Annotated in this window: 55 protein-coding genes (2 of these 55 only partly in view); 39 read left to right on the top strand and 16 right to left on the bottom strand. The window is 62.8% G+C overall.

Going from position 1 to position 55,754, the window contains the following annotated elements; all coding sequences use genetic code 11:
• The 8 genes from ACFOPI_RS05060 to ACFOPI_RS05025 all read left to right on the top strand — a co-directional run.
• On the top strand, positions 1–777 hold the 3' portion of the coding sequence (locus tag ACFOPI_RS05060; protein ID WP_382173060.1) for a DNA -binding domain-containing protein. 45 nt of this gene lie to the left of the window's left edge; only the last 777 of its 822 coding nucleotides appear in the window; the start codon falls outside the window, past its left edge; its stop codon occupies positions 775–777.
• An 84-nt stretch (positions 778–861) separates the two neighbouring features.
• Entirely contained in the window at positions 862–1,170 is a 309-nt protein-coding gene (locus ACFOPI_RS05055; RefSeq protein ID WP_382171659.1) for a helix-turn-helix domain-containing protein, read from the top strand.
• 35 nt (positions 1,171–1,205) lie between these two features.
• Complete coding sequence (locus ACFOPI_RS05050; protein WP_382171656.1) at positions 1,206–2,051, top strand: replication initiator protein A; 846 nt, start codon at positions 1,206–1,208, stop codon at positions 2,049–2,051.
• 244 nt (positions 2,052–2,295) lie between these two features.
• Positions 2,296–2,934: a ParA family partition ATPase gene (parA, locus tag ACFOPI_RS05045; protein WP_382171653.1), complete on the top strand. Its 639-nt coding sequence runs from the start codon at positions 2,296–2,298 to the stop codon at positions 2,932–2,934.
• Positions 2,931–3,203, top strand: coding sequence for a chromosome partitioning protein ParB (locus ACFOPI_RS05040; RefSeq protein ID WP_382171650.1), 273 nt, complete (start codon positions 2,931–2,933; stop codon positions 3,201–3,203). The genes parA and ACFOPI_RS05040 overlap by 4 nt, the downstream gene beginning before the upstream one ends.
• Positions 3,200–3,781, top strand: a complete 582-nt coding sequence (locus ACFOPI_RS05035; protein ID WP_382171648.1) for a DUF2840 domain-containing protein — start codon at positions 3,200–3,202, stop codon at positions 3,779–3,781. Before ACFOPI_RS05040 ends, ACFOPI_RS05035 begins: the two co-directional genes overlap by 4 nt.
• Positions 3,778–4,329, top strand: coding sequence for a S26 family signal peptidase (locus ACFOPI_RS05030; protein WP_382171645.1), 552 nt, complete (start codon positions 3,778–3,780; stop codon positions 4,327–4,329). The genes ACFOPI_RS05035 and ACFOPI_RS05030 overlap by 4 nt, the downstream gene beginning before the upstream one ends.
• A gap of 271 nt (positions 4,330–4,600) precedes the next feature.
• Positions 4,601–6,556: a DUF3363 domain-containing protein gene (locus ACFOPI_RS05025; RefSeq protein ID WP_382171643.1), complete on the top strand. Its 1,956-nt coding sequence runs from the start codon at positions 4,601–4,603 to the stop codon at positions 6,554–6,556.
• 30 nt (positions 6,557–6,586) lie between these two features.
• Here ACFOPI_RS05025 and ACFOPI_RS05020 read toward each other — a convergent pair whose 3' ends face one another.
• A complete protein-coding gene (locus tag ACFOPI_RS05020) occupies positions 6,587–7,591 on the bottom strand; it encodes a LysR family transcriptional regulator (RefSeq protein WP_382171640.1) in 1,005 nt (334 codons plus the stop codon).
• Positions 7,592–7,676: 85 nt separating this feature from the next.
• Between ACFOPI_RS05020 and ACFOPI_RS05015 the strand changes: the two genes are divergently transcribed.
• The 5 genes from ACFOPI_RS05015 (at position 7,677) to ACFOPI_RS04995 (ending at position 12,251) form a co-directional block, all read left to right on the top strand.
• Positions 7,677–8,282, top strand: coding sequence for a YbhB/YbcL family Raf kinase inhibitor-like protein (locus tag ACFOPI_RS05015; protein WP_382171637.1), 606 nt, complete (start codon positions 7,677–7,679; stop codon positions 8,280–8,282).
• Positions 8,272–9,468, top strand: coding sequence for a CaiB/BaiF CoA transferase family protein (locus tag ACFOPI_RS05010; RefSeq protein WP_382171634.1), 1,197 nt, complete (start codon positions 8,272–8,274; stop codon positions 9,466–9,468). Before ACFOPI_RS05015 ends, ACFOPI_RS05010 begins: the two co-directional genes overlap by 11 nt.
• Positions 9,465–10,319 carry an FAS1-like dehydratase domain-containing protein gene (locus tag ACFOPI_RS05005; RefSeq protein ID WP_382171631.1) on the top strand — a complete coding sequence of 285 codons (855 nt, stop codon included), beginning with the start codon at positions 9,465–9,467 and terminating at the stop codon, positions 10,317–10,319. The genes ACFOPI_RS05010 and ACFOPI_RS05005 overlap by 4 nt, the downstream gene beginning before the upstream one ends.
• Positions 10,320–10,383: 64 nt before the next feature.
• Complete coding sequence (locus ACFOPI_RS05000; protein ID WP_382171629.1) at positions 10,384–11,385, top strand: Bug family tripartite tricarboxylate transporter substrate binding protein; 1,002 nt, start codon at positions 10,384–10,386, stop codon at positions 11,383–11,385.
• Entirely contained in the window at positions 11,382–12,251 is an 870-nt protein-coding gene (locus ACFOPI_RS04995) for an HpcH/HpaI aldolase/citrate lyase family protein (protein ID WP_382171626.1), read from the top strand. Before ACFOPI_RS05000 ends, ACFOPI_RS04995 begins: the two co-directional genes overlap by 4 nt.
• 19 nt (positions 12,252–12,270) lie before the next feature.
• Here ACFOPI_RS04995 and ACFOPI_RS04990 read toward each other — a convergent pair whose 3' ends face one another.
• The 4 genes from ACFOPI_RS04990 to ACFOPI_RS04975 all read right to left on the bottom strand — a co-directional run bounded on the left by ACFOPI_RS04990 (position 12,271) and on the right by ACFOPI_RS04975 (position 15,654).
• Positions 12,271–13,110 (bottom strand): DoxX family protein, encoded by an 840-nt coding sequence (locus ACFOPI_RS04990; protein ID WP_382171623.1) that lies wholly within the window; start codon positions 13,108–13,110, stop codon positions 12,271–12,273.
• 91 nt (positions 13,111–13,201) lie between these two features.
• Complete coding sequence (locus ACFOPI_RS04985) at positions 13,202–14,209, bottom strand: polysaccharide deacetylase family protein (RefSeq protein WP_449272013.1); 1,008 nt, start codon at positions 14,207–14,209, stop codon at positions 13,202–13,204.
• A 67-nt stretch (positions 14,210–14,276) separates the two neighbouring features.
• Positions 14,277–14,657: a hypothetical protein gene (locus ACFOPI_RS04980; RefSeq protein WP_382171619.1), complete on the bottom strand. Its 381-nt coding sequence runs from the start codon at positions 14,655–14,657 to the stop codon at positions 14,277–14,279.
• 22 nt (positions 14,658–14,679) lie between these two features.
• A complete protein-coding gene (locus ACFOPI_RS04975) occupies positions 14,680–15,654 on the bottom strand; it encodes a Bug family tripartite tricarboxylate transporter substrate binding protein (RefSeq protein ID WP_382171616.1) in 975 nt (324 codons plus the stop codon).
• Positions 15,655–15,778: 124 nt separating this feature from the next.
• Here ACFOPI_RS04975 and ACFOPI_RS04970 point away from each other — a divergent pair, with 124 nt between their 5' ends.
• Positions 15,779–16,714: a LysR family transcriptional regulator gene (locus ACFOPI_RS04970; RefSeq protein WP_382171614.1), complete on the top strand. Its 936-nt coding sequence runs from the start codon at positions 15,779–15,781 to the stop codon at positions 16,712–16,714.
• Between the two features lie 40 nt (positions 16,715–16,754).
• Here ACFOPI_RS04970 and ACFOPI_RS04965 read toward each other — a convergent pair whose 3' ends face one another.
• Positions 16,755–17,222, bottom strand: coding sequence for an Lrp/AsnC family transcriptional regulator (locus ACFOPI_RS04965; RefSeq protein ID WP_382173059.1), 468 nt, complete (start codon positions 17,220–17,222; stop codon positions 16,755–16,757).
• A 131-nt stretch (positions 17,223–17,353) separates the two neighbouring features.
• Here ACFOPI_RS04965 and mdeB point away from each other — a divergent pair, with 131 nt between their 5' ends.
• From mdeB to lpdA, 4 genes are all read left to right on the top strand, one after another.
• Positions 17,354–19,936, top strand: a complete 2,583-nt coding sequence (gene mdeB / locus ACFOPI_RS04960) for an alpha-ketoglutarate dehydrogenase (protein WP_382173057.1) — start codon at positions 17,354–17,356, stop codon at positions 19,934–19,936.
• A gap of 45 nt (positions 19,937–19,981) precedes the next feature.
• On the top strand, positions 19,982–21,112 hold the full coding sequence (locus ACFOPI_RS04955) for an L-dopachrome tautomerase-related protein (protein ID WP_382171611.1): 1,131 nt from the start codon (positions 19,982–19,984) through the stop codon (positions 21,110–21,112).
• A 1,036-nt stretch (positions 21,113–22,148) separates the two neighbouring features.
• On the top strand, positions 22,149–23,477 hold the full coding sequence (gene aceF / locus ACFOPI_RS04950) for a dihydrolipoyllysine-residue acetyltransferase (RefSeq protein WP_382171608.1): 1,329 nt from the start codon (positions 22,149–22,151) through the stop codon (positions 23,475–23,477).
• Positions 23,478–23,487: 10 nt separating this feature from the next.
• Positions 23,488–25,320 carry a dihydrolipoyl dehydrogenase gene (gene lpdA / locus ACFOPI_RS04945; protein WP_382171605.1) on the top strand — a complete coding sequence of 611 codons (1,833 nt, stop codon included), beginning with the start codon at positions 23,488–23,490 and terminating at the stop codon, positions 25,318–25,320.
• Positions 25,321–25,356: 36 nt separating this feature from the next.
• Here lpdA and acuI read toward each other — a convergent pair whose 3' ends face one another.
• The gene (gene acuI / locus ACFOPI_RS04940; protein ID WP_382171602.1) at positions 25,357–26,340 is read right to left on the bottom strand and encodes an acrylyl-CoA reductase (NADPH); all 984 of its coding nucleotides are present in this window, start codon (positions 26,338–26,340) and stop codon (positions 25,357–25,359) included.
• A gap of 184 nt (positions 26,341–26,524) precedes the next feature.
• Here acuI and acuR point away from each other — a divergent pair, with 184 nt between their 5' ends.
• Entirely contained in the window at positions 26,525–27,160 is a 636-nt protein-coding gene (gene acuR, locus ACFOPI_RS04935; RefSeq protein WP_382171600.1) for an acrylate utilization transcriptional regulator AcuR, read from the top strand.
• Positions 27,161–27,380: 220 nt separating this feature from the next.
• Here the strand turns inward: acuR and ACFOPI_RS04930 are convergent, their stop codons facing one another.
• Both ACFOPI_RS04930 and ACFOPI_RS04925 read right to left on the bottom strand, forming a co-directional pair.
• Positions 27,381–27,920, bottom strand: coding sequence for a hypothetical protein (locus ACFOPI_RS04930; RefSeq protein ID WP_382171597.1), 540 nt, complete (start codon positions 27,918–27,920; stop codon positions 27,381–27,383).
• Positions 27,921–27,942: 22 nt separating this feature from the next.
• Positions 27,943–28,851, bottom strand: a complete 909-nt coding sequence (locus tag ACFOPI_RS04925; RefSeq protein WP_382171594.1) for a LysR family transcriptional regulator — start codon at positions 28,849–28,851, stop codon at positions 27,943–27,945.
• Positions 28,852–28,982: 131 nt separating this feature from the next.
• Here ACFOPI_RS04925 and ACFOPI_RS04920 point away from each other — a divergent pair, with 131 nt between their 5' ends.
• Genes ACFOPI_RS04920 through nfsB form a run of 5 tightly spaced genes read left to right on the top strand, consistent with a single transcriptional unit; the run spans position 28,983 to position 32,913 of the window.
• The gene (locus ACFOPI_RS04920; protein ID WP_382171591.1) at positions 28,983–29,441 is read left to right on the top strand and encodes a hypothetical protein; all 459 of its coding nucleotides are present in this window, start codon (positions 28,983–28,985) and stop codon (positions 29,439–29,441) included.
• A 33-nt stretch (positions 29,442–29,474) separates the two neighbouring features.
• Positions 29,475–30,569, top strand: a complete 1,095-nt coding sequence (locus ACFOPI_RS04915; protein WP_382171588.1) for an alkene reductase — start codon at positions 29,475–29,477, stop codon at positions 30,567–30,569.
• A gap of 35 nt (positions 30,570–30,604) precedes the next feature.
• Positions 30,605–31,621 carry a zinc-binding alcohol dehydrogenase family protein gene (locus ACFOPI_RS04910; protein ID WP_382171585.1) on the top strand — a complete coding sequence of 339 codons (1,017 nt, stop codon included), beginning with the start codon at positions 30,605–30,607 and terminating at the stop codon, positions 31,619–31,621.
• Between the two features lie 58 nt (positions 31,622–31,679).
• On the top strand, positions 31,680–32,228 hold the full coding sequence (locus ACFOPI_RS04905; RefSeq protein WP_382171583.1) for a YbhB/YbcL family Raf kinase inhibitor-like protein: 549 nt from the start codon (positions 31,680–31,682) through the stop codon (positions 32,226–32,228).
• Between the two features lie 31 nt (positions 32,229–32,259).
• Positions 32,260–32,913, top strand: coding sequence for an oxygen-insensitive NAD(P)H nitroreductase (gene nfsB, locus ACFOPI_RS04900; protein ID WP_382171580.1), 654 nt, complete (start codon positions 32,260–32,262; stop codon positions 32,911–32,913).
• A 92-nt stretch (positions 32,914–33,005) separates the two neighbouring features.
• On the opposite strand, the gene ACFOPI_RS04895 is transcribed toward nfsB, so the two are convergent.
• The 4 genes from ACFOPI_RS04895 to ACFOPI_RS04880 form a co-directional block, all read right to left on the bottom strand.
• Positions 33,006–34,117 (bottom strand): IS3 family transposase gene (locus ACFOPI_RS04895; protein WP_382171577.1). Its coding sequence is split into 2 segments (ribosomal slippage): positions 33,006–33,868 and positions 33,868–34,117, totalling 1,113 coding nucleotides; the frame shifts between segments, so codons are not numbered across the junction.
• A 150-nt stretch (positions 34,118–34,267) separates the two neighbouring features.
• Positions 34,268–35,245: a transketolase family protein gene (locus tag ACFOPI_RS04890; protein ID WP_382171574.1), complete on the bottom strand. Its 978-nt coding sequence runs from the start codon at positions 35,243–35,245 to the stop codon at positions 34,268–34,270.
• A 3-nt stretch (positions 35,246–35,248) separates the two neighbouring features.
• Positions 35,249–36,130 carry a transketolase gene (locus ACFOPI_RS04885; protein ID WP_382171571.1) on the bottom strand — a complete coding sequence of 294 codons (882 nt, stop codon included), beginning with the start codon at positions 36,128–36,130 and terminating at the stop codon, positions 35,249–35,251.
• Positions 36,131–36,188: 58 nt separating this feature from the next.
• Positions 36,189–37,640 (bottom strand): NAD-dependent succinate-semialdehyde dehydrogenase, encoded by a 1,452-nt coding sequence (locus tag ACFOPI_RS04880; RefSeq protein WP_382171568.1) that lies wholly within the window; start codon positions 37,638–37,640, stop codon positions 36,189–36,191.
• A gap of 456 nt (positions 37,641–38,096) precedes the next feature.
• Here ACFOPI_RS04880 and ACFOPI_RS04875 point away from each other — a divergent pair, with 456 nt between their 5' ends.
• From ACFOPI_RS04875 to ACFOPI_RS04845, 7 genes are all read left to right on the top strand, one after another.
• Positions 38,097–39,248: an ABC transporter permease gene (locus tag ACFOPI_RS04875; protein WP_382171565.1), complete on the top strand. Its 1,152-nt coding sequence runs from the start codon at positions 38,097–38,099 to the stop codon at positions 39,246–39,248.
• A gap of 8 nt (positions 39,249–39,256) precedes the next feature.
• Positions 39,257–40,081, top strand: coding sequence for an ABC transporter permease (locus ACFOPI_RS04870; protein WP_382171563.1), 825 nt, complete (start codon positions 39,257–39,259; stop codon positions 40,079–40,081).
• On the top strand, positions 40,078–41,010 hold the full coding sequence (locus tag ACFOPI_RS04865) for an aminotransferase class IV (RefSeq protein WP_382171560.1): 933 nt from the start codon (positions 40,078–40,080) through the stop codon (positions 41,008–41,010). The genes ACFOPI_RS04870 and ACFOPI_RS04865 overlap by 4 nt, the downstream gene beginning before the upstream one ends.
• Complete coding sequence (locus tag ACFOPI_RS04860; protein WP_382171557.1) at positions 41,007–41,810, top strand: SDR family NAD(P)-dependent oxidoreductase; 804 nt, start codon at positions 41,007–41,009, stop codon at positions 41,808–41,810. Before ACFOPI_RS04865 ends, ACFOPI_RS04860 begins: the two co-directional genes overlap by 4 nt.
• Positions 41,811–41,847: 37 nt before the next feature.
• A complete protein-coding gene (locus tag ACFOPI_RS04855) occupies positions 41,848–42,885 on the top strand; it encodes a histone deacetylase family protein (protein WP_382171554.1) in 1,038 nt (345 codons plus the stop codon).
• A gap of 162 nt (positions 42,886–43,047) precedes the next feature.
• Positions 43,048–44,103 carry an ABC transporter substrate-binding protein gene (locus tag ACFOPI_RS04850; RefSeq protein ID WP_382171551.1) on the top strand — a complete coding sequence of 352 codons (1,056 nt, stop codon included), beginning with the start codon at positions 43,048–43,050 and terminating at the stop codon, positions 44,101–44,103.
• Positions 44,088–45,179: a histone deacetylase family protein gene (locus tag ACFOPI_RS04845; protein ID WP_382171548.1), complete on the top strand. Its 1,092-nt coding sequence runs from the start codon at positions 44,088–44,090 to the stop codon at positions 45,177–45,179. Before ACFOPI_RS04850 ends, ACFOPI_RS04845 begins: the two co-directional genes overlap by 16 nt.
• A gap of 81 nt (positions 45,180–45,260) precedes the next feature.
• On the opposite strand, the gene ACFOPI_RS04840 is transcribed toward ACFOPI_RS04845, so the two are convergent.
• The 3 genes from ACFOPI_RS04840 to ACFOPI_RS04830 are packed head-to-tail and all read right to left on the bottom strand — an operon-like array spanning position 45,261 to position 48,487.
• Positions 45,261–45,965, bottom strand: a complete 705-nt coding sequence (locus tag ACFOPI_RS04840; RefSeq protein WP_382171546.1) for a GntR family transcriptional regulator — start codon at positions 45,963–45,965, stop codon at positions 45,261–45,263.
• A gap of 36 nt (positions 45,966–46,001) precedes the next feature.
• Positions 46,002–47,075 carry an ABC transporter ATP-binding protein gene (locus ACFOPI_RS04835; protein WP_382171543.1) on the bottom strand — a complete coding sequence of 358 codons (1,074 nt, stop codon included), beginning with the start codon at positions 47,073–47,075 and terminating at the stop codon, positions 46,002–46,004.
• Entirely contained in the window at positions 47,075–48,487 is a 1,413-nt protein-coding gene (locus tag ACFOPI_RS04830; RefSeq protein WP_382171541.1) for an aminotransferase, read from the bottom strand. The genes ACFOPI_RS04835 and ACFOPI_RS04830 overlap by 1 nt, the downstream gene beginning before the upstream one ends.
• 203 nt (positions 48,488–48,690) lie before the next feature.
• Between ACFOPI_RS04830 and ACFOPI_RS04825 the strand changes: the two genes are divergently transcribed.
• The 8 genes from ACFOPI_RS04825 to ACFOPI_RS04790 form a co-directional block, all read left to right on the top strand.
• Entirely contained in the window at positions 48,691–49,755 is a 1,065-nt protein-coding gene (locus tag ACFOPI_RS04825; protein ID WP_382171538.1) for an ABC transporter substrate-binding protein, read from the top strand.
• Between the two features lie 359 nt (positions 49,756–50,114).
• Complete coding sequence (locus ACFOPI_RS04820) at positions 50,115–51,047, top strand: LysR family transcriptional regulator (RefSeq protein WP_382171535.1); 933 nt, start codon at positions 50,115–50,117, stop codon at positions 51,045–51,047.
• A complete protein-coding gene (locus tag ACFOPI_RS04815) occupies positions 51,044–51,313 on the top strand; it encodes an EexN family lipoprotein (RefSeq protein ID WP_382171532.1) in 270 nt (89 codons plus the stop codon). Before ACFOPI_RS04820 ends, ACFOPI_RS04815 begins: the two co-directional genes overlap by 4 nt.
• Before the next feature lie 244 nt (positions 51,314–51,557).
• Positions 51,558–53,579 carry a conjugal transfer protein TraG gene (locus ACFOPI_RS04810; protein ID WP_382171529.1) on the top strand — a complete coding sequence of 674 codons (2,022 nt, stop codon included), beginning with the start codon at positions 51,558–51,560 and terminating at the stop codon, positions 53,577–53,579.
• Entirely contained in the window at positions 53,576–54,070 is a 495-nt protein-coding gene (locus ACFOPI_RS04805) for a CopG family transcriptional regulator (protein WP_382171526.1), read from the top strand. Before ACFOPI_RS04810 ends, ACFOPI_RS04805 begins: the two co-directional genes overlap by 4 nt.
• The gene (trbB, locus tag ACFOPI_RS04800) at positions 54,067–55,110 is read left to right on the top strand and encodes a P-type conjugative transfer ATPase TrbB (protein ID WP_382171524.1); all 1,044 of its coding nucleotides are present in this window, start codon (positions 54,067–54,069) and stop codon (positions 55,108–55,110) included. The genes ACFOPI_RS04805 and trbB overlap by 4 nt, the downstream gene beginning before the upstream one ends.
• Positions 55,111–55,202: 92 nt before the next feature.
• The gene (locus ACFOPI_RS04795) at positions 55,203–55,511 is read left to right on the top strand and encodes a TrbC/VirB2 family protein (RefSeq protein WP_449272017.1); all 309 of its coding nucleotides are present in this window, start codon (positions 55,203–55,205) and stop codon (positions 55,509–55,511) included.
• Positions 55,508–55,754 carry the 5' portion of a VirB3 family type IV secretion system protein gene (locus tag ACFOPI_RS04790; RefSeq protein WP_382171520.1) on the top strand. It continues 38 nt past the right edge of the window, so 247 of the gene's 285 nt are visible here — the first part of the coding sequence; its start codon is at positions 55,508–55,510; the stop codon falls past the right edge of the window. The genes ACFOPI_RS04795 and ACFOPI_RS04790 overlap by 4 nt, the downstream gene beginning before the upstream one ends.

The following is a 55,754-nucleotide window of genomic DNA, read 5'->3' as shown; positions in this document are numbered from 1 at the left end:
TGGCACGCCAGCGCGGCCTACCTCTATGTGTTGCACCTCGACGGTCCTGCTCTGGCCTGGGAGTACCTGCGGCGCCATCCCGGCTACCGCCTGGCCTGGCTCACGCAGGACTCCGGCACCGCGAAGACCTGGGGTTTACGCACACTGGAAGACCCGGCGTTGGATGCGCGCGAAGCGCTGCCCGACTGGCTCAACGCCCGGGCCTGCGCCATTCGCGTGATACCCGACGATGACCCCGCACGCGAGGCCTCCCCCTTCGTGTTCTGGCGCTTACCGGGTCGCAAGCAGTTGCAGCACGATGGCCGAGGCCTCGTGCTCTCCGCACACTGGCCCGGGTGTTGTGTGCGCCTAGTGCTGGCGCCCGAGTTGCACGACGGCATGCCGCACGCCTTTGCCATGCACGCCTGCCGAGAGCCCTGTACACGTTACCTTGACCTGGCGAAGGCTCTGGACCAACTGGCCACCGCCAGTCGCTGCGAGCCCTCGGCCGCAACCTGTCCACGGCCCAGCCCCAGTACCCAGCAGGCGCTGCTGACCCTGCAGGCACTGGACGCCAATCAGGCAGGCGCCTCGCTGCGCGAGATTGCCGAAGGGCTGTTCGGCTCGGCCGAGGTCGTGTCCGGCTGGCACGCCGACAGCGCGCTGCGCGCCCGCGTGCGGCGCTTGGTGCAGCGCGGCCGATCTCTGATGGATGGCGGCTACCGCGAGCTGGCCGGGATCGATCCGCTCGCCCCTCCGCTCCTGGGACGAAACAGTCCCACCCCAGATCGTCCCTGAGCAAAACGCCAACGTTTCCTGAGACTGCCTCCACCTGCCTGCAACCCCGCAGGCGGGCCTTCCAAACCGATGGAGGCGCCTCTCATGCGACCCTTTCCCTTGCGGCCTGCTGCCGCGCCCGCTCACCCGCCGCAGGCTTCCGCACAAGCTGCGGCCAAGCCGCAACCTCCGCGTTACCTCACCAACGACGAGGCAGCCGACTACCTGCGCCTGTCGCCGCGCACGCTGGAGAAGCAGCGTGTCATCGGCGGCGGACCGCGATTTCGGAAGTTCGGCCGGCGCGTCATGTACGCCGTCACCGACCTCGACACCTGGGCCGACCAGCGCAGCTTCGAGGCCACCTCCGACCCCGAGTACGCCGAGCACCACTCGGCCGACAGCCGTGCGCGCTGAGGGGCGCTGCGCGCCCTCTTCCTTGCCAACGGCCGATGACCTTGCCAGCGCCACGCCCCCAGCGCCCGACGGAACAGCTCGACCTGTTCCGCGCGCTGCCGGGCGACATGGCACCGCGCGACAGCCAGGACCTGATGGCCTACCCCTTCTTCTCGCTGGCCAAGTCCCGGCGCACCAAGCCCATCGACTTTCGCAGCGGCAACGTCGCCATCCGCGTGGAAGGCACGCAGGAACACGGCATTGCCACCATCTGGGACGCCGACATCCTCATCTGGGCCGCCAGTCAGATCGTGGAGGCGCGCGATGCCGGCATCACCACCTCGCGCCTGATGCGCGCGCGCCCTTACGAAATCCTGCGCTTCATCGGGCGTGGTGTGTCGCTGCGCGACTACCAGCGCCTCAAGGCTGCGCTGGATCGCCTGCAGTCCACCACCGTGGCCACGTCCATCCGCGAAACCACCGGCCGACGCCTGCACCGGTTTTCGTGGATCAACGAATGGAAGGAACTGGCCGACGCTCGCGGCACGCCGCTGGGCATCGAGCTGATCCTGCCGGACTGGTTCTATGCGGGCGTGCTGGACGCCGCCCTGGTGCTCACCATCGACCCGGCCTACTTCGACCTCACCGGTGGCATCGAGCGCTGGCTCTACCGCCTGGTGCGCAAACACGGCGGGCACCAGCCCGCTGGCTGGCAGTTCGACTTCAAGCACCTGCACCGCAAATCGGGCAGCACGGCCAAGCCACACGACTTCGCCTGCGACCTTCGCACACTTGTAGCGCGGCAGTCCATGCCCGGCTACCGCCTGGGCATCGTGCGCATGCCAGGCAGGGGCGCCGAGGTGCTGACGTTCCGGCCGGTGCCACCCACGGCACGGGGATAAGCGGTTCATGGCCTGTGGACGGGCTCGTGCCATCGGGCGTGCGCAGCCACGTGCCATCAGGCGTGTGTCTATCGTGCCATCAGGCGTGCCGATCAGCCGCCAGCCCAATGGCGGTGCGGCTTTGCACCTCCCGTAACTGTCCTAACCAGAATCATCTAACTGGTAGTGGGAGCGCGCCGTTTCGGTGGACAAGTGCGGGCCGGCACGCCACTGGCGCCACGCTTCACGCAGAAGGAGCGACGCCATGATCCTGGCCCTGCTCAACCAGAAAGGCGGCGTGGGCAAGACCACGCTGGCCACCCACGTCGCAGGCGAACTCGCGCTGCGCGGCCAGCAGGTGGTGCTGCTCGATGCCGACCCGCAGGGCTCGGCACTGGACTGGACCCAGCGCCGCAGCCAGCAGGGCCTGCCCCGGCTCTTCAGCGCCGTCGGCCTGGCCCGCGAAACCCTGCACCAGGAGGCGCCGGAACTCGCCCGCCGGGTCGATCACGTCGTCATCGACGGCCCGCCGCGCATCGCGGCGCTGGCGCGCTCCGCATTGCTGGCGGCCGACCGCGTGGTCATCCCGGTGCAGCCCAGCCCCTACGACCTGTGGGCCAGCGCCGAAATGGTCGCGTTGATCCGCGAAGCCCAGGTGTTCCGCCCGGCACTGCGCGCGGCCTTTGTCATCAACCGGCGCGTCAGCACTACCGTCATCGGCCGCGAAGCGCGCCAGGCGCTGGCGGAACAGCCGCTGCCCGCGCTGCGCTCAGAAGTACACCAGCGCATCGTGTTCGCTGACAGCGTGGCCGCCGGCCTGCTCGCTTGTGAAACTGCGCCCGACAGTGCTGCTGCGCGCGAGATGGCCGCACTGGTCGATGAACTGCTGCGGTGGCCGTCATGACGGAAGAACGCACGCAGCGTGGCAAGCGCATCGCCATTGGATCGCGCCCGCCCGCCAACCCCCAGGCAGAGGCCTGGGTGCGCCAGGGCGATGGCGAAAGCCTCCTGAAAGGCGACCTGTTCACCGCCCGCCTGACGCTGGACGTCACGCCCGCCATGCGCGCACGCATCAAGGTCTCGGCGTTCACACAAGGCACCACCGTGGCCGAGTTGCTGCGCACCTTGCTGGAGCGCGAATTCCCTCAATCCCGTTCGGAGACATCCCCATGAACATGCAATCCAAGCCCGATGGCACGGTCGCGCACGGCGCAGCAAATTCGCCGCTGCCGCAGCCTCTTGCTCTGCAGCGCAACCCGGCCGGCACCCCGCCGCTGACCCGCGTCTCGCTGGCCTATGTCCACCAGCGGTTCAACCTCTACCTGCGCTTTGGCCAACCGGAACACACCCTGCAGCTCGACCACTGGCGGCGCTGCGCCGTCTTCAAACCGTTGGCCACGTTCTGCCGCGTGCGCTGGCAGGCCAATGACCATGGCACGACGCTGTGGCAGTTGATGGTGCTGCAGGCCGGCGCTCCGCTGGACACCCTGCAGCGCCTGCCCGGCGTGCGCCCGGGAGCACGCCTGTTGCTGCACGCCGAAGGCGAACTGAAGGTGCGCACCGTGCTGCAGCAGATAGACGCCATCGAGGCCCAAGGCATCGACGCCAGCACCGTCACGCCCACCTACTGGGGCATGCTGGGCAACCGCCTGGCTGCCTGGACTACTGGACCATCGGCCGCTCCGCTGCAATTGCCTGCCTACACCGCCGAGCGTCACGCCGCAGCATTGACCACAGGGGACTTGCAATGAGCAGCTCGCGTGCTTCCATCATTGCGCTCAGCAGCGCGGCGGCCGTCGCATTGGCAGCACTTGCCTGGGCCTCGTTCGCCAAGCCTTTGCCACGCTTGGTCTACAACCCGTCAGACAGCGTTCCGGTGGGCTGGTACAGCGTCAAGCCGCTGGAGCAGGACCCCACTCCGCAGCCAACTGAGCTGCAGGTCAGCAGCATCGTGCTCGTCCACCTGCCAGCCGAAGCAGTTGCACTGGCCGCGCAGCGCGGCTACCTGCCGCCGCAAGTGCCGCTGCTCAAGCGCGTGGGCGCCGTACCATCACAACTGGTGTGCATCACCGGCCAGGTTGTGCGCATCGACGGCCACACCGTGGCCACCACATTGAGCGTAGACCGCATGGGCCGACCGCTGCACGGCTGGCCGCAGTGCCGCCGCCTGCAGGCTGACGAGGTTTTCCTTCTCAGCGCGGCAAATCCGGCGTCGTTCGACAGCCGCTACTTCGGGCCGGTGCGCGCCGCCGATGTGATCGGCATTGCGCAGCCGCTGTGGCTGCAGGAGCAGCCATGACGGCCGCACGACGGCAGTCGTCGCTGCCACCGGTGCATCGCCTCACCGTACCCACCGGCCCGGTGGACGGCGTGAATGCACGGGGAAAGATGCAGGGCAAGATAAAAGGTGGCGGCACCCAGCCGCTTGAAAACCCTGTCTGCACATGGGTGTGGCGCGGCACGCGCCAAGGGGTGGCAGCGTGCCGCGAGGGTGCGCGATACCGCATCGGTATAGGTAAAGCCGCGTGCTTCTCCCTCTCGACTGCGCCAGTCTTGGATGGAGCCGCCCTATGAGTCGCAGCAATGACGACCGCTTTCGCATCCGTCCCGGCACGCCGAAACAGCGCGGCGACGCTTTCATCAACAAGGTCCTGCGCCAGACAACCAAGGTTGGCGCCAAGCTCAGCAAGCGTGCCGGCAAAACCGGTCAGCGACCCGGTTCCCGGCTGGGACGCGGCCACGTCGCAGCCCTCTTCGCCGAGGCCTCGCTCACGCCCAACGCTCGCCGCGTTACGATCAAGGCGCGACTGGTACATCTGGCTAAAGCCGGGTCGCGCTCAACCGCTACGCACCTGCGCTACATCGAACGCGAAGGCGTTGATCGCCAAGGCGGGTCGGGCCACGCCTATGGCCCGACCACTGACGCGGCGAACACCGCCGCTTTCGAAGAGCGCGGACGCGAGGATCGCCACCAATTCCGCTTCATCGTCTCACCTGAAGACGCCGAACAGCTCGACGATCTGCACACCTACACCCGGCATCTGATGGCGCGCATGGAGGCCGACCTGGGCACCCAGCTGGACTGGGTGGCCGTCGATCACTGGAACACCGACAACCCGCACACGCACGTCGTCCTGCGCGGCAAAGCCGATACCGGCAAAGACCTCATCATTTCCCGCGACTACATCGCCGTGGGCATGCGCCACCGGGCCGCTGAGCTGGCAACCGAGTGGCTGGGTCCACGCACCGAGTTGGAGATCCAGCGGGCGATGCAACGCGAAGTCGACCAGGAGCGGTGGACAGGACTTGATCGCACCTTGCAGCGCGAGGCCATGGATGGTCTGGTGCTGCCGAGGAGGCTATCCGATCCCCGGTTGCAACGCCAGCGGCAAATGCTGATCGGACGCCTGCAGCGTTTGCAGCGCATGGGGTTGGCAACCGAGCAACAGCCTGGCGTGTGGGCCGTTCATCCAAAGGCCGAGCCAACCCTGCGCGCTATGGGCGAACGAGGCGACATCATCCGCGCCATGCAGCGAGCATTGAGTGGCAAGCAACGCGAGTTGGCCGTTTTCCAGCCTGGTGAGGCTGGCCACACGGTCGTCGGACGCGTCGCCGCCAAAGGCTTGGCCGACGAGCTACATGACAAGGGCTTTCTGGTCATCGACGGGACCGATGGCAAAGCTCACTACGTCACTCTGCCGCTGCAGTCGGAACTGGAGCAGTACCCGACCGGCTCAGTGGTGGAAGTGAAAGTTCCAACCGGAGTGCGTGCGGCCGACCGGAACATCGCCGCGCTGTCGGTGGACGGCATCTATCGAACCGATGCTCACCTTGTGCTTGCGCAGAGCCAGGCCATGCATGACCGTGACCCGCGCGAGGTGGTGGTCGCGCACGTTCGCCGGCTAGAAGCCTTGCGCCGCAACGGCATCGCGGAGCGCATTAACGAAGGCGTCTGGCGAGTGCCGGGGGACTTGGCCGAGCAAGGCCGACAGTACGATGCCCAGCGTCTGGGCGGTAGCATGGTTGTGGAGCTGAAGTCGCACCTGCCCATCGAGCAGCAGACCCGCGTGATCGGCGCGACCTGGCTGGATCAGCAGTTGATCAGCGGCGGCGAGGGGCTGGGCAACCTGGGCTTTGGCGGCGAGGTCAAGGATGCGATGCAACAGCGTTACGAGTTTCTTACTGAGCTGGGACTGGCTAAGCGACGCGGCCAGAGCGTGATCCTGGCGCGGAATCTCTTGGCGACGCTACGCGGTCGCGAGCTGACGAAAGCTGCTCAGGAAATCGCAGTAGAAACCAGCTTGGAGCATCAAGCTGCGCGCGACGGACAGCGCGTGGCAGGAATCTATCGCCGCAGTATTCAACTTGCCAGCGGACGCTTTGCCATGCTCGATAACGGCCAGTCTTTTTGTCTCCTGCCGTGGAAGCCAACCATCGAGCAGCAGCTTGGCCAACAGCTCGCCGCAACGCAACGCAGCGGCTATGTCTCGTGGGAACTTGGACGAAATCGAGGTATTGACATCTGAGATCCAACCGATCAAATCGGCACCTACTCTTCAAGGGGCATTTCGTTGCAGTTCCATTGAAAACCTGAACCCTCCGGAAGTAGATATTTCCCCCTTATAAGTCAACAGACTAACCAAATCTTGCAAATGCGGGTTGGCCCCACAGGTACCAGACCGCACACAAACACGTAGGTCTCGACGCGCCCAGTCATCCGTCAGCTCGACGACAGCGACCCGGTCGCGATCCGCGGCTTCCAGTGCGGTTTTCGGAACCACTCCAATTCCGACCCCGGCATCGACAAGCCGAGCAATTGCCCGATAGCCCGAGACCTGTACCCTCACGTCAAGCCTTGCGCCCAAGGAGGATGCCTTGTTCATCAGGAAGGTGTGTAAAGCTGCCCCTTGTTGCAGGCTGATGAACGGCGCCTGAAGGCAGTCTGAAAACGCCGTCCGACGCCTCTTGGCTATGGAGCTTCCTTTCGGGGCGAGAACCACCAGATGGTCCACGCGATAGGGCAAATAGAGTAGATCCGGATGTGGCGACTCCACGGCCACGACACCTACGTCCGCGCTACCCTGCGCAACAGCAGAAACGATGTCGGTGCTGAGTCGCTCGGTGAGAGTGATCCGAACACTTGGATGGTCGGCCAAGTACCGGGCAAGGTCATCTGGCAAGTGCGTGCTGATAGCGTTGTTGTTCGCGAACAGAGTGATGTGACCCGAAATGCCTTGTGCGAACGGCATCAAGTCCGCGTGCATTTGTTCCAGTTGAGCCACGCAACGTCTCGCGTGATCGAGCATGACATGCCCTGCAGGCGAGAGCCCCACCCCACGGGACTGACGTTGAAGCAATGCAGCGCCAATGGCGTCTTCCAGTCCTTTGATGCGCAGGCTCACGGTCGAGGCTGCGAGGTGGCAGCGCTGGGCGCCACGCGAGACGCTGCCCTCTTCAGCCACAGCGATGAAGACGCGCAGATCGGTCAGGTCGTAGTGCGCACTGGGAAGTGGTGACTTTGCCATTTTCGAAAGCTTAGCTTGAAAACACTCGCTGGTCATCCCGGCGCTTCAGTAGCAAATTCGCCTTTGTTCCCCATGCATAGCGTGGTCGACACATTGTTAAACGCACAAACGCCACTTCCACATGTCAACTTCCAAGAACCTGAAGGCACTTGCCCTGGCCTCAATGACCCTGGGCAGTGCAGCCTTCGCCCAGGCCCCTGTGTTCACGCTCGAGAGTCCGGATCTGTCCCATGGTGTGTTTGAGACCCGATTCGTGGCCAACGGCTTTGGCTGCACCGGTGCAAACGTGTCGCCAAAGCTCGTTTGGCGCAATGTCCCGGTAGGTACCAAGTCGCTGGCGCTGACCGTTCACGATCCGGATGCCCCCACGGGCAGCGGCTTCTGGCATTGGGCGGTCTACAACTTGCCGCCGGACTCTGGTGGTCTGACCGCCGGCGCAGGCAATGCGATGGACAAACTTCCCGCATCGGCCGTCGCTGGGGTCAATGACTTTCACGATACCGGCGTCAATGGCGGAAACGGCCTTTACGGTGGGCCCTGCCCTCCGGTGGGCGATGCGCCGCACCGTTACGTCTTCACGCTGTACGCGCTCGCCGTACCGGACATCCATGCCGCTGCCGGTATCCCCAAGACGGGCTCAGCCGCACTGCACAGCTTTGTACTCAAACGCGGGCTGGGCACGAACCTCTTGGGCAAAGCCAGCTTCACGGCACGCTATGGGCGCTGAGCAAATGACAGGCACTCGCTCAGGACCCCTCACAGGGCTTCTCGTGGTCAGTCTGGAACAGGCTTTGGCGGCCCCCCTGTGCACTTCCCGATTGGCCGAGATGGGCGCACGGGTCATCAAGATCGAGCGCCCGGAAGGTGACTTTGCGCGTGGCTACGACAGGGCCGCACGAGGCGTCTCTTCCTACTTTGTCTGGACCAACCGGGGCAAGGAGTCGCTGGTGCTCGACTACAAGCGCCCCGAAGACGCCCAGCTGCTGGAGCGGATGCTTGCCCAAGCCGATGTATTCGTTCAAAACCTGGCACCGGGAGCGCTGGCTCGGGCCGGATTTGACAGTGCAGGGCTGCGCAACAGACATCCGCGATTGGTGACGTGTGACATCAGCGGCTACGGAGACCACGGAGAGGTTGCCTCACTGAAGGCCTATGACTTGCTGGTGCAGTGCGAAAGCGGCTTGGCCGGCATTAGCGGAGCGCCGCAAGAGCCCGGGCGGATCGGCGTCTCGATCTGCGACATCGGTGCAGGCTTAAATGCCACCATAGGGGTATTGTCGGCCTTGGCACAGCGCGCGCGGACAGGAGTCGGGTGCGGTGTGGCTGTGTCGCTCTTTGATGGGGCCGCAGACTGGATGACCGTCCCACACGTCCATGAGGTCTATGGCAATGGCGCGCCCGAGCGCCAAGGGCTCCAGCACCCCTCCATCGCGCCGTACGGAGCGTTTGCGACCGCACAGGGTGCCACGGTTGTGATCAGCATCCAGAACGAACGTGAGTGGTCTCTGTTTTGCCAGCACTTTCTCCGCGACCCTGGCTTGGCGCAAGACCCCCGTTTTGCTTCCAACACATTACGCGTGCAGAACCGTCCAGCATTGAATACGGCGATTGCAGAGGTGTTTTCCTCGCTGGACACAGCCAGTGCTCTGCAGCGGCTGTCCTCCGCCAGCACTGCCTATGGGCAACTGCGTTCCGTGGCCGATCTCGCCCGACATCCGGCGCTGAGAACCTGGCCCATGCGAGTGGGCCAAGAGGACCTCGATCTGGTCGCCCCGCCAGTTCGAACGCCCTGGGACTGTGGGCGCCACGCCAGCGCTCCGGAGCTGGGAGAGCACAGCGCCCAACTGCGATGGGAATTCGCTGGCCAGACGTCGTCAGAGCCTTCCATTCGAACAACGGGAGTGTCCGCATGAGCAAAGTCGATCTCGAATACCTGCGAACCTGGGTCGGCAAGGAAGTGATCGACGAGGATGTGCTCGATGTGCGCCATGCCCGTCTCATGGCTGCGACCCTGGGTCTGTCGCAGCAAGACGTCCGGGCAGGAGTGCCAATGCAACCCCTGTGGCATTGGTTGTACTTCCTCCAAGGCCTTCCGCCCTCTGAATTGGGTCAGGATTCGCATCCCGCACGGGGAGGCTTTTTGCCACCCGTTCCTCTGTCCAACCGGATGTGGGCGGGCGGTCAGTTGGAGTTCGCACAGCCGCTGCGATTGGGCGCTCATGTACGCAAGAGCTCTTCGGTGATGAGTGTGGATCACAAGCAGGGAAGGACCGGAGATCTCGTCTTCGTGACCGTTCGCCATGAGGTCGATCAAGACGGACGCCCTGCGTTGACCGAGCTTCATGACATCGTCTTCAAGGACCCGACACCGCCGACCGCCTCGGCCAGCGCCGACGAGCCTGCTCGTCCCACACCGACGCACGTTGAGCAGTTCACACCCGACTCGACCACGCTGTTTCGGTACTCCGCACTGACCTTCAACGGTCACAGGATCCACTATGACCACGACTACTGCCGTGAGGTTGAGGGCTATCCCAGTCTGGTGATTCATGGACCCCTGAACGCCACGCTGCTGGCCATGTTGGCCCAGAGGGTGGCCGGCAAACCCCTTCGGCGCTTCAAGTACCGGGGTCTTCGGCCGGCCTTGCTCGGGCAGACCCTGCGCCTGGAAGCTGCACCCGATCCAGAGGACGGCGATGGTCTGTTGCTTTGGGCGGTGTTGGCCAACGGCCAGGTTTGCATGCAGGCGAGTGCCAATTTTTGATCGATCTGCCTATCGGCAGATCGGCCTTTTCAGCTTTGAACAACTCAATAAACCGGAGACAGACATGACCGAAACCACCGATGCAATTTCCCGTCGCAACCTGCTGGTGTTGGCCGGCGCAGGGGTGTGCGGTGTCACCCCGAGCCTGAGCATGGCGCAAACCGAGCCATACCCCAGCCGCCCCATCATTCTCGTGATCCCGTTCGCTGCAGGAGGAACCACCGACATCATCGGTCGCGTGATTGCCGATGCATTGAGCAAACGGCTTGGGCAGCCTGTGGTTGTGGACAACAAGGGCGGTGCAGGGGGCAACATAGGCGCTGCAGTGGTAGCCAGCGCAAAACCCGACGGATACAGCCTCTTGATGGGCTACAACGGCACCAACGCGATCAATCCATCGCTCTATCCCAAACTCAGTTGGGACCCCGTCAAAAGCTTTGAACCTTTGTCGATGGTGGCACGCGTCAACAACGTCGTGGTCGTCAATCCGTCATTGCCAGTCAAGACGCTGCCAGAGCTTGTCGCCTATGCCAAGGCCCATCCGGGGGTTTTGAACTACGGTTCTGCAGGGGCGGGCACCATTTTTCATCTGGCTGCCGAGATGCTGGAGCAGCAGACAGGTGCGCAGTTGACACACGTTCCGTACAAGGGTGCTGCTCCAGCGCTGGTGGATCTCATCGGTGGTCAGATACAACTGATGTTCTCCACCATTCCGACCGCTTTGCCACACATCAAGGCGGGGAAGATTCGTGCCATCGGCGTCACGGGCGCCAAGCGTTCGCCACTGTTTCCGGATCTGCCGACAGCAACAGAGTCGGGCTACTCTTCGATGGTGGTCGATTCTTGGTTTGGACTGTTTGCACCCAAGGGGCTACCGCAAGACCTGCAAACTCGCATTGGCAACGCTGTACGTGATGCGATTGCAGACCCCACGACTCAACAAAAGTTGCTAGAGCAAGGCGCTACGCCACATTCATCTTCTTCGGCAGAACTCGCTCAGACTCTTGGAAGCGACCTGGTGACCTGGCGATCCATTGTTGCCAAAGCAAAGGTCACGTTGGAATGAAACCCATGACCAAAGCGGGTTGCCCATTGAACGCCAGATCGTTTTTGTTTGTGCCAGGCGATCGCCCCGAGCGCTTTCCGAAGGCCATCGCCAGCGGAGCGGACTGCGTCATCATCGACTTGGAGGACTCGGTGGATCCCGAGCGCAAGAAGACCGCGCGTCAGGCCGCCCGGAGTTTCATGGATGCAGGCGCTCGTGTTTTGCTCCGCGTGAACGCCGTGGACACGCCTTGGTATGACGAGGACCTTGCACTTTGTGCTTCATCGGAAGTTCAGGGGGTGGTCTTTCCCAAGGCTGAGTCGTTATCTGAGCTGGAGAACCTGAGAAACGTCCTGCGACCGAAAACGGTCATTCTCCCGTTGATCGAAACGGCCAAGGGCATAGCCAACTTACGCTCGATTGCAGAAGGGCCAGGCATCGGTCGCTTGATCTTTGGAAGTGTGGATCTGTGTCTGGATCTGGATCTTCAACCCGATGACAGTGAGCAGGAACTGAACTGGTACCGGTCTGCGTTGGTGCTGGCTAGCAGAGCGGCTGGATTGCCAGCTCCTGTCGATGGCGTGTTCTTGAGTCTTCAGGACGAAGCAGGCCTATTGCGTGCCTGCCACGCGGCCAGGCGAAGCGGCTTCGGCGGCAAGCTGTGTGTGCACCCGTACCAGGTAGGCCAGGTGCGCCGAGCGTTTTCTGCGACTCCAGAGGAGCTCGACTGGGCGCTTCGCGTGCTTCAAGCTGCGCAATCATCGCCTGGTGCTTTTCGGTTTCAAGGATGCATGGTGGACGCTCCAGTGCTACTTCGAGCACGCCGTCTTCTTGCTTCGGTGCAGGAGTCGGTCGAAGTGACCAAGGTATTGACCTCGCAGGGCTGACCTCTTCTCAGCCCACTCGTCATGTCTCCTGAAGCGAAGAGCGCTTGTTCAAAAACCTGAGCCGATCGATCGAAATGGTCCCACCCCCAAGGAGCACAAAGCTCGCGACCATCACAGACCAGAAAATCCCGAACTCCCATCCGCCGCTGGGGAGAATCCATATGTATCCCACTGGGAAATGGTTGCCCCATAGCATGGACAGATAGAGGAAGACTGCGCCAACGAGTGCGGCCAGGCGTGTGTGGAGTCCAAGGCACAAGCCGATACCGGCGACCACTTCACTCACACCTGCCAACACCACCATGGCCGCCGCAGGCTTGAGACCGATGCTGGCAAAGTAGCCTTCGAAAATGGCGAACTGCGCTGGGCCCGCGAAGATGTGTCCGCTGAAATGAGCGATGAACATCATGCCCACGTAGTTGCGAATAAAGAACAGGCCCCAGCTCTCGTCAGTGACCGGGCCCCATGGCGTTTCACTGCGGTGCGTGCGAATGTAGTTGACGATCCACAGTGTCAAGACTGCGGCCAGCAACGTACTGACCCACATGACCGACGGAACGCCTGGCCCTGTCTCCGCCAGCAGGAGTGGATCATTGGTGGTGTTCTCGCCTCCCCCCATGCGCAAGGTGCCAAAGAGCCGCCCCACCACCATCGTCGCAAACAGCGACCCAATGATCGCGAAGAGACCATGCTTCTTCGAAAAGGCCAGAGCCGCGAGCATCGCAACGATCCAGAACAGGGCAGACGCCATAAACCAACTGGTGACCGGTGCGGTCAATACGAACTGGATGGCCAGAACTGCGACGACCAGCGAAAGTGCCACACCCAAAGCATACAGGGACTTTTCAGCCAACATCATGTTGAGACTCCGGAAAGAACCGCATCCACATCGAGCGCGAACGCGGGAGCGCAACGGGCAGTCAGGCCCGTCGCGGGCGGGGGTAGCGGCTTCAATACACCTTGCTGGGAACATTGGGCATGCTCAGTGCCCACTGCGCGATCTGGTCCTTGCGCACGAACACCACTCCGGGATGGCGCTTGGCATAGGCAAGAAACTCTCCCAGCACTTTCACGCGACCAGGCGTACCGGCGATCCGGTCGTGGGTGGAGATGGACATCATGCGGCGGCGCACCCCCGACTCCAGATAAAGCTGGTCGAATTCGTCACGCAGCTCCTGACCGAACGCCTGCGCAGTGAGCGGCCCTTCCGCTCCGAAACGCCCGATGTCGTTCATGCGCAAGGTGTAGGGAACGATGGCAAATGGCTTGCCATTGATCTGGGTGGTCATCGGCTCGTCCGACGACAGGTCGTCAATGTGGTAAGTGAAGCCCAGCTCTTGCAAGATGCGCAAGGTGTTGGGCGTACCGCGCAGCCAAAACGCGTTGTATCCCACGGGCCTCGTCCCCGTGGCCTTGAGCACTGCGTCGATGTTCGCCTGGTACGAAATGCGCTCCTCTTCGGGTGAGATGGTCCAGTGGGGTGTCCAGGTTTGACCATGTGCTGCCGCTTCGTGACCGCGTTGAACGATCTCTTTGGCCAATGCGGGGTTGCGTTCAACCGCCTGTCCTGTCATGTGCGAGGTCACCTTCACGCCATGTTTGTCCCACAGGTCCAACATGCGCGGCACGCCTTCGCGCACGCCGTACTCGAACCACGTCCGCGCCGGCAAATCCGGGTACTTGGGGTCCATGGGCGGAAACGGGGAACCGTTGTTGTGTTCGCTCTGTGCGCCTGACTCGAACTGCATGGACACAGAGATCACCAACCGAATTCCATCCGGCCAGAACTGCCCCTTTGCACGAGAAGTGCTCGTCTTTGCCATGGGGGCCGCTTGGACCTGAGAGCCCAGGCCAGCCGCCGCAGCGACCACAGCCGCTGTGCGCAGAATGCCTCTTCGGGTTGGCTGGGTGTCCGACGGCGTGGCGGTGGAAGATGGGCTGTCTGATGAGGGGTGCATGAATGTCTCCTGTTGGTGGTTGTTGCTGGGTTGAGAAAAGCGGTGCTTCAGTTGGACGAGATGCTCGTCAGGTCGGTGCGGCTGGAGCACGCCACTGCCACTTCATGTATTCACTCTTTGGCGTCGCTTGCAGGAACACACAGCACTGCACCCATTGGGCGGGCTGCAACACCGAAACGGCTTTCTCCAGCTCGGTCAGCACCAACGCTTGCATTGCCTGAAGTACGTCTGGTGGGCGTGGGTTGGTGGTGATAAGGGTGGCAACCAGTTGCTGGGCGAGAGGGTCTTTACCCGCGAGGTCATCCGCACACACGACAACGCGGGTCTTGAGGTCATTCAAGCCTGCCCAGCCGCGCTGGGAGATGCCAAGATGAATGTCGTTGGCCAGGGCTTTCCAATCCAGTGATCGGGACAGTTCCGCGCTGACTTCAATGCGAAGGTGTGGCATAGCTGTGTGGTCCTGGTGGAGCTCAATCGAGCTTGATGCCGCGCTCGCGGATCAATGTGTCCCAGCGCTTGCGCTCAGACTCGATCAGTCGGGCAAATGCCTGGGGTGAGCTGTCCACCTTCTGTGAGCCCAACTCGGCCAACTTGGCTTGTGTGGCCGGTTCAGCCAAGGCTTTTCGCATGTGCTCTGTCAGCCAGGCCACGCGGTCGGGCGGGGTGCCTGCTGGAGCCAGAAAGCCATACCAGCCGCCGATATCGGCGTCGACCCCAGACTCTTTCAGCGTGGGAACTTGGGGCAGCGAGGCGATGCGTTCGCGAGTGGTCACAGCCAGTGCTTTGACACGCCCTGCTTTGATCAGCGGCAACACCGCTGGAGATGCTTCAAACAACAACGGAACCTGTCCACCCATCACATCGTTCAAGGCAGGACCAGAGCCGCGATAGGGGATGTGAACCACGGCCGAGCGGGTCAGTTGTTTGAACATCTCTGCGGCGAGATGCTGCGGTGTTCCGTTGCCTGCGGAGGCATATGAAAACTTGCCGGGACTGGCTCGCAGAAGCTTCACGGCCTCGGCCACTGTGTTGGCGGGAAACGATGGATGGGCGACCATGATGAGAGGCACCACCGCAGCCAAAGCTAAAGGCGTGAAATCGCGCCCCGGATTGAACGGCAACTTGGGGTAGAGGGCTTCATTGGCCGAGAGTGGCCCCAGCGCACCGAGTAGCAATGTGTAGCCATCGGCCTCGCTGCGCGCCACGGCTTCTGTGCCGATGTTGCCCCCGGCTCCGCCTTTGTTTTCCACCACCACGGTAACGCCACTGGTGGTTTGCAGGGCGTTGGCCATCAGCCGGGAAATGGTGTCGGTGGTCGCGCCGGGCGGATACGGGCACACGATCCGAATGGGTTTGCTTGGAAAGGCCTGGGCACGTGCCACAGGCAGGGTTCCTGCAACAGCGGTGAGCGCGAGGCTCTGGACCAGTTGACGGCGGTTGAACATGGAAGCTCTCTAGGTTGTTTCATGGGTGAAGGGTGAAGGTCAGTTTCATCTATAGGTTCCATGTGATCAAATTCGAAGTTCTTCTCTAAGTCATCGGAGAAACCTATGAATGTTTTGGTGCAGCATGGCCCGTAGAGATCGCGATCCTTTGGAAATCGTCTCTCTGCGGCAGTTGCGGTACTTCAACGCCGCCATGCAGTCCAGCAGCTTTGTTGAAGCAGCCCGCACCTGTTCGATCTCGCAACCTGCACTCTCAGAGCAGATTGCGTTGCTTGAGGATGCACTTGGCACCCGGCTCTTTGAGCGCGTGGGTCGACGGGCATCACCAACACAAGCGGCATTGCAATTGCATCTGCGGATGACGGCATGCATGGGTGACCTGCAGGCCGCGCTGCGCGCCACGGGCGAGAGCTCCGTCGACCTCTCTGGTCGCGTTCGGATTGGTTTGGTGCAGTCCTACGGTGCATGCTGGGTGGCACCCGCAGTTCATTCACTGCAGGTGCAATGGCCCGATCTCGCTGTTTCGCTGATCAGGCGAACTGCATCGGCTTTGATCGATGGAGTCGCCAGGGGCGACTTCGACTTTGTGGTCACCTTTGATGTGCAGGATAGAGAAGACCTGGAGATTGAGCGGTGCTTCAAGGAGCCCTATGTCGCCATTTGCCCAGCGCCAAGTCGAAGACCGATAAGACTGAAGAAGCTGGCTGGCGAGCGATTGGCATTGCTTCCTACGGAGTACGCCATGCGCAGGCAGATCGAGCAGCTTTTTGCCGCACAGGGTTTGCGGCCGAACGTTCACTTCGAGTCCGACTCGCTGGAAGATCTGATTGACGCGGTTCGAACGACCGGCCTTACCGCCGTTGTCAATGCTGCGACTGCGCTGAGTCTTCAGGTCAGTGGTGCAACCCGGATTGATGAGCCGACTTTGGTTCGCACTTCCTGTCTGGTGCGGGCGCGCAACCGGTACCACACGCGGGCTGCTCTACGTTTGTGGGATTCGCTGGCCGACATGGCTTCTGAAATGCAAACAAAGATGCGGCCGTTTTCGTCTCGCTCGTAGGCCACAAGAGAGCACCGATGCGTCCATCGCTGAAAGCAGATCAGGCCTCGCTGAGCGGAAGTGCCGTCTTGTAGCGAACCTGCTTGAGCGCAAAGCTGGAGCGAATTTTCTCGACCTGCGCGATGGGAGAGAGCTGTTCAAGGATGAAGCTCTCCAGCGCGGGCATGTCCGGCACCGCCACGCGCAGCAGATAGTCGGCGTCTCCAGTCATCAGATAGCACTCCATCACCTCGTCGCGCATGGTGATGCGTTCCTCGAATGCCTGCAGCGCCTCGCGGCTCTGTTGCTTGAGGCTGATGGAGACAAACACGTTGAGGTGAAGCCCGAGCTGGCTGGCATCCAGCAGGGCGACGTACTTGCGGATCAGACCGCCGGCCTCCATTGCCCGCACGCGTGCAAGGCAAGGGGACGGTGAGAGGTGAACGCGCTTGGCCAACTCCACGTTGGACAGGCTTGCGTCGTTCTGGAGTTCTTCAAGAATTCGACGGTCGGTGGCATCAAGGCGGATCGTGCTGTCATTCATATGATTTCCGGTAGTTTGTGCTGAGTATTGCCACATTGTTCAGCAATTTCGGCAACAAATGCGCGTGGTGCGTCTCTACAGTCGTGCTCCTACCTGGAGACACTCTCGTGAACAGCATGACCGACTTCAAGCACCTGGACGCCATTGATCAAGACCCGGCAGAGACACAGGAGTGGCGTGACGCGCTGCTCTCGCTGATCGCAACACAAGGCCCGGATCGGGCGCGGGCGATGCTTGATGAGCTTGCCCGTCTGGCGCACGGGCAGCGTGTGGGCTGGCAGCCTGAGCGCAATACGCCGTACGTCAATTCCATCGCGGTCGAGGACCAGCCGGCTTTTCCGGGCGACCTCGCCATCGAAGAACGGCTGGCCTCGCTGATGCGCTGGAATGCCCTGGCCATGGTGGTGCGAGCCAACAAGGCCTACGGCGAACTGGGCGGCCACATCGCCAGCTACGCCAGCGCGGCGGACCTGTTCGAAGTCGGCTTCAACCACTTCTTTCATGCACGTGACACCCAGCACCGCGGAGACCTTGTGTTCTTCCAGCCCCACAGCGCGCCCGGTGTCTACGCCCGCGCCTTCCTGGAAGGGCGCCTGAGCGAGGCCGACCTTTCGCACTACCGGCAGGAAATCGTGGCGCCCGAACACGGCGCGCGTGGACTCTCCAGCTACCCGCACCCATGGCTGATGCCCGACTTCTGGCAGTTCCCCACGGGTTCGATGGGCCTGGGCCCGATCAGCTCGATCTACCACGCGCGCTTCATGCGCTACCTCAGCGACCGCAGCCTGCTCGACTGCGCCGACCGCAAGGTCTGGGGCGTGTTCGGCGATGGAGAGATGGACGAACCCGAGAGCATGTCGGCACTGACCCTGGCGGCGCGCGAACGGCTGGACAACCTGGTGTGGGTGGTCAACTGCAACCTGCAGCGCCTGGACGGCCCGGTGCGCGGCAACGGTCGCATCATCGACGAGCTCGAACGCCTGTTTGCAGGCGCGGGCTGGAACGTGATCAAGCTGGTCTGGGGCAGCGACTGGGACGGCCTGTTCGCTCGCGACCACAGCGGCGCTCTCACGCGTGCGTTTGCACATACTGTCGATGGCCAGCTGCAGACCTTCGCCGCCAAGAACGGGCGCTACAACCGTGAGAATTTCTTCGGCCAGAACGCCGAGCTGGCGCGCCTCGTGGAAGGGATGACGGACGACCAGATAGACACACTCAAACGTGGCGGCCACGACCCGGTCAAGATCCACGCCGCCTACGCGGCTGCGGCGGCGCACCGCGGTCAGCCCACCGTCATCCTGGCCCAGACCAAGAAGGGCTACGGGATGGGCACCGCCGGTCAGGGACGCATGACCACGCACAGCCAGAAGAAGCTCGACGATGCTGAGTTGCTGGAGTTCCGTGACCGTTTCCGGCTGCCACTGACCGACGAGCAGACCACCAGCCTGGCCTTTGTCCGGCCCGCCGACGATGCGCCCGAGATGCGCTACCTGCGCGAGCGGCGCGCGGCACTGGGTGGTGCCATGCCGAGGCGCGAAGCGACTTGCGAGCCGGTGGCCGTGCCGGCGCTGGACGGCTACGGCCAGTTCGCCCTCGCCGCCAGCGGCAAGGAGATGAGCACCACCATGGCCTTCGTGCGCATGCTCGGCAACCTGCTCAAGGACGGCACGCTGGGCCCGCGCATCGTGCCCATCGTGGCCGACGAGGCGCGCACCTTCGGCATGGCCAACCTGTTCAAGCAGGTCGGCATCTACAGCAGCGTGGGCCAGCGCTACGCGCCCGAAGACATCGGCTCGGTGCTGAGCTACCGGGAAGCGAAGGACGGACAGATCCTGGAAGAAGGCATCAGCGAGGCCGGCGCCATCGCCAGCTGGACCGCGGCGGCCACCAGCTACAGCGTGCACGGGCTGGCGATGCTGCCCTTCTACATCTACTACTCGATGTTCGGCTTCCAGCGCGTGGGCGACGCCATCTGGGCCGCCGCCGACCAGCGTGCCCGAGGCTTTCTGCTGGGTGCCACCTCCGGCCGCACCACGCTGGGCGGCGAAGGCCTGCAGCACCAGGACGGCAGCAGCCATCTCGTGGCCGCCACCATCCCCAATTGCAAGGCCTACGACCCGGCCTACGCGGGCGAACTCGCCGTGATCCTCGACCACGGCATGCGCGAGATGCTGGAACAGCAACAGGATGTCTTCTACTACGTCACGCTGATGAACGAGAACTACGCCCAGCCCGATCTGCCCGAGGGCGCGGCGGCCGGCGTGATCGCCGGGGCCTACCTGTTCGAGCGCCTGGGACCGACCGAAGGTCCCGGTGTCACGCTGATGGGCTCGGGCGCCATCCTGGGCGAGGTGCGGCAGGCGGCACGACAACTGGCGGCGCAGGGCCTGGGCGTCGATGTCGTCAGCGTGACCAGCTGGAGCGAACTGGCGCGCGAAGGCGCCGCGGCGGGTGCTGCCGCTCCCTACATCGCGCGCCTGCTGGGCCAGACGCGCGGGCCGATCGTGGCTGCGTCCGACTACGTGCGCGCCGTACCCGACAGCATCCGTGCCTATCTGCCCGCCGGGCGGCCCTGCGCCACCCTGGGCACCGACGGCTTTGGCCGCAGCGACACCCGCGCGGCACTGCGGCGCTTCTTCGCCGTCGATGCATCGAGCATCGTTGCACGGGCGCAAGCCCTGTGTGCAGCGGTTTCTTGAGCCCTGGGGCCTCGCGCCCGTTCACCACCCAACGAGGAGACCACCATGAACCGAAGCAGTCGCTGGTTGACAGCGCTGAGCCTTGCCCTGTGCGCGGCCACCACCCAAGCCGAGCCCATTTCCGCAGAAATCACCGCCCGCCTCAAGGGTGGCGTGGGTGGCATCACCACCCTGCCCAACGGGCAACTGGTGATCGGCTACCACCCGTTCTACGCGCCGGAGCAAAAGGTCGGGCTGCTCAATGCCACGCGCGACGACACCACGCCGTATCCCAGCGCGGAATGGCAGACCTGCAAGAAGGCGGATGGCAGCCAGAAGGACCCCAACACCTGCCTGAACTGGGTGCTGGGCCTGCACACGGATGCCAAGGGCGTGCTGTGGCTGCTCGACTCCGGTCAGGCAGAGCCGCGCATCACGCCCAAGCTGGTGGCCTGGAACACGCACAAGAACCAACTGGAACGCATCGTTCCCATTCCGGCGCCGGCCTCCCTTCCCGAGTCGCAGCACAACGACTTCGTGGTCGACCTCAAACACCAGGTCATCGTGATCGCCGACGAGGCCATCGCGACCGGGCCGGTGGGCGACAAGGCGGCGCTCGTGGTGGTGGATCTGAAGACCGGCCAGAGCCGTCGTTTGCTGCAGGGCCACGACAGCGTCATGCCCGACATGAACCGTCCGATCACCGTCGACGAGGGCAAGCCTGGCGCCAAGGCGATCAAGGTCTACGTCGGCGTGGATGGCATCGCGCTGGACCACAAGAGCGAGTGGCTGTACTTCGCACCGCTCAACAAGGGCAAGATGTTCCGCATCCGGATGAAGGACCTGCTCAATAAGCGCGTGAGCGCCGGGCAACTGGCTGCCAAGGTCGAGACCTACGCCGACAAGCCCAACAACGGCGGGCTCTCGATCGACCGCAAGGGCAATCTCTATCTCACCGAGGTGGGCGAGCGCGCGGTTGGCATCATCCCTGCCGACACCCGTCAGTACCGGCGCTTTGCCGCGGCGCCCGACATGGTCTGGCCAGACGGAGTGATCTACGCACAGGATGGCTTCATGTACACCGGCGCGGCACAGCTGCCCATGGCGGCGCCGCTGAACGACGGCAAGGCCGAGAACAAGCCGCCGTATCTTGTGTACCGGTTCAAGCCGCTGGCACCAGGAATCGCAGGGTTTTGATCGCAATTGACTAACTGAGGTTTGTCTTTGCTTGTGCTTTAAAGGATTCCGCTTCACCCTGATGAACCTCACTATGTCTATTGGGTAGTCAAATCACTTTACTTGACGCTTAAAACTACCATTGAATACATTTTTTCCAATTAAAGGAGAGAAATCATGCATAAGCGCATCATCAACAAAAGCCTTTGCTGTGCAGTTGCTTGCATTGCGGGAGTCGCACCATTAACCGGATTGGCGCAGCAGCAACTTGGCTCCACTGTTTGTCCAACAACGTACTCAATCATTCCGCTCGACGGAACTCGAACATTCAATTCTGCCAACTCCCCTGGCACTACGGTGACACCAATTGACACTCGACTTATATCGCCCCGTGGGCGCGCTCAACTAATTTCTGTTGCCTCATGTGTTTCGCCTGTTTGGATTGGAAATAGTTCAGGAGGAAAAGGATGCAAGCTGGCGCTCGGCATTCACACTGTCCCAGTAAAAGGAGCGGACGGGAAGACCGACTGGGAGGTAATTTCTGCCCCCATGTTTTGCTATGAGGCGCGATGATGCGCGCATTCTTTCAATATTTACTGCTGCGAGAGGTCTATATGAGTAGGATGACATCGTTCTTGACAATGAGCGTCTTTGCTATCTCTTTAGCTGCATGCGGTGGTGGAGAAGATGAAGTGGCCTCCGAGACCTCAATTCAAAGGAGTGCTCAAACCCTCTCCGACAATGGTGACGCAGAAGGTGGTTCGGAGATCTTCACTTTTAACAAAGTTGAGATAGTTAAAGAGGATCGATAGGGGCTCCATCTAAACTGTTAGCTACGCACAGCCGGATGGGATTTGGAACTTACCAAGTCTCATCCGGCAATTTTGTTAGCAAGTTATTTCGTGCGCCCGACCATCGCTGGTAAGTTGCCATATGCTTTTAATTTAGTTCTACTTGGATGACTCTAGGATCGATTGGAGTGATGTGCAATGCAGATCAAATTGAATTGAACTAAAGAAATTTCACGGCGATTCGGCTTATTAAGGACTCTTGAAAAATGGAAACCGCAAACATATTGAGAGTACACGTACCGGACATCGGCGATTTAAAGGACGTCGCGGTCATCGAGGTGTTCGTCAAGCCCGGCGATACCGTCAAGGTCGAGCAGAGCCTGATCACGGTCGAGTCCGACAAGGCCTCGATGGAGATCCCGTCCTCGCATGCCGGCGTGCTCAAGGAGCTCAAGGTCAAGGTGGGCGACAAGGTCAACATCGGTGACCTGCTGGCGATTCTGGAAGGTGCTGCGGGCGTTGCCGCGCCGGCGCCGGCCGCTGCCGCTCCGGTGGCTGCGCCCGCTGCGGCATCCGCCGCAGTGGCCACTCCGGTCGCTACGGCGTCTGCACCCGCTGTCGTCGCACCGGCCCACAACCCCACCGCCACCCCGGCCCTGGGGCTGCCCCACGCTTCGCCCTCGGTACGCAAGTTCGCCCGCGAACTGGGCGTGCCGCTGGCCGAGGTGCAAGGCAAAGGCCCCAAGGGCCGCATCACGCTGGACGACGTGCAGGGCTTCACCAAGTCCGTCATGTCCGGTGCGGTGCAGACGGCTGCGCAAAAGGCCAAGGCCCCTGCATCGACCGGCAGTGGTGGCTCCGAGCTGGGCCTGATCCCCTGGCCCAAGGTGGACTTCGCCAAGTTCGGCCCGATCGAGCGCAAGGAGCTGGGCCGCATCAAGAAGATCAGCGGCGCCAACCTGCTGCGCAACGCGATCATGATCCCGGCCGTCACCAACCACGATGACGCCGACATCACCGACCTCGAAGCCTTCCGCGTCTCCACCAACAAGGAGAACGAGAAGAGCGGCGTCAAGGTGACCATGCTGGCCTTCCTGATCAAGGCGTCCGTCGCCGCGCTCAAGAAGTTCCCCGAGTTCAACAGCTCGCTGGACGGCGACTCGCTGGTCTACAAGCAGTACTACCACATCGGTTTTGCGGCCGACACGCCCAACGGCCTGGTCGTGCCCGTCATCAAGGACGCCGACAAGAAGGGCGTGCTGCAGATCAGCCAGGAAATGGGTGAACTGGCCAAGAAGGCCCGCGACGGCAAGCTGGGGCCGGCCGACATGTCCGGCGCCACCTTCACCATCTCGTCGCTGGGTGGCATCGGTGGGCGTTATTTCACGCCCATCATCAATGCGCCCGAAGTCGCCATCCTGGGCGTCTGCAAGAGCCAGATGGAACCGGTGTGGGACGGCAAGCAGTTCGTGCCGCGCCTGATGCTGCCGCTGTCGCTGACCTGGGACCACCGCGTGATCGACGGCGCCGCCGCGGCCCGCTTCAACGCGTACCTCGGCCAGATCCTCGGCGACTTCCGTCGCGTTCTGCTGTAAGGAGGACACGATGGCACTCATGGACATCAAGGTTCCCGACATCGGTGACTTCTCCGAAGTCGCGGTCATCGAGCTGCTGGTCAAGCCGGGTGACACCGTCAAGGCCGAGCAGAGCCTCATCACCGTCGAGTCCGACAAGGCCTCGATGGAGATTCCCTCGTCGCACGCCGGCGTGGTGAAAGAGCTCAAGGTCAAGCTGGGCGACAAGGTCAGCGAAGGCTCGGTGGTGTTGGTGCTGGACGCGGAGGGCGCTGCGGCGGCCCCTGCGCCGGCAGCAGCACCTGCGCCCGCAGCCGCACCCGCTGCGGCCCCGATCGCTGCGCCGGTGGTGGCACCGACCGCCGCCAGCTTCGGTGGCTCGGCCGACATCGAATGCGACGTGCTGGTGCTGGGCGCCGGCCCCGGCGGCTACTCGGCCGCCTTCCGCGCCGCGGATCTCGGCCTGAAGGTCGTCATCGTCGAGCGCTACGCCCAGCTGGGCGGCGTCTGCCTGAACGTGGGTTGCATCCCGTCCAAGGCGCTGCTGCACGTGGCCGCCGTCATGGACGAGGTCTCGCACCTGGGCGACCTGGGCGTGGAGTTCGGCAAGCCCACGGTCAGCGTGGACAAGCTGCGCGCTCACAAGGAAAAGGTCATCGGCAAGCTGACCGGTGGTCTGGCTGCGATGGCCAAGATGCGCAAGGTCACCACCGTGCGCGGCTACGGCGCCTTCGTCGGCCCCAACCACGCGGAAGTGGAAGAGACCTCCGGCACGGGCCAGGACAAGACGGGCACCAAGAAGGTTGTGGCCTTCAAGCGCGCGATCATCGCCGCCGGTTCGCAGGCGGTGCGCCTGCCGTTCTTCCCGCAGGACGATCGCATCGTGGACTCGACCGGCGCGCTGGCGCTCAAGGGCGTGCCCAAGAAGATGCTCATCGTCGGCGGCGGCATCATCGGCCTGGAGATGGGCACCGTCTACTCGACGCTGGGCGCCCGTCTGGACGTGGTGGAGATGATGGACGGCCTGATGCAGGGCGCCGATCGCGACCTCGTCAAGGTCTGGGAGAAGATGAACAAGGGCCGCTTCGACAACATCATGCTCAAGACCAAGACGGTCGGGGCCGAAGCGACGCCCGAAGGCATCAAGGTGCAGTTCGAGGGCCTGGACGGCACCAAGAGCGAAGGCACCTACGACCTGGTGCTGCAGGCCGTGGGCCGCACGCCCAACGGCAAGAAGATCGCGGCCGACAAGGCCGGCGTGGCGGTGACCGACCGCGGCTTCATCAACGTCGACATACAGATGCGCACCAACGTGCCGCACATCTTCGCCATCGGCGACATCGTGGGCCAGCCCATGCTGGCGCACAAGGCGGTGCACGAGGCGCACGTGGCGGCGGAAGTCATCGCCGGTGAACTGCAGGGCAACCAGGAGCTGGCCGCGGCCGCCTTCAACGCCCGCGTGATCCCCAGCGTGGCCTACACCGACCCCGAGGTGGCCTGGGTGGGTCTGACCGAGGACCAGGCCAAGGCCCAGGGCATCAAGGTCAAGAAGGGCCTGTTCCCCTGGACGGCCTCGGGCCGCGCCATAGCCAACGGCCGCGACGAAGGCTTCACCAAGCTGCTGTTCGACGACTCGCCGGAAGCCCATGGCCACGGCAAGATCCTGGGCGGCGGCATCGTGGGCACCCACGCCGGCGACATGATCGGCGAGATCGCGCTGGCGATCGAGATGGGCGCCGACGCGGTGGACATCGGAAAGACCATCCAGCCGCACCCCACGCTGGGCGAGAGCATCGGCATGGCGGCGGAGGTGGCGCACGGGTCTTGCACCGATTTGCCGCCGAGCAAGAGACAAGTGATCTAGACCTGCATCCTCGACAGGGTTCAGATCTGGGTGCGATTAGGCGTACACATCCACAATCAAACGCCCACGCACCTGTCCGTCAAGCAGTTTCGTGGCTGTTGCAATCACATCGTCCAAGCCGATTTCTTCTGCGATCTGGCCAAGCTTTGTCAGATTGAGATCGGTCGACAGCCGCTGCCAGGCTTGCAGGCGCAAGGACTTGGGCGCCATCACGCTGTCAACGCCAGCCAGTGTGACGCCACGAAGGATGAAGGGCGCCACGGTGGCCGGCAGGTCCATGCCACCGGCAAGGCCACATGCCGTGACCACACCACCGTAGCGTGTGGTGGCGCAGACGTTGGCGAGCGTGTGGCTGCCGACAACGTCGACCGCGCCTGCCCAGCGCTCCCGACCCAGCGGTTTGCCGGGTGCGGAAAGCGCAGCGCGGTCCAGCACGTCGCTGGCGCCAAGACCCATGATGTAGTTGCGCTCCTCAAGACGGCCGGTGACACCCACCACGGTGTAGCCGAGCTTCGACAAAAGGGCCACGGCGACGCCGCCGACCCCTCCGGCCGCTCCGGTTACCAGGATCTCACCCTTGTCCGGGGTCACACCATGGCGCTCCAGCGCCATCACGCACAGCATCGCTGTATAGCCTGCCGTGCCAATAGCCATCGCCTGTTGAGGGATGAACGCTTCTGGCAGAGGCACCAGCCAATCGCCTTTCAGGCGCGCTTTTTGCGCCAGGCCACCCCAGTGACTTTCGCCCACACCCCAGCCGTTGAGGACCACTTTGTCGCCCACCTTGAAATCCGGGTGGCTGGTTTCTTCGACCGTGCCGACCAGGTCGATGCCGGGCACCAGCGGGGATTTGCGCACCACGGGACCGCGCCCCGTGATGGCCAGAGCATCTTTGTAGTTGAGGGTGGAGTGGCTGACCCTCACGGTCACATCGCCTTCCGGCAGGGACGCCTCGTCAATGTTTTTCACGGCGGCCCGGTAGCCGGCTTCGTCCTTCTCGATCAGGATGCCTCGGAACATGTGTACCTTTCAATAAATAGACCAGTCGTCTATAAATAGTAGACTGATCTCCCATGAAATGCAAGATGGACTGCAAATCGACTACACAGGAACAGGGCGATGGGGGGCTGCGTCCCCTGAGTGCCGGGCATCTCGAAGGGAGTACTGATTGACCTTTCAAGACGTTCGGTCCAATAATTGACCTATGCCAGATGCCGTCATCACTCCTCGGAAACGGGGTCGTCCTCCGAAAGTGGAGGGAGACCACCGGGAGACGCGCGCCCTCTTGCTCCGAGCGGGTGTCGCCGCACTGACCGAAAAGGGTTTCTCTGCCACGGGAATCGACGAGGTGTTGAAATCGGTCAACGTGCCCAAAGGATCCTTCTATCATTTCTTCGATAGCAAGGAAGCTTTTGGCACCGAGCTGATCGCGCTGTACAACGACTACTTCGTTCGCAAGCTCGATCAGTTCTTGCTGGATGAGAGCCGCGCTCCGCTGCTCCGCATCGACGCTTTTTGCCTGGATGCCGAAAACGGCATGAAGAGGTTTGACTTCCGGCGCGGCTGCCTCATCGGAAACCTAGGGCAGGAAATGAATGCGCTGCCGGAAGCGTATCGCGACCAACTCACCAACGTGCTGGTCGGTTGGGAGTCTCGTACCGAACGCTGCCTGGAGGCCGCCAAGGCCGGCGGTGAAATCCCTAAGGAAGCCGACTGCGCGCGCTTGGCGGCGTTCTTCTGGATCGGCTGGGAGGGTGCTGTGTTGCGCGCAAAGCTCGAGCGCTGTGGTAATCCGCTTCGCATCTTTGCTGCGTGCTTCAAAGCAACGGCGATCACCTGACTAGCTAATTCGCCAGCACGCGTTCAGTGGGCGCGCCTTAAATGAAATTTGGCGCCATAAGTGTGGGCAAAGACGGAAGAGATGGCGTCACTGAACGCTTTTACCCCCCTTCTGACACTCCTGACTTGATGCAAGCAGCGGGTAGCACCAGGTTTGTAAGAGAGACCAAAGCAGCCCTATTTCCACATTACCACTTTTGAATAGTGCGTGGCAGGGGGGATCACGCTCCCCCCACAAGACCAGTAAGGGCTGCCCCCGTCCAAATGACCAACGCGCAGATCGAAATGAAGGCGCTGAGGGGTGTAAATCGTGTGGAGGTTTGCGAGCATAACGCTACAACTAACCCTCCCGTGGACACAAGGGCAGCGATCCAGCCCGCCGCCAACTCCCCTCGATCGAACAATCCGGGAGTCAGCCCCGACTCGGGTGCTGAGAATGCGGCATCCAAGGTGACAACAACGCACAAAGCACCGAGGCTCACATGATGGACAGCTCGCAACGCTGATCGCGGGTGTTTTGCGACACGCCTTGCCATACACAGGATACTTGCCATGGCTAAGGTCACAAACAAGTAGTAGTAGATATTGCTGACGCCTTCAAAACGAATATTGGCAATGCTGGCCAGCGGGGCGGCACCCAAAGGAATCAAGATGACAAAGGTGCAAAACAGCGCGCCGGTCCGTCTACAGCTCCCATCCAGGGCGCACGCAAAACGCATAGGTAGAAGGCATGCCAGTACGAGAAACAAGTTGGCCGTCATGAACTATCCAGATGGACGCTGCTCAAGAAATTGGTGCGGCCAGCTCATCTATGCGTTGCGCGACGAAATCACGAAGACAGCGCAACAGCGGCGTCAGCTGACTTCGATTGGGCACCACAAGGTACAACGGGACGTGCTCGGTTGTCCACGTCGTGCACAGTGCGCAAAGCCGCCCTTGCAACAGGTCGCCTGCAATGTCCAAATGCGCCTTGTATGCGATACCTCGCCCTAGCAGCGCCCAACGATGGACAGCGTCCCCATCATTGGAAACGTTCGCAGCCCGCACTCGCACCGAAATTTCGCCTTCTCCTTGACTGAATCGCCAGCGATCGTGGACGTCATCCCCGACCATAAAGCAAAGGCAGTCATGATCGGTCAGTTCGTTGGGCGAGCTTGGTGCCCCATGGCGCTTGATGTACGCCGGCGAAGCACACAACACTCTCCTATTGCCTAGAGCAAGTGGCAACGCCACCAAGTTCGAATCTGGCGGCTTTCCGTAGCGAAACGCAGCATCTACAGGTTCACTGTAGACATTGGCCAGTCGATCCGACAACTGCAGCCGCACACTCACGCGTGGGTGTTCAATCTGGAACGCGTCGAACCACGGCAACAGCAAATTGCGCCCCAAATCAGAAGGTGCAGACAGCTTTAGCACGCCTTCCATAGCGGCCTCACCTCCGGCCACTAGTCGCGCGGCCTGCTGCAACGCGGCCAAAGCCGGGCGGCACTGCTCTAGGAACTGCTCGCCGGACAGCGTCAAGCGAAGGCTGCGCGTTGATCGCACGAACAGCTCGACACCCAGTTCGGATTCGAGGCGTTTGAGTGCGGCGCTGGTTGCAGCCGGGGTGAGATCCATGGCGCGCGCCGTTGCAGAAAGGCTGCCCGTGTCCACCGTTCGAACAAAGATGTCCAGATCCTGCAACGCTTTCATACCTAGCTTTCTACTGGTTGCTTGACATGGAATTATATTGATTTGCTTGAAAGCGCACTCAAAAGATAGGCGGTTTATCAAACAACACCACCAAGTCAAGATACGGGCTTCACTTTCATACAGGCCCTTTCATGAGAACCGACACCCACCCAAGACTGGAGCCGACATGGCGCTTTGACCACATCAATGTCTCCATGGGGAGTGCCACAGCCCTTAAAGCCCTGTTTGAAGAAGTGATGGGGTTCGCGCCCGGCAAGCGCCCTCCGTTTCCTTTCCCCGGCACATGGCTGTACGAAGGTGACCAAGCGCTGGTGCATGCGGTAAACGATACGGCGCTGTCTGAAAAGGCGGGGGCGCTGCGTCTGGAGCATGTCGCCTTTCGCAGTGATGAACCCGCCTCAGACGTGATTGAACGACTGAAGCGCAGCTCGCTGCCATTCAAGGTGGCGCGGGTGCCCGCAGAGCATGTCGCGCAGATTTTCGTCTTGTTGCCGGGAGGGCTGGTCATTGAACTGGATGTGCCCTGTGACGTCACGACAGACCACATATACAGCTCGGTGCAGGCTGCACCGAGTACGCACGAATTCTGATTCATCTCCTATCGCGCTCAACAGCAGTTTCACATGAGCTCCTCTACTCTGTTCAGTCCGCTGACTTTCGGCGACTTCAAAATTCCTCACCGTGTCGTGATGGCGCCAATGACTCGCAGCCGCAGCGCGCAGCCAGGCAACGTGCCCACCGAGTCCATGGCCACCTACTACGCACAGCGAGCCGGAGCCGCCTTCATCGTCAGCGAAGCGACCCAGATAACGCCCCAGGGCCAGGGCTACAGCTTCACACCGGGCATCTACAGCGCGGAACAGGTCGCCGGCTGGCGAGGGGTGACGGACGCTGTCCACGCCGCCGGCGGCCGCATGGTGTTGCAGCTGTGGCACGTCGGTCGCATGTCGCACCCCGTGTTCCAGCAGGGACAGGCGCCTGTCGCACCCTCGGCCCTGGCCCCGAACGCCCAGGTGTGGATCGTGGACGAGCACGGTCAAGGTGGCATGGTGGACTGTCCTGTGCCCCGCGCACTGACCGTTTCAGAGATCCGGGCGATCGTCAATGACTACTACACGGCGGCGGCCAATGCTCTGGCCGCCGGCTTCGACGGGGTGGAAATCCACGCCGCCAACGGGTACCTGATCGACAGCTTTCTGCGTTCCGGTTCCAACCTGCGGACGGACGCTTATGGGGGTTCGATCGAGAAGCGCCTGCGCTTTCTGGACGAGGTGACCGATGCAGTGGTCGACGCGGTTGGTGCGGCGCGCGTGGGTGTGCGCCTCTCTCCACACATCACCCAGCGGGGCATGCATTGCCCCGACATGATCGTCACGACTTTGAAGGCCGCGCGCCGCTTGTCAGACAAGGGCATCGCCTACCTGCATTTCGCCGAGGCCGACTGGGACGACGCACCACCGGTGCCCGAGTCGTTCCGGCGCGATGTGCGCCGCGCGTTCGGCGGTGCCATCGGTGTCGCAGGCGGCTACACCGAGGCCAGGGCCCAGGCGGTGATCCGCGCCGGCTGGGCCGACTGGGTGGCCTTCGGCAGGCCGTTCATCGCCAACCCGGATCTGCCCGCGCGACTGCGCAACCACCTGCCGCTGACCGTCCCCGACACCCACACGCTGTTCGGTGGCGACGAGCGTGGCTACACCGACTACCCCAACGCGGGTTGAATCCACCCGCTTTTTTTGACCATCAGAGAACACCCATGAAAGCCATCGCCTTCCAGAGCCCCTTGCCAATCACCGATGTCCTGTCGCTGCAGGACGTGGACCTGCCTGCGCCGCAGGTCAGCGGGCGCGACATCCTGGTGGATGTCAAAGCCATCTCCGTCAATCCCGTAGACACCAAGGTCCGCGCTTCCCGTCAACCGCAGCCCGGCCAATGGGCGGTGATCGGCTGGGACGCCGCTGGCGTGGTGCGTGCCGTCGGTCCCGAAGTCACCCTGTTCAAACCGGGTGACCGTGTCTGGTATGCGGGCGACATCACGCGTCCCGGCAGCTATGCCGAACAACAGCTGGTCGATGAGCGCATCGTTGGCTTCATGCCGAAGTCCCTGGACTTTGACCAGGCGGCCGCGCTGCCGCTGACGGCCATCACCGCCTGGGAGCTGCTGTTCGACCGTCTGGGTGTGGCGCCCGGCAAGCGCGCCACCAATGAGCGTCTACTCATCGTGGGCGCTGCGGGGGGCGTGGGTTCCATCCTCACGCAGTTGGCCAGCAGGCTGACCTCGCTCACGGTGATCGGCACGGCTTCAAGGCCCGAGACCCGCGCCTGGGTGAAGGAGCTGGGGGCTCACCATGTGATAGACCACAGCCAGCCGCTGTCCGAAGAGCTCAAGCGTATCGGCATCCCTGATGTGACACATGTCGCTAGCCTGAACAACACCGAGCAGCACTTCACACAGGTTGTTCAGTCCTTGGCGCCCCAGGGCAAGCTGGCGCTGATCGATGACCCGACCGCGCCGCTGGACATCATGAAGCTCAAGGGCAAGAGCATTTCGCTGCACTGGGAGCTGATGTTCACCCGTTCACTGTTCAAGACCGCCGACATGGTGGCTCAGCACCACCTGCTCACCGAAGTGGCGGCGCTTGTGGACGCGGGCGTGATCCGCAGCACCGCCGCCGAACAGATGGGCGCAATCAGCGCTGCCAACCTCCGGCGCGCCCATGCCCTGATCGAGTCGGGCAAGTCGCGCGGCAAGGTCGTGCTGGCGGGTTTCTGAACCCATCCGCCTTCTTCAACCGTTTTCCCCTTCAAACCAACCTAAAAGAGCTTTCATCATGAAATTCCATCACACGTTGGCCGTCATGGCTCTCGCAGCCCAGAGCCTGAGCGCGCAAGCTGCCGATTTCTCGGTCAGCAGCAACACCATCAAGAACGGTGCCACCATCGGTGCTGATATGTACTGGAACAACTTCGGCTGCTCTGGCAAGAACGTGATGCCCGACCTGGCCTGGAAGGATGCGCCCGCCGGCACCAAGAGCTTTGCCGTGACCTTCTACGACAAGGACGCACCCACCGGCAGCGGCTTCTGGCACTGGGTGGCCTACGACATTCCCGCCAGCGTCACCAACCTGCCCGGTGGTGTAAACGGCGGCACCATGCCAGCAGGCACCGTTGAAGGCCATACCGACCTGGGCAAGCCCGGCTTCTTCGGCCCCTGCCCGCCAGTGGGACGTGAGCACAACTATGTATACACCGTGCACGCCCTGAAGGTGGACAAGCTGGGCGTGGACAAGGGCGCGAGCCCCGCGTTCGTCGGCTTCAACCTCTGGATGCACCGCCTCGGAGAAGCGACGCTGAAGGTCAAGGCCGGCCCGCGTCAGTAACCCTTCACCTCAGCTCACTCAGGAGACTCCCTTGAACATCGCCCAACTCGCCACCCAGCGCCATACAACCAAAGCCTTCGATGCTTCGCGCACCCTCTCGGTGGAGCACATGGCCCAGATTCGCAGCTTGCTGCGCTACAGCGCTTCGTCAGTCAATTCACAGCCCTGGCACTTTCTCATTGCGGGCAGCCACGAAGCAAAGGCACGCGTGGCCAAATCCACCGAAGTCGACTTCGCCTACAACACGCCAAAAATCCTCAATGCTTCACACGTGGTGGTGTTCTGCGCCCGAAACGATATGGACGAGACCCATCTACATGCGCTGCTGGCACAGGAGCAGCAAGACGGTCGCTTCGCCAATGATGCAGCCCGTGAGGGTCAGGACAAGGGACGACGTTTCTACACCGACCTAAACCGCAACGGCCCCAAGGGGCTGAACACGTGGATGGAGAAGCAGGTTTACCTTGCAATGGGAACCTTGCTGTTGGGAGCACAGGCATTGAGCGTCAATGCCTGCCCAATGGAAGGTTTCGATTCAGCTAGGCTTGACGAAGAGTTTGATCTGGCAAGCCTTGGCTTGCACAGTGTGGCGCTGGTCGCGCTGGGCTACCGCAGTGAAGACGACTTCAACGGAAAGCTTCCCAAGTCTCGTTTGCCTGAAGCCGCAGTCATTACCTCGCTGTGAACTGAAGTTGGAGTCGACCCGGTTCCGAGGACACATCATTCTTTGTGTTCAAGGAATCAGTGACGTTCCCCCGGAAACCGGACAGTTCTGAACTACAGGCTGGCCGCTTCGTTGGGTTGAACTGACCTGCTGTTGACGAACTCGCTCGGGGTCAGGTTGCCGAGCGAGCTGTGTGGACGCTGGTGGTTGTAGTCGTCCTGCCAAGCCTTCAATTTCTCCCGGGCATCGTGCAGCGTGACGAACTCGTTGACATTGAGAAACTCGTCGCGCAGCCGCCCATTGAACGACTCGATCAGGCCATTATCCGTGGGCTTTCCCGGACGGGTGTAGTCGAGTTTGATCCCCCGGCGATACGCCCAGTCGTCCAGCGCTTTCGAGGTGAACTCCGTCCCGTTGTCCACGGTGATTGCCTTGGGCCAGCCACGAAGCCTGGCAACCTCATCCAGTGCCTGCGCAACGCACCGCCCCGACAGCCGGAAGTTGGCCTCCAGGCACACACTCTCGCGACTCCACTGATCGATGACCGTGAGGATGCGAAACGCGCGGCCATCGTGCGTCTGGTCGTGAACGAAGTCCATGCTCCAGTGCTGGTTCGGGCCCGTGGGTTTCTGGGGCTTGCCGCGCATCAGGGCAATGCGTTTGCGCCGCTTGACCTTCATGCGCAGCTGCAGGCCTTCGAGTCGGTACAGGCGATACACCCGCGTTTTCCCCACCGGCCAGCCTTCGCGTTTGAGCATCACCAACACCCTCAGGTAGCCAAAACGCGGCCGGCTCAGCGCGATGTCCCGGATGCGCTGGCGCAGCACACTCTGGTCCCGTGCCTCGCTCTTGGCGTACCAGCTTGAACGCTGCAGCAGCGCCAATCGGCACGAGCGGTGCACGCTGACCTTGAAGCGCTCCTGCATCCAGGCTGCCAGCTCGCGGCGCTTGGCAGCCCTCAGAGCTTTTTTTTGACGACCTCCTGCAGGATCTGTTTGTCCAGCGTCAGATCGGCCACGATGCGTCGCAAGCGCGCGTTCTCATCTTCAAGCTGCCTGAGCTTGCGCAACTCGCTCACGCCAAGCTCGCCGTACTTCTTCTTCCACGTGTAGAACGTGGCCTCCGAGATGCCGATCTGGCGGCACACGTCCACCACCGGCGTGCCGCCGTCGGCCATCCGCAGCGCATAGGCGATCTGCTCTTCGCTGAATCGGGACTTCTTCATCGCTTCTCCTTGCCCCATTGGGGGCCTTGGGAAGCAACCGTAACTCTAGTTTTGACCTGTCACGGTTTTCCGGGGGAACGTCAATCAGCTTGAGAATCAAAACGGTAGCCTTCCACAAAAGTGGGTCAACTCCAACTCCAGACGATCCTTTTACCAAAGCGCGCGACGAGCTACTGCCTCAACTCCCTCCGCGTCTAGTCCGTATTCGCGGTATAGATGGGTTGGCGGAGCAATCAAGGCATATTCGTCGCGTATGCCATGACGAACTAGCCGTACACCACAGCCCTCATCTGCCAGCACTTCCGCCACGGCGGCACCAAGCCCACCGAGGATGTTGTGTTCCTCGACTGTCATTAGCACCTTGGAGCGCGATGCGGCGCGAAGCACAGCGGCACGGTCCAGCGGCTTGATTGTCGCCATGTCGATCACGGCGACAGAACGGCCTTCGGCCCTGAGCACTTCAGCTGCGTCCAGAGCAGACTTCACCGGCATGCCACACGCAATGATGGTGAGTTCGCTGCCCTCGCCATGCTCGATGGCCTCGCCAATCTTGAAGGGTGTACCTTCCGCGTAGATGTCTGGGTCGCGGCCGCGACCGATTCGGAAGTAAATCGGCTCGGGCCAAGTAGCCGAAGCTCTAATGGCGGCTTTGAGTTGCGGACCGTCGGCTGGCGAGATGATGGTTAGATTTGCAATGGAACGCATCGTACCGATGTCTTCCGTGGCATGGTGTGAGGTGCCGTAAAACCCAAGCGAGATGCCGGTGTGATGGCCGATCAGGCGCACTGGCAGCGCGCTGTAGGCGACGTCCATCCGGATCTGCTCACAGCACAACAGCGCCAGGAACGAGGCAAAGGTTGCGACGAACGGCATATGCCCGGTCGTGGCCAAGCCGGCCGCGGCCGACACCATGTTCTGCTCGGAAATGCCGAACTGGATGTAGCGTTCAGGGTAGGCGTCGGCAAAGCGGTTCAAGCCATTGGAATACTGCAAGTCAGCCGAGCCAGCGACGACGGGATGGCCCTCCTTGACGAGTTCGGCCAGCGCGTCGGACAGCGCGTCCAGGCCAGGCGTGATGGCATTGAGGGAGCGATACTGCCAGCTGTCGGGGGAAACGAGTTGCGTCATGGATCAGATCTCCTTGGTCATAATTTCTTGTACGGCGAGCGCCGCATCGGCGGGGGCGAGATATCCCAGGTGCCAGCCAGGCTCGGTCTCCATATAGGAGACTCCTTTGCCCTTGAGGGTCTGGGCGATCACGCAGACCGGCCTGGTACGTGCGGTGTCGGCCTTGATGTGGCGGAGCAGTCCAGTGAGCTCAGCCAAGTTGTGGCCGTCCACCTCATGCACCTCCCACCCGAAGGCTCGCCACTTGTCGGCCAGTCCTTCGACGCCGATGACGTCGTCGACGCGGCCGTCGAGCTGGAAGCCGTTGCGGTCGACGAGTGCAACCAGCCGATTGAGTTGGTAGTGGGCGGCGAACATAGCCGCCTCCCAGACCTGGCCTTCCTGCATCTCGCCATCGCCCAACATCACGAAGGTGTGGAAGTCGCGCTTGGCGATACGCCCGCCGAAGGCTATGCCTGCCCCGGCCGACAGGGCATGGCCGATGGAGCCGGAGCTGAAGTCGATGCCCGCAACCTTGCGCATGTCGGGGTGGTCGCCCAGCGGGTTACCCAAGCGGGTGTAGCCGTCCAGCGTTTCCTTGTCGATGTAGCCGTATTCAGCCAGGATGGGATACAGGCCGACGGCCGCATGGCCCTTGCCCATAAGAAAGCGGTCGCGGTCAGGCCACCGTGGCTCGTTGGCGCGCAGGCTCATGACGTCGTAGTAGAGTGCTGCGAAAATTTCAGCGCATGAAAAGACGGAGCTGTAGTGCCCGACCTTGGCGATCTCGATTAGTCGGATGGTCTCCAGCCTCACGAAGCGGGCTTTGTCGCGCAGGCGGGAGATCTCGTCGGGCGTGGGCCGCAGGTCGGCTAGGCCGGGTTTCGTGGAGAGGATCGTAGTCATGGATTCGCTTTCTGTGGTCGTTTCTTGAAAATCGCAGCGGGTATGAAAGTACGGCGCGTCATAGCCCAGCCAAGCAGATGTACTTAAGCTCCAGGTAGTCATCGAGCCCATGACGCGAGCCTTCCCGGCCGAGACCAGATTGCTTGATGCCACCGAAGGGCGCCTCGGCAGTGGAGATAAGACCGGTGTTCACGCCTACCATGCCAGCCTCCAGCCGCTCGGCCACGCGCAGGGCCCTGCCTAAGTCGCGGCTGTAGAAGTAAGCGGCCAAGCCGAACTCGGTATCGTTTGCTCGAGACACAACCTCGTCTTCGGTGTCGAAGGCGAAGATGGGCGCGAGTGGGCCGAAGGTTTCCTCGCGTGCGACCAGCATGTCGTCGCTTGCGTTGTCGATCACCGTGGGCTCGAAAAAGCGCCCGCCCAACGCATGGCGCTTGCCACCGGCCAGTAAGGTGCCCCCCTTGGCGAGTGCATCGGCTATGTGCTCCTCAGTCTTAGCGACGGCCTTGTCGTCGATGAGCGGTCCCTGCGTCACGCCGTCGTGCGTTCCGTCGCCGACCTTCAGTTGTCCCACGCGCTCCACCAGCTTGCGGGTGAACTCTTCAAGCACGCTGCGTTGCACATAGATGCGGTTTGCGCAGACGCACGTCTGACCGGTGTTGCGGTACTTGGACACCATTGCACCCTCCACCGCTGCGTCAATGTCGGCATCATCGAAGACGATGAAGGGCGCGTTGCCGCCGAGTTCCAGCGACAGTTTTTTGATCGTGTCGGCCGACTGGCGCATGAGCAAGCGGCCAATATCGGTCGAACCAGTGAAGCTGAGCTTGCGCACAATGGGGCTAGAGGTCATCTCGCCAGCGATCCGAGTGGCCGAGCCGGTTACCACGGAAAGCAGACCGGACGGCACTCCGGCGCGGGCGGCCAGTTCCGCGAAGGCAAGTGCAGAGAACGGCGTCTGCGACGCAGGTTTGACGACCATCGCGCACCCTGCCGCCAGCGCGGGGCCTGCCTTGCGCGCCAGCATTGCCATGGGGAAGTTCCAGGGCGTGATCGCCGCGGTGACGCCGACTGGCTGCCGGATGGCGTGGATACGCCGGTCGACCTGAGTCGACGGGATGGTCTCGCCGTACACGCGTCGCGCCTCGTCGGCGAACCATTCGATGAAGGAGGCCGAGTAGGCGATCTCCCCACGGCTTTCGGCCAAGGGTTTGCCCTGCTCGCTGGTCATCAGCAGCGCCAGGTCGTCGATGTGCTCATGCATGAGCGCGGCCAGTCGACGCAGGATGAATGTGCGGCCTTTCGCCGGCAGCTCAGCCCAGGCCGGCTGCGCAGCCTGGGCAGCAGCAAGGGCGTCCTTGGTTTCTAGCGCGCCGCAGGCCGGCACACTGCCGATCCGATCACCGGTGGCCGGGTTGTGCACGGTCAATACGGCGCCATCGAGTGCATCGCGCCAGTGGCCGCCGATGCTGGCCTGCTGACGCAGCAGGGACGCGTCATTCAGGCGCATGACTGCTCCTTCATGGCGAATCGAGAGACGCTCGGCACCGTCGTGGGGGCAGATTCCAGGGGGATGTTCAACATTTATCTCCTTCATGCGCGAAAAAACTTGTGAGCCTCAGAATTGTAATATAGGATATATCCTACACCACCGAGACAAAAAATATCGTGGTTTTCACAAAGATTTATGGAGCACATTCATGTCGAGGACCCACGACGCCTTCGCCGACACTTTCCAACACACTGAACGACCGCATTCCGCTGAAGAGCGTTGCCTGGATCGCCGCGCCCGTGCGACCACTTGCTTCTGTTCTGCTTCCTCGAAAGGACGGCACTGATGTCGGCCTCAAACGTTACGCAAGCACCAACGGCTATCACCCGGCCTCCCTCCGCGACCTTGCTGAAAAACGCGACGCACCAGGCCGACAGCCGACAGCGCAGGGTTTCCCTATTCCTAATTGCGCCCTTGCTGCTGTATGGCACGGTGTTCTTCCTACTGCCGCTGGCGATGATGGTGTTCCGAGCGATCGACAACCCGGAAGTACGCGACGCTTTGCCGCGCACGGTGACGACGCTACAGGACTGGTCGTCCGAAGGCGGTCTTTTGCCCTCGGACGAGGCATACGCGGCCCTGTCCGCTGATCTGGCAGAGGGTCAGGGAACACGGGTCGTCGGCGAACTGGCGCGACGCATGAACTACGAGATCGGCGGCTACCGCACGCTGGTGATGAAGACGTCCCGAGCCCTCAGCGAGCAGGCGCCGCCGGCGGCGACAGCCAAAGCCTGGTTGATTGACACCGATGAGCGCTGGGGAGAACTGACCTACTGGTCGGCGATCAAGCGCGCCTCGACACCGCTGACCAGCCATTACCTGTTGGCAGCGCTCGATCTTCGCCAGGATGACAGCGGCGACATCGTGCGTGCGGAACCGGACCAGCGCATTTATTTGGACATTTTGCGCCGCACGCTGGTCATTGCGTCAGGCGTGACGCTGACCTGCCTGCTGCTGGGCTACCCGCTCGCTGCGCTGCTGGTTAAGGCCTCGCGCCCAGTAGCCTATGTCATCACTCTGGCCATCATGCTGCCCTTCTGGACCTCGCTACTGGCCCGCACCACCGCATGGATCGTGGTCCTGCAGGAGAACGGCCTGGTTAACGGCCTGCTGCTGGCGGCAGGCCTCGTAGACGAGCCGCTGACACTGATCTTCAACAGCACGGGGCTCTACATCGTCATGGTGCACATCTTGCTGCCCTTCACCGTGCTGCCCATCTACAACAGCCTGAAGGCGATACCTCCGCACCTGATGCGCGCCTCGTCCTCTCTCGGTGCGCACCCGTTGCGAGGTTTCTTCGCCGTCTACCTGCCGCTCAGCCTTCCGGGTGTGGCTGCCGGTGGCCTTCTCACCTTCATCGTCGCGGCCGGCTACTACATCACGCCCTCGCTGGTCGGCAGCGCGCGTGAGCAGATGCTGGGCTATTTTGTCGCCTTCTACGCCAACAACACGGTGAACTGGGGCATGGCCTCGGCGCTCGGCCTGGTGCTGCTGAGCTGCATCATGTCCGTCTACCTCATCGCCGCATCGACATTGGGCGTCAAGCAGCTGGCCGGCATCAAGTGAGGAACGTAATGACTTACCAACACTCCGCACGCCTGGCCCGCCTAGCTCACTTCGCCTACGGCTGGCTAATGGTGGCCTTCCTGCTGCTTCCACTGATGGCCATGGTGCCGATCTCGTTTAGTTCAGGCTCTTTCCTCTCCTACCCCTTACCGGGTTTGTCGCTGCAGTGGTACGACCGGGTGTTTTCGCCAGGCCCATGGACACGCTCGCTGGTCAACAGCCTGATCGTCGGCCTGCTGTCGACAGTGGTTGCGACGGTATTGGGCACACTGGCCGCGTTCGCTTTCGCGCGGCGCAACCTGCCGGCTAAGCGTACGCTCCTCGGCTTCCTGATGGCGCCGATGATCGTGCCCTCGGTCATCACCGGGCTGGGCATGTACTTTCTGTTCTCGCTGCTGGGGCTTACGGCCAGCCTGACAGGGCTGGTGCTGGCTCACGCCATCCTAGCGACTCCCTTCGTCGTGATTACGGTGACAGCCACGCTGCAGCAATTCGACATGACACTGCTTCGCGCCGCGTACAGCCTTGGTGCTTCACCGGTGCGCGCCTTCTTCACCGTCGTCGTACCCATGATCCTGTCGGGAATCGTCTCTGGTGCGCTGTTCGCCTTCATCACCTCCTTCGACGAGATCGTGGTCGCCATCTTCATCGGCGGGCCCGACCAGCGCACGCTGCCGCGGCAGATGTTCGACGGCATCCGCGACACCATCGACCCATCGATCGTCGCCATGTCGTCCTTCCTGATGGTCGTCGCAACCGTAGCCCTCACCCTCTCGGCGTGGCTGTCCCAGCGAGCGCCACGAATCGTATCAAGTGAAAAGGTTTCCGAATGAGAGCAGATTTTTCAGAAGGCGTCGCCTTCATTGACGACCAGTACATTCCCCTGCGCGAAGCGCGTCTGCCGATCACCGATCGCGGCTTCGTGCGGTCGGACGCGACCTACGACGTCGCCCACGTGTGGAACGGCAGTTTCTTCCGCCTGGACGACCATATCGAGCGCTTTTTTTGGTCGATGGCGCAGTTGCGCATGACGCTACCAATGACGCATGCCGAGGTGCGCCACATCCTCGAGCAATGCGTGGCGAAAAGTGGCTTGCGCAACGCCTATGTGCAGATGACCTGCACCCGTGGTGTGCCGCCGCGCGGCTCGCGCGACCCGCGCGAATGCAGCAACCGTTTCATCGCTTTCAGCCAACCCTTCGTGTGGATCGCCACTCAAGCGCAGCAGGAGACAGGCATCGCCATGGTCATCAGCGACGTGCAGCGCATCGCTCCCGAGGCGGTCGACACGCGCATCAAGAATTTTCACTGGCTGGACCTAACCATGGGCATCTTCGATGCGTACGACCACGGCGCGTTGGTGGCAGTGCTATCCGATGGCGCCGGCCACGTGACCGAAGGCGCAGGCTTCAATGTCTTCGCCGTCAAAAACGGCGCGATCGCTACGCCAGAGCGCAACGTCTTCGAGGGCATGACGCGCCGTACGGTGATCGAGATGGCGCGGCAGCTAGCCATTCCTTGCCAGCTTGCAGCAATGCCGCGCGAACAGTTACGTGTCGCCGACGAGATCTTCATCACCAGCACAGCCGGCGGCATCATGCCGGTGACGACATTAGACGGCCGGCCCGTCGGCGACGGGAAGGTCGGAACGGTCACTCGGCAGATTCAGCGCAACTACTGGCACCGCAGCGCCAGCGACCCTCGCAACACGCCCGTGCCGTATGCACACACCACAGCTACCACCGAAAAGGAAAACCCATGATCATCGTCACAGGGGGGACTCATGGCATCGGCGCCGCCGCAGTCCGCTTGCTGGCCGCCAGCGGCAAGCCGGTGCTGTTCACAGGCCGCGACGAAGCCGCCGGCCACGCGCTGGCCGAAGCGTGCCAAGGCGCACACTTCATGACGGCTGATGCCGCCGAGCCCGCCGCGGCACAGGCCGTCGTCGACCGTGCGCTTGCCTTAGGCAACGGCCGCCTCACCGGCTTGGTCAACAATGCCGGCACCTCGTCGCGCACCGCCTTTCTCGACACCACGGTGGAGGAATGGGACCGCGTAATGGCCGTCAACACCCGCTCGGTGTTCCAGTTCACGCGTTGCGCGCTGCCGGCGCTGATCGCCTCTGGCGGCGCAGTGGTCAACATCGCCTCCATCGCGGGCAAGGTCGGCGAGGAAGGACTGTCCGCCTACTGCGCATCCAAGGGCGCGGTCATCGCGATGACGCAGTCGCTGGCCCTGGAGTTTGGCGACCGCGTGCGCTTCAACGCCATTTGCCCCGGCCAGATCGCCACGCGAATGATGGACCGCATCATCGCGGACGGGCCTCGCCTGGCGGCGCTCACCCGCCGCATCCCGGCAGGCCGCCTGGGCGAGCCGTTGGAAGTCGCGGAACTCATTGCCTGGCTGCTCTCGCCTGCGGCCAGCTTCGTCAACGGCACGGTCATGACGGTCGACGGCGGCGAGACCGCCGGTTACCGCACACCGCCGCGAATGGACGCGGCGCCGACGGCTACCGCCGCCTCGGTCGCCACACCACCGAGCACGCTAGGAGCCGCGCCCTGAGTGCAGCCTTCCTCCCCCATCTACACGAAAGCTTCCCATGCTTCCTGTCCTGTACACACCCGAACACCGCCAGCATGAGCCCGGCTTCTTTTTCGTTGCCGGCAACATCCATCCGGCCCAGGAACGCATCGATCGTGCCGAGCGCTTGCGCGACGCCGCCGTCGACGCCGGGTGCGAACTGGTGACCGCTGCCGAGCACGGTCTGGCGCCGGTGGCCGCAGTGCACACGCCCGACTACCTCTGCTTCCTGGAAGACGCGCACCGCCGCTGGACCGAAGTTCCCGGTGCATCCGCCGAGATCATCCCCAACGTCTTCGCCGTACCCGGCCTGCACCATGGCTACCCCGAGCGCGTAGTGGGCCAGGCTGGCTACCACATGCAGGACTTAGCCTCGCCCATCGGGCCCGGCACCTACGCCGCAGCACTGGCCTCAGCCAACCTGGCGGCCGATGCGGCCCGGCGCGTGATCAGCGGCGCCCCTGCGGCCTACGCCATCTGCCGGCCACCCGGCCACCATGCCTACCGCGAACGCGGAGGTGGCGTCTGCTACCTCAATAATGCCGCCATCGCAGCGCAGCAATTGCGCCAAGACGGTAGACGCGTGGCCATCATCGACATCGACGTACACCACGGAAACGGCACGCAGGGCATCTTCTACGAGCGCGATGACGTCTACTTCGTCTCCATCCACCGCGACCCGCTGAACTACCACCCCTACTTCTGTGGCTATGCGCAGGAGCGCGGCGCGGGCGCCGGCCTGGGCTTCAACCTCAACCTGCCGCTGCCCGCTGACACCGGCGATGACGACTACCTGGTCGCGCTTGAACACGCCTGCCGCAGGCTGCATGCTTTCCAACCAGACACGCTGGTGATCTCGCTTGGTCTGGACGCGCATGAGAACGACCCCTTCAACGGATTTCGGGTGACCACCGAAGGCTTTAGACGCATCGGCCAGCGGCTGGGCCGCCTGGGTTTCCCCTGCGTGATGGTGCAGGAGGGCGGCTACGACTGCGAGCACATCGGCGCCAACCTCGTGCACTTCCTCGACGGCCTAACCGGCAGCCTCCGGGCCTGAGGCGCACGCCCCGACAAACTCACTTCACCATTCCCCCTTTTCGCTTGCGGCGGCTACGGCCTGCGTCGGGCCGCTGCATTCCTTTTTTGTCCCTGCAGCACGTTTTTTGTTCCCCCACGCGCTTCGTTCCTGTTCCCTCCCTCCACCGTCAAGGAGTTTTCCATGCCTTCTTCCCGCTCCCGCTCCGTCTGCCTGCGCCTCGTCGCGCTCTCGGTAATCACCCTGTTCTCTCATGCCACGATGGCGCGCGACCTCACGGTTGTAAGCGTCGGTGGCTCGCTGCAGGAGGCTTTCCGCAAAGCCTACTGGCAGCCGTATTCAGCGACGAAATCCGAGAAGCTGATGGAAGATACCAACGTCGTCGGTCTGACCAAGGTCAAGGCCATGGTCGAAGCCAACAACGTCATCTGGGACCTGGTTCAGATGGACGAGGAAGACGTCGTCGTCGGCTGCGAATCTGGCCTGCTGGAAAAGATCGACTGGCGCGCCGCGGCGCCTGCCACCGCCGACCTGCCCAAGGAATCGCTCAGCCCCTGCGGCGTGCCCACCATGCTTTGGGCCAAGGTGATGAGCTACGACACCAAGCGCATCGCCAACGGACCGAAATCATGGGCCGACTTCTGGGACACAAAGAAGTGGCCTGGCAAGCGCGCCCTGCGTAAGCAGGCGAAGCAGACGCTGGAGATTGCGCTGATGGCCGACGGCGTGCCGGCCGCCGACGTCTACAAGGTGCTGGCCACCAAGGCCGGGCAAGACCGCGCCTTCGCCAAGCTCGACCAGATCAAGAAGGACGTGCAGTGGTGGGAGTCCGGCGCACAGCCAGTCGAATGGCTGACGTCTGGCGCGGTGGCCATGTCATCGGCCTACAACGGCCGGGTCGATGCCGCCAACAAGGAAGGCAGGTCGCTGGCGATGGTGTGGAAGAATCAGATCTACGGCCCGACCTACTGGGTGGTCGTCAAGGGCACGCCGAACAAGGCCAAGGCCGTAGCACTCATCGACTACATGACGAGCGCGCCGCAGCAAAAGTCATTCGCCGAGACCATCTCCTACGGACCGGTGAACCCCAAGGCCCAGGCTATGCTGTCTAAGGCTGTGCTGGACCGCTTGCCCAACGCGCCGCAGAACACTGATGCACCGCTCCTGCAAAACACGAACTTCTGGGCCGACCACCTCGACGAGTTGCAGCAGCGTTTCGCAAGGTGGGTGTCGAACTAATGCAGATGCCGGCAACGGGGAGATGGAGTCAGCCCCTCACCATCTTCCATACGCCGGTGCATGCGTTGCACCAGCCCGGTCTATTGGGCGCGCTCGGCGGCTGGCGGCCGTCGCGCGACGACCCGTGGCGCATCCACGGCATGCTGGGTGCGCTTGCCGCGGCAGGGCTACAGCCTCAGGCACTACCCGCCCCTGGGCGAGAGGTGTTCGACGCGGTCGAACGCGTGCACCACCCCCGCTACCTGGACTTTCTGGCCCATGCGCATGCGCAGTGGGTGCAGATTCCCGGGGCGTCGTCAGAAGTCCACGCCAACGTGTTTGCAATGCGGTCGCCGGGCACCGGATATCCGAGCTCGGTGGTTGGCCGCGCGGCTTTCCACTTCCACGACCAGCTCGCGCCCATCGGCATCCACACCTGGAAGGCGGCGATAGCAGCAGCCCATCTGGCCGTGGCCGCCGCTGAAGTCGTGCTGGGCGGTTCCCGCTGCAGCTACGCCATGTGCCGCCCGCCCGGCCACCACGCCTATGCTGACATGGCCGGCGGCGGTTCGTACCTTAACAACGCAGCCATTGCGGCGGAGCATTTGCGTACCCGCTTCGCACGTGTGGCCGTCATCGACATCGACGTGCACCATGGCAACGGCACGCAGGACATTTTCTGGCAGCGGCCCGACGTCCTCTTCACTTCGCTGCACCGCAGCCCTGAGGACTACCATCCCTTCTTCAGTGGCTATGCTGGAGAAGTGGGCGCTGGTGCAGGCGAAGGCTTCACCTTCAACCTTCCCATACCGGCGGGTACAACTGATGCTGGCTATCTGAGCCAATTCGACCGCGCCACGGAGCGCATCGCCTCCTACGCGCCCGAGGCTCTGGTGGTGTCGCTGGGCCTGGACGCCCACGAAAAACACCCGGCACAGGGTCTGCTGCTCAGTGATGCGGCTTTCGCTGTGATGGGGCGGGAGTTGCGGCAGTTGGGCGTCCCGACAGTGCTGGTGCAGGAAGGAGGCTACAACCCGGAGGTGGTAGGAGGCAGCCTGCTGGCATTTTTCTCAGCTTGGGTGGCTGCAGTTCGCTAAGGTTGCGTGCGATCAAAAAGTCCAGACACAGGGGGCTGTTAGACGACAGGCGACCCACTGATTGGTATGCCTACGCAGACTTTATGCCGCTGATTTGAGTTCCTGCGAAGCTTCGTGTGCCCTCAGGAAGCGCTCAATGGCCGGGGCAGCCGACATCATGTCGGCGCGAACGGCCTCGACCGCAGCAGAGGCATCGTGCCACTCTAGAGCTTCCAGCAGGAGGTCGTGCTGGTTGTGTCCTTGGTCATAGCTTCTGTCGGTTCTCTCGTTTTCGTAGAAGGCCCGCAGGATAGGCCCCATCGATGTCCACATGTTCTCGATCATCGCAAGCAGCGTCGGCAGCCGGCAATGGCTGTAGATGCCGAAGTGGAATTCGCGGTTGTAGCGCAGTTGCTGCTCTGCGTTGTGGCTCGCCTCGGCCTGGGTAAACTTCTTGTTGATGCGCGCCAAGTCGGCAAGGTCCTTAGGGCCTATGTTGGTTGCAGCGATCTCCACCGCCGCCGACTCCAGCGCCAGACGCACCGTGCGGATTTCCACATAGCGCGCCAGCCCCAGGGCCGGAACGGCGATCTGCTTCGCGGTTTCCATCTCTAGCGCATGCTCGCTCACCAGCCGCAGCAGTGCTTCGCGCACAGGTGTGTCGCTGGTGCCCAGCATCTGCGCGGTTTCGCTGATGCGCAGCCGGTGGCTGGGCAGGTAGCGTCCCGCGATCAGGGACTCACGGATCTCCGAATAGACCCGTGAGGCGAGGTTGGTTCTATCGACTGGCTTAATGGGGGACTTCACAGGGGTTCTCATTGAACTGACCCATGGATTTTCGCCTCAAAATCCTGCGGCACCCTGTGGGAACACCAGCATATCTTCCGGTTCCCAGCCCAGCACCAGCGGTGCGCCGACGGAGGTATCCTCGGGCAGCGCCCCGCTGGTGAGCTTGGCCACGACGGTGTTGCCGTTGTCCAGGCGTGCCACCAGCCGAGTGTGGTCGCCGAGGTAGGCCATGTCGGCGACGCGGGCCTGCACGCTCACGCTCAGGTCTTTCGACAAACGAACGCTCTCCGGCCGCACCATAGCGCGGGCACGCAGGCCCGGCAGTAGGCCGTGGCCGGGCAGCGGCACGCGCAAGCCGCCATCGAGCACCAGGCTGGAATCAGTGAGCACACCGTCGAGGCCGTTGTTTTCACCGATGAAGGCTGCGATGTAGGCGGTCGACGGCCGGTCGTAAAGTTCTGCTGGCGGCGCGAGCTGCTCAATGCGGCCGTCGTGGAAGACTGCTACTCGGTCGGACATAGTCAGCGCTTCGCTCTGGTCGTGGGTGACGTAAACCACCGTCACACCGAGCTGACGGTGGATCTGCTTGATCTCGAATTGCATGTGCTCGCGCAAGTTTTTGTCTAGAGCACCCAGTGGCTCGTCCATCAGCACCAATTCCGGTTCGAACACCAGCGCACGCGCCAGCGCTACCCGCTGCTGTTGTCCACCCGAGAGTTGAGCCGGCTTTCGCTCCGCCATGGCGCTGAGTTGCACCAAGTCCAGTGCGCGGCCGACCTTGTCCTTCGTGACGGTCTTGTCATTGCCGCGCATTTTCAGCGGATAGGCCAGATTCTCCGCCACCGTCATGTGCGGGAACAGTGCATAGTTCTGGAACACCATACCGATGCCGCGCTGGTGCGCCGGCACGTCTTGGATGGGTCGGCCGTCCATCATGATCTGCCCGCACGTCGGATTCTCGAAGCCGGCCAGCATCATCAGCGTGGTTGTCTTGCCGGAGCCGGATGCACCCAGCAGCGTCAGGAACTCACCGCGCCGTATCGATAGATTGAGGTCGGGGATCACCAGATGCGCGCCGTCGTAGCTTTTCTGCACGCCGACCATTTCGATCAGATTGTCTTGGTCCATCACGCCACCTCCGCGGTCAGCAGGTTGCGGGCCACCACGTCGTCGAGGGCCAGCTTCAAGGTCGCAACCATGTCCACTACCTGTGCATCGTCAAGGATGTAGGGCGGGCTCAGCGCGATGACATCACCCATGCTTCGCACGATGAGCCCGTGCGAGCGAGTGGCGCGCTCGACCTGGGCCCCCATACCTAGCGTCGCATCGAACGGCATGCGGCCGACCTTGTCGGCAACCAGCTCGATACCAGCGATGAAGCCTGTGCCGCGTATATCTCCGACCAGCGGGTGGTCGGAAAGGCGCCCGAGCTCGCGGTGCAGCACCTCGCCAAGATGGCGCGAGCGAGCGGGCAAGTCCATCTCTTCGTAAATGGCGAGTGCCTCCAGTGCCACAGCTGCGCTAAGCGGATGTCCGGAATAGGTGAAGCCGTGGCCGAAGCCACCGGTCTTTCCGCTGTGACGCTGCAAGGTCTCGAAGACCTCGCCATGAACGATCACGCATGAGATCGGCGCATAGCCCGACGACAGCCCCTTGGCGCAGGCCATCATGTCTGGCGTCATACCGAATGTCTGCGACCCAAACCAGTTCCCGGTGCGGCCGAAGCCGCAGATGATTTCGTCGGCAAGCATCAGGATTCCGTGGCGTTTGAGCACCTGCTGCACCTGCTCGAAATAGCCCGCCGGTGGCACGATGACCCCACCAGCGCCGATGATGGGCTCGGCGATGAAGGCGGCAATAGTGTGTGCGCCCTCTTCGGCGATCCGGTCCTCCAGGTCGCGGACCAGCCGCTCAACGTACGAGATCTCGGACTCGCCTTCGCGCGCATCGCGGTACGGATAGGGACAGGCCACGCGCACAATGCCTTCCAGCGGCAGCCCGAAAGCCGCGTGCATGTTGGTCAGACCCGATAGGCTAGCGCCCATCACTGTCGATCCGTGGAATGCGCGGTCGCGGGCGATGATCTTGCGGCGTGCCGGTTCGCCGCGGGCGATGTGGTAGCTCCAGGCCATCTTGACCATGCTGTCGTTAGCTTCGGAGCCCGAGGTCGCGAAAAACACCCGGGGGTCTGGCATAGGGCTGAGCGACGCCACCTTAGCCGCCAACATCGAAGCGGTGTCGCTCGAGCGGTGGTTGAACGTGTGGTAGTACGGCAGCTTTTTCATCTGAATTGTCGCGGCATCGACCAAGCGTTGGTCGGAAAAGCCAAGCGACGCGCACCACAGCCCCCCCATGCCTTCGAGGTATCGCTTGCCCTGCTCGTCGAACACATAGGGGCCTTCCCCACGCACCATGACCAGCGGGCCCTGCGTTACGTGCGATTGCAGGTTTGTCTGCGAATGCAAGTGATATAGAGCGTCGGCCGAGCCCACACCGGTGAGCGGTTGGCCCGAGGGATAGACACCGTTAAGAGATTTCATGTTGGTCCTTTCGGTCCTTGGGGATTGGGTTCTTAGGGCTGGAAACGGGGGGGCGGGGTCCCGGACATCTGCGCTTTCAAGGGGAGGCCGGTTTCGGGAAACCCCCCGAAAAAACGTTGAACATCGCCTTCGTCAAGTATATGATATATCCTGTATGCAAGATAGGCTTGTATGCGAAATTACCACTTTTTCAACAGACACCCATGAAAAACCAACGTTTCTCCGGCGGCCTGCCAAAGACAGCTGCAACTACTCTCGCGGCCGTCGTATTGCTAGCTGCTACTGGCGCACAGGCTCGGGATCTGACCGTCGTCGGCTTCGGTGGCGCCCTGCAGGAGGCCTTTCGTACGGCCTACTTCGCGCCCTACGCGAAGGCAAAAGGCACCAAGGTCATCGAGGATTCCTATGACGGAGGAATCGCAAAGCAGAAGGCCATGGTCGACAGTGGCAACGTGACCTGGGACCTGGTGCAGATGGATGAAAACGAGATGACCGCTGCCTGTGAGCAGGGCCTACTTGAGCGCATCGACAAAGCCCAGATACCGAACGCCAAGGATGTCGACGCCTCTGCGTTTGCCAAATGCGGCGTGGGTGCCTTCGTGTGGTCGAAGGTGCTGACATACGACAGCGCCAAGTTCGGTGCCAATGGGCCCAAGAACTGGGCTGAGTTTTGGGATACGAAGAAATGGCCGGGCAAGCGCGGCTTGCGCAAGCAACCTCGCATGACACTGGAAATCGCGCTTCTGGCCGACGGCGTGGCGCCGGCTGACGTCTACAAGGTGCTGGCGACCAAAGATGGACAAGACCGTGCGTTCGCCAAGCTCGACAAGCTGAAGGACTCCATAGTTTGGTGGCAAACCGGCGCCCAGCCTCTCGAGTGGCTGAACTCCGGCGTGGTGTCGGTCACCGCAGCTTACAGCGGACGCATCGCCGTGGCCGCCAAACAAGGCAAAAACTTCCCCGTCGTCTGGACGAACCAGCTCTACAGCATGGACTACTGGGTAGTGATCAAGGGGACGCCCAACAAAGCCCAGGCGCTGGATCTGCTGAACTTCTCTTTAGCTGCAGATAACCAGGCCGCCTTCGCCCAAGCCATTCCGTACGGCACACTGAATAAACGTGCGACGCCGCTGATTCCCAAGGCCACCCAGGCCCTGCTGCCGACGACACCCGAGAACCTTAAATCGGCAATCCTGTTGGACACCGCTTTCTGGCTCGACCATGAGACAGAACTGCTGCAACGCTTCACACAGTGGGTCGGCAAGTAGAAGACGACTGGCGGATGGGTTCGCCCATCTGTCCCAGCTCGCATGTCGTGATGCCCTCGCGCACCCCTGGATCGATCTGCTCAAGCTAGCCCTATTCATCGAGGGTCTGGAGCTCGCAGCCGATCGTTGGGGCGATCGATTCGATGGCGTCACACAGCGAAGGATACCCGCCTCGGTGCTCTCGCAATAAGCGAATAGCGCGTTCGCGGACCTCAAGTTGAAGCTGGCTCGACTTCTAGCTCATGGCTCTACCCTCTCAGGAAAGTGAGCCTATTCAAAGCCGGGTCGGTTCAGTGCGAGGACATAAATTCAAGAGCAGCAGCAACGTGAGACAAACATGAAAACATTCAGGGAAAACAATGGAACTGAGGCACCTTCGGTGCTTCTTGGCGGTCGCTCAGGAACTGCACTTCGCTAGAGCTGCTGAGAAGCTTCACATTGAACAGTCGCCACTTTCGAGAGCGATCAAGGAGCTGGAAGAAGACTTGGGAGTACGCCTCTTCGACCGCAATACGCGCAGCACGCGTCTGACGCGTGCGGGTCAGGTCTTCATGGACCACGTGCCGCGCGTGTTCGCAGCGCTGACCCAGGCGCGCGACAGTGTTCGGGCCGTGTCGGCCGGGTATCAGGGGCAGTTGCGCATCGCCTTGTCCGAAGGCATATCGCAGGCCCGGCTCACGGCATTGCTATCGTGTTGTCGTGAGGAAGAACCAGATACGGAAATCCGGCTTTACGAGGTTCCGCTGTCACAGCAGATCAAAGGCCTCGAAGCCGACTTGTACGACGCAGGGTTCTCCCACTCATCGGATGTTGGTGAAGCGCTGCTTGCCATACCAGTGTGGAACGATCCGATGGTCGTGGCCGTACCTACGCGCCACCCCTTGTTGGCACACAAGACGCTGCCTCTGGATGAAGTGCTGCGCTATCCGCTGGTGCTGTGCGACCCCGAAGTGTGCGAGGGCTGCAGCCGCCAGGTGGCGCGCGTACTGCGCGCAACGGATCGCGAACCCATCGTGGCCGAACAGGTCGCCAGCCAAGACCTGATGGTGACCCTGGTAGCAGCAGGCTACGGCCTGGGATTTTCGACCGAGGCACAAGTATCGACCAGCAACCATCCAGAAATCGTCACAAGGCCGTTGGCAGGCCGCACGCCGATGTTGACCACCTACCTGATCCACCGCATCGGTGTCCCGTCTGAGACCTTGCGACGTTTCGTGGAAAGAGCCCGTATCGCTGCGCCCGGCCGGGCGACTGACGACGCGTTGGACATATTGCCAGGGAGTAGCACATGAGAAAGCTTCAAAACTTGACCGCAACCTTGGTGGTCTCCGCCGCAGCCTTGTTGCTTTCGGCCTGCGGCAAGCCGCAGCCCACTGATTCGCTGGAATCGTTGGTGGCCGATCCAGAACGGTTGAAGCTGCTGCGAGAGCAGTGCAAGACCGAGCGCACAAGGCTGGGCGACGAACTTTGTGACCGCGTGGCCGAGGCCACGAAGCGGCGATTTTTCGGGGACGGCAAGGTGCCGTACAACCCACCTAAAGAATCACCCAAGTTCTGAGCGTGAGTTCGCCACCACGCGCGGTGGCGCTCGATTCGCACGCAAGCATGGCGCCCAGCACATCGACGTAGGAAGCCATCACAAGCGGCAGCACGCTGACACTTGCATTCTTGCAGGCCGAGTTGCGAGCCTGCCGATTTCGGACTTTGACCCACCGATAGCCAGCCTTGATCCTCATGCGTGCGACACACCTTCGTGCCGCACGCACGGCCCCGCGTTACAGGCCGCTGGATCGGAGGTCAAGGTGCAGGCTCAGGGCGCAAGCCACCAGGGGGTTCTTTACGGTCAGGTCGCAGCGGTGCTGGGCGTCGTCGTGATCGGCGTGTGGGGTGCGACCCAGTGGACCGCTGCGGCACTGGGCCACCAGGCGCGTCTGGGCACTCCGTGGTTCGAGGCCTTCGGCTCGCCGGTCTACCACCCCTGGCGCCTGTTCGAATGGTGGTTCTTCTTCGACGCCTACGCACCCGATGTCTTCGACGTGGGCGGCGCGATCGCGGGTGGCAGCGGTCTGGCTTCGGTAGGCGTGGCGGTGGGCATGTCGGTCTGGCGCTCGCGGCAGTCACGGCTGGTGACCACCTACGGCACAGCCCGCTGGGCCACCGCCGATGACGTTCGGCATGCCGGGCTGTACCGCCCGTCCGGCGTTTTCCTTGGACGGCATGGCTCGCAGTACCTGCGCCACGACGGGCCAGAACACGTGCTGGCGTTTGCGCCCACACGTTCGGGCAAGGGCGTCGGTCTGGTGGTGCCCACGCTGCTGTCCTGGCCCGGCTCGGCCGTGATCCACGACATTAAGGGCGAGAACTGGCAGCTGACAGCCGGCTGGCGCTCGCGTTTCTCACACTGCCTGCTGTTCAACCCGACGGATGCCCGGTCGGCCGCCTACAACCCGCTGCTGGAAGTGCGGCGTGGCGAGCACGAGGTGCGCGACGTGCAGAACATCGCCGACATCCTGGTGGACCCGGAGGGCGCGCTGGAGCGGCGCAACCACTGGGAGAGGACTTCGCACGCGCTGCTGGTGGGGGCCATCCTGCACGTGCTCTATGCGGGCGAGGACAAGACGCTGCGCGGCGTGGCCAATTTCCTGTCCGATCCGGCCTGCCCTTTCGAGGTGACGCTGCACCGGATGATGACGACGCCTCACCTGACGAACGAGCAAGGCGGCGGCCCGCACCCCGTCGTCGCATCCGCCGCGCGCGAAGTTCTCAACAAGAGCGAGAACGAGCGCTCGGGCGTGCTGTCCACGGCCATGAGCTTCCTGGGCCTGTACCGAGACCCAACGGTGGCGGAAGTCACCTCGCGCTGCGACTGGCGCATCGCCGACCTGATCTCGACCGAGCACCCTGTGTCGCTGTACCTGGTGGTGCCGCCATCGGACATCAGCCGCACCAAGCCGTTGATCCGGCTGATCCTGAATCAGGTTGGACGGCGGCTGACCGAGTCACTGGACGGATCGGACGGCATCGCGCGACGACACAAGCTGCTTCTGATGCTCGACGAGTTCCCGGCACTGGGCCGGCTGGACTTCTTCGAGACCGCGCTGGCCTTCATGGCGGGTTATGGCATCCGCAGCTTCCTGATCGCGCAGAGCCTGAACCAGATCGACAAGGCCTACGGCCAGAACCATTCGATCCTGGACAACTGCCACGTGCGGGTGACCTTCGCCACTAACGACGAACGCACGGCCAAGCGCATTTCCGAGACGCTGGGCACGGCCACCGAGCTGCGCGCCCAGCGCAACTACGCCGGCCACCGGCTGGCGCCATGGCTCGGGCATCTGATGGTCTCGCGGCAGGAGACGGCGCGCCCGCTGCTGACCCCTGGCGAAGTGATGCAGTTGCCGCCCGACGAAGCGGTGGTGATGGTCTCCAGCGTGCCGCCGGTCAAGGCCCGCAAGCTGCGCTACTACGCCGACGCCAACTTCCAGCGCCGCGTATTGCCGTCGCCCGTCCTGATTGCGGGCCCCTACCCCGATGCGCCACCGCTACGGGCAGACAACTGGTACGCACTGGCGGTGCCGATGGCGACCACTGCACTGCGCCCTGCCTTCTTGGCCGGCATGGCTGCCGATGAAGGCGGTCCCCGCCTGCAGCCGGAGCTGACAACAATGACCACGCCGCAACCCGAGCTCGATGCACTGACCAATGACCTGGCGCTGCTCGATGACGACGACGCCCCCCTGCCCCTCCCCAGCCAGCTCGACCCGGCCCTGCAGCGCGCGGCGCGCCTGGCCGCACTCGACCCCGACGACGGCATAGCACCATGAGCCAGTACCGCCTCAACCTGTTCATTCCGCCCGAGCATGCCCGTCGCCTCGAAGAGGTGGCGACCAAGAAAGGCGTATCCAAGTCGTCCATCGTCGCGGCGGCGCTGGCCTCGTGGCTGTCGCCGGACTCGGGCGATCAGCGGGAGGCCGCCGTCGCCAAGCGGCTGGATCGGCTCTCGCGCCAGTTCGAGCGGCTGGAGCGCGACCAGAACATCGAGATCGAGACCCTGGCCCTGTTCATCCGCTACTACCTGACCGTGAGCACACCGGTGCCTGAGGGTCACCAGGATGCAGCCCGCGCACAAGGCAAGGCGCGATTCGAACAATTCGTTGAACAGCTGGGCCGCCATCTGTTGCGCGGTCGCAGCCTGGTGCGCGACGTGATTGAGGAACTTCATCCGCAGGAACAGGGCCTGAACCGGCAACTGGACGAGGCCGCAGAGATGGGCCGCGTGGACCCATCCCCTCCCGAGGATGGTCCAACCCCATGACGACCCCGCCACCCAGCCACGAAAAGACCACGCTAGATCGTCGTGTCCGCATGCTGCGCACGGCCATGGGGCCGATGATCGCGGCCGCGCTCGAAGACCTGGACGTGGTGGAGGTGCTGCTCAACCCCGACGGCACGCTCTGGATCGACCGGCTTTCGACCGGGCGGGCGCCCACGGGTGTGACACTGTCCGCGACCGATGGTGAACGCATCATTCGCCTGGTGGCGGCCCACGTGGGTGCCGAGGTCCACCGGGGCCAGCCGCTGCTCACCGCCGAGCTGCCCGAGACGGGTGAACGCTTCGAAGGTGTACTGCCCCCGGCCGCACCGGGGCCGGCCTTCGCGCTGCGCAAGCGTGCCGTGGGCGTGATCCCGCTGGACCACTACGTGGCCGACGGGATGATGAGCGCAGATCAGGCCGACTTCCTGCGTCGGGCCGTGCAAGAGCGGCAGAACATCCTGATCGCGGGCGGCACCAGCACCGGCAAGACCACACTGGCCAACGCGTTGTTGGCCGAGATCGCCGCCACCGGCGACCGGGTGCTGGTGCTCGAAGACACGATTGAACTGCAGTGCGCCGCGCGCGACCACGTGCCGCTGCGCACACGCGCCGGTGCCGTCTCGATGACCGAGCTGGTGCGCGCCACGATGCGGCTGCGGCCCGACCGCGTGGTGGTGGGCGAGGTACGCGGTGGCGAGGCGCTGGACCTGGTCAAGGTCTGGGGCACCGGCCACCCTGGCGGCATCGCCACCATTCATGCCGGCTCCGCACTCGGAGCGTTGCTGCGGGTGGAGCAACTGATCCTGGAGGTCGCGGTGAACCCACCGCGCGCCCTGATCGCCGAGGCGATCAACGTGGTGGTGTACATCGCCGGTCGCGGACGCAAGCGCCGCATCGAGACGATTGCCCACGTCAAAGGACACGACAGCACCGGTTACCACCTGGTGTCGGTGAACGAGCCATTGCCTGAACTGCCAGCGCCCTCCCCGCCCTCAGCGGTGGACTCCCCTTCCTCAACCCCACCCGGAGATCTTTCATGACCCCTTCGACTGCTCTGCGCTCCTTTGCCCAACCGTTCACCCGCCTGCTGGTGTCCTCGCGAACAGCCAGCCTGCGCCGCTTGAACCGGCTGATGCAGCCCGCCCGTCAGGGCCTGCTCACCGCTGCCGTCATGCTGAGCCTGGCTGGCACGGCCACGGCGGCCGGCTCCAGCATGCCCTGGGAGGGTCCGCTGCAGTCCATCCTGGACTCGATTCAGGGTCCGGTGGCCCGTATCGTGGCCGTGATCATCATCATTGCCACCGGCCTGGCCCTGGCCTTTGGTGACACCTCTGGCGGCTTTCGGAAGCTGATCCAGATCGTCTTCGGCCTGTCGATCGCCTTCGCGGCCTCGTCCTTCTTCCTGAGCTTCTTCAGCTTCTCGGGTGGGGCACTGGTATGAGCAGCGGTGCCGAGCATGCGGCCTCCCTGGCCAGCGGCTTCGAGATTCCGCTGCACCGCTCGCTGACCGAGCCCATCCTGATGGGGGGCGCGCCGCGCACGGTGGCCATCGCCAACGGGACGCTGGCCGCCGCCGTGGGCCTGGGCCTGCAACTGTGGATTCCGGGTGCCGTGCTGTGGATCGTGGGCCATTCGCTGGCGGTCTGGGGTGCGCGGGCCGATCCGCAGTTCATGACGGTTTTTG

The sequence above is a fragment of the Hydrogenophaga luteola genome (assembly GCF_042648585.1).
GTDB lineage: Bacteria > Pseudomonadota > Gammaproteobacteria > Burkholderiales > Burkholderiaceae_C > Hydrogenophaga > Hydrogenophaga luteola.
Note: the sequence above shows the minus strand (reverse complement) of the source record. Positions and strands in the feature narration are given on the sequence as shown.

Coding starts and splice junctions, on each gene's coding strand:
- ACFOPI_RS04865 (WP_382171560.1), top strand. CDS start 40,078: ATGAGAGCAGATTTTTCAGAAGGCGTCGCCTTCATTGACGACCAGTAC.
- ACFOPI_RS04870 (WP_382171563.1), top strand. CDS start 39,257: ATGACTTACCAACACTCCGCACGCCTGGCCCGCCTAGCTCACTTCGCC.
- ACFOPI_RS05040 (WP_382171650.1), top strand. CDS start 2,931: ATGACGGAAGAACGCACGCAGCGTGGCAAGCGCATCGCCATTGGATCG.
- ACFOPI_RS04955 (WP_382171611.1), top strand. CDS start 19,982: ATGAACCGAAGCAGTCGCTGGTTGACAGCGCTGAGCCTTGCCCTGTGC.
- ACFOPI_RS05030 (WP_382171645.1), top strand. CDS start 3,778: ATGAGCAGCTCGCGTGCTTCCATCATTGCGCTCAGCAGCGCGGCGGCC.
- trbB (WP_382171524.1), top strand. CDS start 54,067: ATGACGACCCCGCCACCCAGCCACGAAAAGACCACGCTAGATCGTCGT.
- ACFOPI_RS04850 (WP_382171551.1), top strand. CDS start 43,048: ATGCCTTCTTCCCGCTCCCGCTCCGTCTGCCTGCGCCTCGTCGCGCTC.
- aceF (WP_382171608.1), top strand. CDS start 22,149: ATGGAAACCGCAAACATATTGAGAGTACACGTACCGGACATCGGCGAT.
- ACFOPI_RS04855 (WP_382171554.1), top strand. CDS start 41,848: ATGCTTCCTGTCCTGTACACACCCGAACACCGCCAGCATGAGCCCGGC.
- ACFOPI_RS05020 (WP_382171640.1), bottom strand. CDS start 7,591: ATGACCAGCGAGTGTTTTCAAGCTAAGCTTTCGAAAATGGCAAAGTCA.
- ACFOPI_RS05050 (WP_382171656.1), top strand. CDS start 1,206: ATGACCTTGCCAGCGCCACGCCCCCAGCGCCCGACGGAACAGCTCGAC.
- ACFOPI_RS04860 (WP_382171557.1), top strand. CDS start 41,007: ATGATCATCGTCACAGGGGGGACTCATGGCATCGGCGCCGCCGCAGTC.
- ACFOPI_RS04795 (WP_449272017.1), top strand. CDS start 55,203: ATGCAGCCCGCCCGTCAGGGCCTGCTCACCGCTGCCGTCATGCTGAGC.
- lpdA (WP_382171605.1), top strand. CDS start 23,488: ATGGCACTCATGGACATCAAGGTTCCCGACATCGGTGACTTCTCCGAA.
- ACFOPI_RS04990 (WP_382171623.1), bottom strand. CDS start 13,110: ATGATGTTGGCTGAAAAGTCCCTGTATGCTTTGGGTGTGGCACTTTCG.
- ACFOPI_RS04825 (WP_382171538.1), top strand. CDS start 48,691: ATGAAAAACCAACGTTTCTCCGGCGGCCTGCCAAAGACAGCTGCAACT.
- ACFOPI_RS05055 (WP_382171659.1), top strand. CDS start 862: ATGCGACCCTTTCCCTTGCGGCCTGCTGCCGCGCCCGCTCACCCGCCG.
- ACFOPI_RS05015 (WP_382171637.1), top strand. CDS start 7,677: ATGTCAACTTCCAAGAACCTGAAGGCACTTGCCCTGGCCTCAATGACC.
- ACFOPI_RS04820 (WP_382171535.1), top strand. CDS start 50,115: ATGGAACTGAGGCACCTTCGGTGCTTCTTGGCGGTCGCTCAGGAACTG.
- ACFOPI_RS04890 (WP_382171574.1), bottom strand. CDS start 35,245: ATGACGCAACTCGTTTCCCCCGACAGCTGGCAGTATCGCTCCCTCAAT.
- ACFOPI_RS04905 (WP_382171583.1), top strand. CDS start 31,680: ATGAAATTCCATCACACGTTGGCCGTCATGGCTCTCGCAGCCCAGAGC.
- ACFOPI_RS04980 (WP_382171619.1), bottom strand. CDS start 14,657: ATGCCACACCTTCGCATTGAAGTCAGCGCGGAACTGTCCCGATCACTG.
- ACFOPI_RS04880 (WP_382171568.1), bottom strand. CDS start 37,640: ATGCGCCTGAATGACGCGTCCCTGCTGCGTCAGCAGGCCAGCATCGGC.
- ACFOPI_RS04915 (WP_382171588.1), top strand. CDS start 29,475: ATGAGCTCCTCTACTCTGTTCAGTCCGCTGACTTTCGGCGACTTCAAA.
- ACFOPI_RS05005 (WP_382171631.1), top strand. CDS start 9,465: ATGAGCAAAGTCGATCTCGAATACCTGCGAACCTGGGTCGGCAAGGAA.
- acuR (WP_382171600.1), top strand. CDS start 26,525: ATGCCAGATGCCGTCATCACTCCTCGGAAACGGGGTCGTCCTCCGAAA.
- ACFOPI_RS04975 (WP_382171616.1), bottom strand. CDS start 15,654: ATGTTCAACCGCCGTCAACTGGTCCAGAGCCTCGCGCTCACCGCTGTT.
- ACFOPI_RS04815 (WP_382171532.1), top strand. CDS start 51,044: ATGAGAAAGCTTCAAAACTTGACCGCAACCTTGGTGGTCTCCGCCGCA.
- ACFOPI_RS04920 (WP_382171591.1), top strand. CDS start 28,983: ATGAGAACCGACACCCACCCAAGACTGGAGCCGACATGGCGCTTTGAC.
- mdeB (WP_382173057.1), top strand. CDS start 17,354: ATGACCGACTTCAAGCACCTGGACGCCATTGATCAAGACCCGGCAGAG.
- parA (WP_382171653.1), top strand. CDS start 2,296: ATGATCCTGGCCCTGCTCAACCAGAAAGGCGGCGTGGGCAAGACCACG.
- ACFOPI_RS04910 (WP_382171585.1), top strand. CDS start 30,605: ATGAAAGCCATCGCCTTCCAGAGCCCCTTGCCAATCACCGATGTCCTG.
- ACFOPI_RS04925 (WP_382171594.1), bottom strand. CDS start 28,851: ATGAAAGCGTTGCAGGATCTGGACATCTTTGTTCGAACGGTGGACACG.
- ACFOPI_RS05010 (WP_382171634.1), top strand. CDS start 8,272: ATGGGCGCTGAGCAAATGACAGGCACTCGCTCAGGACCCCTCACAGGG.
- ACFOPI_RS04930 (WP_382171597.1), bottom strand. CDS start 27,920: ATGACGGCCAACTTGTTTCTCGTACTGGCATGCCTTCTACCTATGCGT.
- ACFOPI_RS04835 (WP_382171543.1), bottom strand. CDS start 47,075: ATGGACCAAGACAATCTGATCGAAATGGTCGGCGTGCAGAAAAGCTAC.
- ACFOPI_RS04805 (WP_382171526.1), top strand. CDS start 53,576: ATGAGCCAGTACCGCCTCAACCTGTTCATTCCGCCCGAGCATGCCCGT.
- ACFOPI_RS05025 (WP_382171643.1), top strand. CDS start 4,601: ATGAGTCGCAGCAATGACGACCGCTTTCGCATCCGTCCCGGCACGCCG.
- ACFOPI_RS04985 (WP_449272013.1), bottom strand. CDS start 14,209: ATGCACCCCTCATCAGACAGCCCATCTTCCACCGCCACGCCGTCGGAC.
- ACFOPI_RS04995 (WP_382171626.1), top strand. CDS start 11,382: ATGAAACCCATGACCAAAGCGGGTTGCCCATTGAACGCCAGATCGTTT.
- ACFOPI_RS05000 (WP_382171629.1), top strand. CDS start 10,384: ATGACCGAAACCACCGATGCAATTTCCCGTCGCAACCTGCTGGTGTTG.
- acuI (WP_382171602.1), bottom strand. CDS start 26,340: ATGTTCCGAGGCATCCTGATCGAGAAGGACGAAGCCGGCTACCGGGCC.
- ACFOPI_RS04885 (WP_382171571.1), bottom strand. CDS start 36,130: ATGACTACGATCCTCTCCACGAAACCCGGCCTAGCCGACCTGCGGCCC.
- ACFOPI_RS04970 (WP_382171614.1), top strand. CDS start 15,779: ATGGCCCGTAGAGATCGCGATCCTTTGGAAATCGTCTCTCTGCGGCAG.
- ACFOPI_RS05035 (WP_382171648.1), top strand. CDS start 3,200: ATGAACATGCAATCCAAGCCCGATGGCACGGTCGCGCACGGCGCAGCA.
- ACFOPI_RS04830 (WP_382171541.1), bottom strand. CDS start 48,487: ATGAAATCTCTTAACGGTGTCTATCCCTCGGGCCAACCGCTCACCGGT.